At 70.4% G+C, this 53,612-nt stretch carries 63 protein-coding genes and 2 tRNA genes (2 of these 65 running past the window's edge); 30 read left to right on the plus strand and 35 right to left on the minus strand.

Annotated elements, in window-relative coordinates; all coding sequences use genetic code 11:
• On the plus strand, positions 1–125 hold the 3' end of the coding sequence (locus tag ACQP2O_RS00575) for a MarR family winged helix-turn-helix transcriptional regulator (protein ID WP_433179138.1). 352 nt of this gene lie to the left of the window's left edge; only the last 125 of its 477 coding nucleotides appear in the window; its start codon lies off the left edge, out of view; it ends in the stop codon at positions 123–125.
• Between the two features lie 33 nt (positions 126–158).
• On the opposite strand, the gene ACQP2O_RS00580 is transcribed toward ACQP2O_RS00575, so the two are convergent.
• The 8 genes from ACQP2O_RS00580 to ACQP2O_RS00615 form a co-directional block, all read right to left on the minus strand.
• Entirely contained in the window at positions 159–1,352 is a 1,194-nt protein-coding gene (locus tag ACQP2O_RS00580; protein WP_433179140.1) for an arginine deiminase, read from the minus strand.
• 155 nt (positions 1,353–1,507) lie between these two features.
• Positions 1,508–2,485, minus strand: a complete 978-nt coding sequence (locus tag ACQP2O_RS00585; protein WP_433179141.1) for a CU044_5270 family protein — start codon at positions 2,483–2,485, stop codon at positions 1,508–1,510.
• Positions 2,482–3,111, minus strand: a complete 630-nt coding sequence (locus tag ACQP2O_RS00590) for an RNA polymerase sigma factor (protein ID WP_433179142.1) — start codon at positions 3,109–3,111, stop codon at positions 2,482–2,484. Before ACQP2O_RS00590 ends, ACQP2O_RS00585 begins: the two co-directional genes overlap by 4 nt.
• A gap of 70 nt (positions 3,112–3,181) precedes the next feature.
• Positions 3,182–3,934, minus strand: coding sequence for a helix-hairpin-helix domain-containing protein (locus ACQP2O_RS00595; RefSeq protein ID WP_433179143.1), 753 nt, complete (start codon positions 3,932–3,934; stop codon positions 3,182–3,184).
• 76 nt (positions 3,935–4,010) lie between these two features.
• Positions 4,011–5,543 carry a long-chain-fatty-acid--CoA ligase gene (locus ACQP2O_RS00600; RefSeq protein WP_433179145.1) on the minus strand — a complete coding sequence of 511 codons (1,533 nt, stop codon included), beginning with the start codon at positions 5,541–5,543 and terminating at the stop codon, positions 4,011–4,013.
• A gap of 42 nt (positions 5,544–5,585) precedes the next feature.
• A complete protein-coding gene (locus ACQP2O_RS00605; protein ID WP_360881891.1) occupies positions 5,586–5,756 on the minus strand; it encodes a hypothetical protein in 171 nt (56 codons plus the stop codon).
• 371 nt (positions 5,757–6,127) lie between these two features.
• Positions 6,128–6,661 (minus strand): hypothetical protein, encoded by a 534-nt coding sequence (locus ACQP2O_RS00610; protein WP_433179146.1) that lies wholly within the window; start codon positions 6,659–6,661, stop codon positions 6,128–6,130.
• A gap of 79 nt (positions 6,662–6,740) precedes the next feature.
• A complete protein-coding gene (locus ACQP2O_RS00615; RefSeq protein ID WP_433179147.1) occupies positions 6,741–7,124 on the minus strand; it encodes a hypothetical protein in 384 nt (127 codons plus the stop codon).
• A gap of 235 nt (positions 7,125–7,359) precedes the next feature.
• Here ACQP2O_RS00615 and ACQP2O_RS00620 point away from each other — a divergent pair, with 235 nt between their 5' ends.
• From ACQP2O_RS00620 to ACQP2O_RS00630, 3 genes are read left to right on the plus strand one after another with little or no spacing between them, the layout of a single operon-like run.
• Positions 7,360–7,695, plus strand: a complete 336-nt coding sequence (locus ACQP2O_RS00620; protein ID WP_360881883.1) for an STAS domain-containing protein — start codon at positions 7,360–7,362, stop codon at positions 7,693–7,695.
• A 20-nt stretch (positions 7,696–7,715) separates the two neighbouring features.
• On the plus strand, positions 7,716–8,444 hold the full coding sequence (locus ACQP2O_RS00625; protein WP_433179148.1) for a glycosyltransferase family 2 protein: 729 nt from the start codon (positions 7,716–7,718) through the stop codon (positions 8,442–8,444).
• Between the two features lie 16 nt (positions 8,445–8,460).
• Positions 8,461–10,155, plus strand: a complete 1,695-nt coding sequence (locus ACQP2O_RS00630) for a polyprenol phosphomannose-dependent alpha 1,6 mannosyltransferase MptB (RefSeq protein ID WP_433179149.1) — start codon at positions 8,461–8,463, stop codon at positions 10,153–10,155.
• Here ACQP2O_RS00630 and ACQP2O_RS00635 read toward each other — a convergent pair.
• Positions 10,040–12,232, minus strand: coding sequence for a hypothetical protein (locus tag ACQP2O_RS00635; protein WP_433179151.1), 2,193 nt, complete (start codon positions 12,230–12,232; stop codon positions 10,040–10,042). The two genes, ACQP2O_RS00630 and ACQP2O_RS00635, sit on opposite strands and share 116 nt — an antisense overlap.
• 218 nt (positions 12,233–12,450) lie before the next feature.
• On the opposite strand from ACQP2O_RS00635, the gene ACQP2O_RS00640 reads away from it, so the two are divergent.
• From ACQP2O_RS00640 to pheA, 3 genes are all read left to right on the plus strand, one after another.
• Positions 12,451–13,701: a glycosyltransferase 87 family protein gene (locus ACQP2O_RS00640; RefSeq protein WP_433179152.1), complete on the plus strand. Its 1,251-nt coding sequence runs from the start codon at positions 12,451–12,453 to the stop codon at positions 13,699–13,701.
• Positions 13,698–14,153, plus strand: coding sequence for a DUF4446 family protein (locus ACQP2O_RS00645; RefSeq protein ID WP_433179153.1), 456 nt, complete (start codon positions 13,698–13,700; stop codon positions 14,151–14,153). The genes ACQP2O_RS00640 and ACQP2O_RS00645 overlap by 4 nt, the downstream gene beginning before the upstream one ends.
• Positions 14,154–14,239: 86 nt before the next feature.
• Positions 14,240–15,214, plus strand: a complete 975-nt coding sequence (gene pheA / locus ACQP2O_RS00650; protein ID WP_433179154.1) for a prephenate dehydratase — start codon at positions 14,240–14,242, stop codon at positions 15,212–15,214.
• A 454-nt stretch (positions 15,215–15,668) separates the two neighbouring features.
• Here pheA and ACQP2O_RS00655 read toward each other — a convergent pair whose 3' ends face one another.
• Positions 15,669–16,463, minus strand: coding sequence for an inositol monophosphatase family protein (locus ACQP2O_RS00655; RefSeq protein WP_433179155.1), 795 nt, complete (start codon positions 16,461–16,463; stop codon positions 15,669–15,671).
• A gap of 164 nt (positions 16,464–16,627) precedes the next feature.
• Here ACQP2O_RS00655 and serS point away from each other — a divergent pair, with 164 nt between their 5' ends.
• Positions 16,628–17,890 (plus strand): serine--tRNA ligase, encoded by a 1,263-nt coding sequence (gene serS, locus ACQP2O_RS00660; protein WP_433179156.1) that lies wholly within the window; start codon positions 16,628–16,630, stop codon positions 17,888–17,890.
• A complete protein-coding gene (locus tag ACQP2O_RS00665; protein WP_433179157.1) occupies positions 17,887–18,684 on the plus strand; it encodes an HAD family hydrolase in 798 nt (265 codons plus the stop codon). The genes serS and ACQP2O_RS00665 overlap by 4 nt, the downstream gene beginning before the upstream one ends.
• 55 nt (positions 18,685–18,739) lie before the next feature.
• Here ACQP2O_RS00665 and ACQP2O_RS00670 read toward each other — a convergent pair whose 3' ends face one another.
• The 4 genes from ACQP2O_RS00670 to ACQP2O_RS00685 form a co-directional block, all read right to left on the minus strand.
• Entirely contained in the window at positions 18,740–19,447 is a 708-nt protein-coding gene (locus tag ACQP2O_RS00670; RefSeq protein ID WP_433179158.1) for a hypothetical protein, read from the minus strand.
• Positions 19,444–20,070, minus strand: a complete 627-nt coding sequence (locus ACQP2O_RS00675) for an RNA polymerase sigma factor (RefSeq protein ID WP_433179159.1) — start codon at positions 20,068–20,070, stop codon at positions 19,444–19,446. The genes ACQP2O_RS00670 and ACQP2O_RS00675 overlap by 4 nt, the downstream gene beginning before the upstream one ends.
• 123 nt (positions 20,071–20,193) lie before the next feature.
• Positions 20,194–20,724: a bacterial proteasome activator family protein gene (locus ACQP2O_RS00680; RefSeq protein WP_433179160.1), complete on the minus strand. Its 531-nt coding sequence runs from the start codon at positions 20,722–20,724 to the stop codon at positions 20,194–20,196.
• Between the two features lie 13 nt (positions 20,725–20,737).
• A complete protein-coding gene (locus ACQP2O_RS00685) occupies positions 20,738–21,697 on the minus strand; it encodes an NAD(P)H-quinone oxidoreductase (protein WP_433179161.1) in 960 nt (319 codons plus the stop codon).
• Between the two features lie 187 nt (positions 21,698–21,884).
• On the opposite strand from ACQP2O_RS00685, the gene ACQP2O_RS00690 reads away from it, so the two are divergent.
• Positions 21,885–23,777, plus strand: coding sequence for an AAA family ATPase (locus ACQP2O_RS00690; protein ID WP_433179162.1), 1,893 nt, complete (start codon positions 21,885–21,887; stop codon positions 23,775–23,777).
• Between the two features lie 149 nt (positions 23,778–23,926).
• Here the strand turns inward: ACQP2O_RS00690 and ACQP2O_RS00695 are convergent.
• The 5 genes from ACQP2O_RS00695 to ACQP2O_RS00715 form a co-directional block, all read right to left on the minus strand.
• A tRNA-Ser gene (locus tag ACQP2O_RS00695) sits at positions 23,927–24,018 on the minus strand.
• A complete protein-coding gene (locus ACQP2O_RS00700) occupies positions 23,982–24,578 on the minus strand; it encodes an MOSC domain-containing protein (RefSeq protein ID WP_433179164.1) in 597 nt (198 codons plus the stop codon). Before ACQP2O_RS00700 ends, ACQP2O_RS00695 begins: the two co-directional genes overlap by 37 nt.
• A 52-nt stretch (positions 24,579–24,630) precedes the next feature.
• Positions 24,631–25,344 carry a family 16 glycoside hydrolase gene (locus ACQP2O_RS00705; protein ID WP_433179165.1) on the minus strand — a complete coding sequence of 238 codons (714 nt, stop codon included), beginning with the start codon at positions 25,342–25,344 and terminating at the stop codon, positions 24,631–24,633.
• Between the two features lie 141 nt (positions 25,345–25,485).
• Positions 25,486–26,106 (minus strand): hypothetical protein, encoded by a 621-nt coding sequence (locus ACQP2O_RS00710; RefSeq protein ID WP_433179166.1) that lies wholly within the window; start codon positions 26,104–26,106, stop codon positions 25,486–25,488.
• A 24-nt stretch (positions 26,107–26,130) separates the two neighbouring features.
• Positions 26,131–26,469 carry a hypothetical protein gene (locus ACQP2O_RS00715; protein ID WP_433179168.1) on the minus strand — a complete coding sequence of 113 codons (339 nt, stop codon included), beginning with the start codon at positions 26,467–26,469 and terminating at the stop codon, positions 26,131–26,133.
• Positions 26,470–26,593: 124 nt separating this feature from the next.
• Between ACQP2O_RS00715 and ACQP2O_RS00720 the strand changes: the two genes are divergently transcribed.
• A complete protein-coding gene (locus tag ACQP2O_RS00720; protein WP_433179170.1) occupies positions 26,594–27,793 on the plus strand; it encodes a hypothetical protein in 1,200 nt (399 codons plus the stop codon).
• A gap of 105 nt (positions 27,794–27,898) precedes the next feature.
• Entirely contained in the window at positions 27,899–28,060 is a 162-nt protein-coding gene (locus ACQP2O_RS00725) for a hypothetical protein (RefSeq protein ID WP_433179171.1), read from the plus strand.
• Positions 28,061–28,077: 17 nt separating this feature from the next.
• On the opposite strand, the gene ACQP2O_RS00730 is transcribed toward ACQP2O_RS00725, so the two are convergent.
• Complete coding sequence (locus tag ACQP2O_RS00730; RefSeq protein ID WP_433179172.1) at positions 28,078–28,830, minus strand: M15 family metallopeptidase; 753 nt, start codon at positions 28,828–28,830, stop codon at positions 28,078–28,080.
• 99 nt (positions 28,831–28,929) lie between these two features.
• Between ACQP2O_RS00730 and ACQP2O_RS00735 the strand changes: the two genes are divergently transcribed.
• Positions 28,930–29,244 carry a hypothetical protein gene (locus ACQP2O_RS00735; RefSeq protein ID WP_433179173.1) on the plus strand — a complete coding sequence of 105 codons (315 nt, stop codon included), beginning with the start codon at positions 28,930–28,932 and terminating at the stop codon, positions 29,242–29,244.
• A 4-nt stretch (positions 29,245–29,248) separates the two neighbouring features.
• Here the strand turns inward: ACQP2O_RS00735 and ACQP2O_RS00740 are convergent, their stop codons facing one another.
• On the minus strand, positions 29,249–29,710 hold the full coding sequence (locus ACQP2O_RS00740; protein ID WP_433179174.1) for a MarR family winged helix-turn-helix transcriptional regulator: 462 nt from the start codon (positions 29,708–29,710) through the stop codon (positions 29,249–29,251).
• Between the two features lie 145 nt (positions 29,711–29,855).
• Here ACQP2O_RS00740 and ACQP2O_RS00745 point away from each other — a divergent pair, with 145 nt between their 5' ends.
• Positions 29,856–30,848, plus strand: a complete 993-nt coding sequence (locus tag ACQP2O_RS00745) for a pirin family protein (protein ID WP_433179175.1) — start codon at positions 29,856–29,858, stop codon at positions 30,846–30,848.
• Positions 30,849–30,965: 117 nt separating this feature from the next.
• Positions 30,966–31,934: an STM4015 family protein gene (locus ACQP2O_RS00750; RefSeq protein WP_433179176.1), complete on the plus strand. Its 969-nt coding sequence runs from the start codon at positions 30,966–30,968 to the stop codon at positions 31,932–31,934.
• Positions 31,935–32,142: 208 nt separating this feature from the next.
• On the opposite strand, the gene ACQP2O_RS00755 is transcribed toward ACQP2O_RS00750, so the two are convergent.
• Positions 32,143–32,328: a hypothetical protein gene (locus tag ACQP2O_RS00755; RefSeq protein ID WP_433179177.1), complete on the minus strand. Its 186-nt coding sequence runs from the start codon at positions 32,326–32,328 to the stop codon at positions 32,143–32,145.
• On the opposite strand from ACQP2O_RS00755, the gene ACQP2O_RS00760 reads away from it, so the two are divergent.
• Positions 32,328–32,672, plus strand: coding sequence for a Scr1 family TA system antitoxin-like transcriptional regulator (locus ACQP2O_RS00760; RefSeq protein WP_433179178.1), 345 nt, complete (start codon positions 32,328–32,330; stop codon positions 32,670–32,672). The two genes, ACQP2O_RS00755 and ACQP2O_RS00760, sit on opposite strands and share 1 nt — an antisense overlap.
• Positions 32,669–32,767 carry a DUF397 domain-containing protein gene (locus ACQP2O_RS00765; protein ID WP_433179179.1) on the plus strand — a complete coding sequence of 33 codons (99 nt, stop codon included), beginning with the start codon at positions 32,669–32,671 and terminating at the stop codon, positions 32,765–32,767. The genes ACQP2O_RS00760 and ACQP2O_RS00765 overlap by 4 nt, the downstream gene beginning before the upstream one ends.
• Before the next feature lie 80 nt (positions 32,768–32,847).
• Here the strand turns inward: ACQP2O_RS00765 and ACQP2O_RS00770 are convergent, their stop codons facing one another.
• Positions 32,848–33,993, minus strand: coding sequence for a zinc-dependent alcohol dehydrogenase (locus ACQP2O_RS00770; RefSeq protein ID WP_433179180.1), 1,146 nt, complete (start codon positions 33,991–33,993; stop codon positions 32,848–32,850).
• Between the two features lie 98 nt (positions 33,994–34,091).
• On the opposite strand from ACQP2O_RS00770, the gene ACQP2O_RS00775 reads away from it, so the two are divergent.
• Complete coding sequence (locus ACQP2O_RS00775; protein WP_433179181.1) at positions 34,092–34,676, plus strand: TetR/AcrR family transcriptional regulator; 585 nt, start codon at positions 34,092–34,094, stop codon at positions 34,674–34,676.
• Positions 34,677–34,698: 22 nt separating this feature from the next.
• Here ACQP2O_RS00775 and ACQP2O_RS00780 read toward each other — a convergent pair whose 3' ends face one another.
• Entirely contained in the window at positions 34,699–35,466 is a 768-nt protein-coding gene (locus tag ACQP2O_RS00780) for a sporulation protein (RefSeq protein ID WP_433179182.1), read from the minus strand.
• 105 nt (positions 35,467–35,571) lie between these two features.
• Between ACQP2O_RS00780 and ACQP2O_RS00785 the strand changes: the two genes are divergently transcribed.
• The 4 genes from ACQP2O_RS00785 to ACQP2O_RS00800 all read left to right on the plus strand — a co-directional run bounded on the left by ACQP2O_RS00785 (position 35,572) and on the right by ACQP2O_RS00800 (position 38,437).
• Entirely contained in the window at positions 35,572–35,808 is a 237-nt protein-coding gene (locus ACQP2O_RS00785) for a hypothetical protein (RefSeq protein WP_433179183.1), read from the plus strand.
• On the plus strand, positions 35,805–36,449 hold the full coding sequence (locus ACQP2O_RS00790) for a maleylpyruvate isomerase family mycothiol-dependent enzyme (RefSeq protein ID WP_433179184.1): 645 nt from the start codon (positions 35,805–35,807) through the stop codon (positions 36,447–36,449). The genes ACQP2O_RS00785 and ACQP2O_RS00790 overlap by 4 nt, the downstream gene beginning before the upstream one ends.
• Before the next feature lie 5 nt (positions 36,450–36,454).
• Positions 36,455–37,024: a TetR family transcriptional regulator gene (locus tag ACQP2O_RS00795; RefSeq protein WP_433179185.1), complete on the plus strand. Its 570-nt coding sequence runs from the start codon at positions 36,455–36,457 to the stop codon at positions 37,022–37,024.
• 222 nt (positions 37,025–37,246) lie between these two features.
• Positions 37,247–38,437 carry an ATP-binding protein gene (locus tag ACQP2O_RS00800; protein ID WP_433179186.1) on the plus strand — a complete coding sequence of 397 codons (1,191 nt, stop codon included), beginning with the start codon at positions 37,247–37,249 and terminating at the stop codon, positions 38,435–38,437.
• 206 nt (positions 38,438–38,643) lie between these two features.
• Here the strand turns inward: ACQP2O_RS00800 and ACQP2O_RS00805 are convergent, their stop codons facing one another.
• Positions 38,644–39,228 (minus strand): cysteine hydrolase family protein, encoded by a 585-nt coding sequence (locus ACQP2O_RS00805; RefSeq protein ID WP_433179187.1) that lies wholly within the window; start codon positions 39,226–39,228, stop codon positions 38,644–38,646.
• Positions 39,229–39,299: 71 nt separating this feature from the next.
• On the opposite strand from ACQP2O_RS00805, the gene ACQP2O_RS00810 reads away from it, so the two are divergent.
• A complete protein-coding gene (locus tag ACQP2O_RS00810; RefSeq protein ID WP_433179188.1) occupies positions 39,300–40,253 on the plus strand; it encodes a GlxA family transcriptional regulator in 954 nt (317 codons plus the stop codon).
• Here ACQP2O_RS00810 and ACQP2O_RS00815 read toward each other — a convergent pair.
• The 3 genes from ACQP2O_RS00815 to ACQP2O_RS00825 all read right to left on the minus strand — a co-directional run bounded on the left by ACQP2O_RS00815 (position 40,214) and on the right by ACQP2O_RS00825 (position 43,226).
• A complete protein-coding gene (locus ACQP2O_RS00815) occupies positions 40,214–41,407 on the minus strand; it encodes an FAD-dependent monooxygenase (protein ID WP_433179189.1) in 1,194 nt (397 codons plus the stop codon). The genes ACQP2O_RS00810 and ACQP2O_RS00815 overlap by 40 nt on opposite strands.
• A 200-nt stretch (positions 41,408–41,607) precedes the next feature.
• The gene (locus tag ACQP2O_RS00820; protein ID WP_433179190.1) at positions 41,608–42,414 is read right to left on the minus strand and encodes a MauE/DoxX family redox-associated membrane protein; all 807 of its coding nucleotides are present in this window, start codon (positions 42,412–42,414) and stop codon (positions 41,608–41,610) included.
• Positions 42,411–43,226: a hypothetical protein gene (locus ACQP2O_RS00825; RefSeq protein WP_433179191.1), complete on the minus strand. Its 816-nt coding sequence runs from the start codon at positions 43,224–43,226 to the stop codon at positions 42,411–42,413. The genes ACQP2O_RS00820 and ACQP2O_RS00825 overlap by 4 nt, the downstream gene beginning before the upstream one ends.
• Before the next feature lie 381 nt (positions 43,227–43,607).
• On the opposite strand from ACQP2O_RS00825, the gene ACQP2O_RS00830 reads away from it, so the two are divergent.
• From ACQP2O_RS00830 to ACQP2O_RS00845, 4 genes are all read left to right on the plus strand, one after another.
• Positions 43,608–44,111, plus strand: coding sequence for a SigE family RNA polymerase sigma factor (locus tag ACQP2O_RS00830; protein ID WP_433179193.1), 504 nt, complete (start codon positions 43,608–43,610; stop codon positions 44,109–44,111).
• A 71-nt stretch (positions 44,112–44,182) separates the two neighbouring features.
• On the plus strand, positions 44,183–45,799 hold the full coding sequence (locus tag ACQP2O_RS00835; RefSeq protein ID WP_433179194.1) for a fatty acid--CoA ligase: 1,617 nt from the start codon (positions 44,183–44,185) through the stop codon (positions 45,797–45,799).
• Positions 45,800–45,887: 88 nt separating this feature from the next.
• Positions 45,888–45,977, plus strand: a tRNA-Ser gene (locus ACQP2O_RS00840).
• A 226-nt stretch (positions 45,978–46,203) separates the two neighbouring features.
• The gene (locus tag ACQP2O_RS00845; protein ID WP_433179195.1) at positions 46,204–46,485 is read left to right on the plus strand and encodes a hypothetical protein; all 282 of its coding nucleotides are present in this window, start codon (positions 46,204–46,206) and stop codon (positions 46,483–46,485) included.
• Positions 46,486–46,566: 81 nt separating this feature from the next.
• Here the strand turns inward: ACQP2O_RS00845 and ACQP2O_RS00850 are convergent, their stop codons facing one another.
• Positions 46,567–46,842, minus strand: a complete 276-nt coding sequence (locus ACQP2O_RS00850) for a hypothetical protein (protein WP_433179196.1) — start codon at positions 46,840–46,842, stop codon at positions 46,567–46,569.
• 173 nt (positions 46,843–47,015) lie between these two features.
• Here ACQP2O_RS00850 and ACQP2O_RS00855 point away from each other — a divergent pair, with 173 nt between their 5' ends.
• Positions 47,016–47,522 carry a hypothetical protein gene (locus ACQP2O_RS00855; protein ID WP_433179197.1) on the plus strand — a complete coding sequence of 169 codons (507 nt, stop codon included), beginning with the start codon at positions 47,016–47,018 and terminating at the stop codon, positions 47,520–47,522.
• A gap of 486 nt (positions 47,523–48,008) precedes the next feature.
• On the opposite strand, the gene ACQP2O_RS00860 is transcribed toward ACQP2O_RS00855, so the two are convergent.
• Positions 48,009–48,491, minus strand: a complete 483-nt coding sequence (locus tag ACQP2O_RS00860) for a hypothetical protein (RefSeq protein ID WP_433179198.1) — start codon at positions 48,489–48,491, stop codon at positions 48,009–48,011.
• Between the two features lie 280 nt (positions 48,492–48,771).
• A complete protein-coding gene (locus ACQP2O_RS00865; RefSeq protein WP_433179199.1) occupies positions 48,772–49,530 on the minus strand; it encodes a DUF2613 family protein in 759 nt (252 codons plus the stop codon).
• A gap of 277 nt (positions 49,531–49,807) precedes the next feature.
• Between ACQP2O_RS00865 and ACQP2O_RS00870 the strand changes: the two genes are divergently transcribed.
• Positions 49,808–50,011, plus strand: coding sequence for a DUF1737 domain-containing protein (locus tag ACQP2O_RS00870; RefSeq protein WP_433179200.1), 204 nt, complete (start codon positions 49,808–49,810; stop codon positions 50,009–50,011).
• A gap of 104 nt (positions 50,012–50,115) precedes the next feature.
• On the opposite strand, the gene ACQP2O_RS00875 is transcribed toward ACQP2O_RS00870, so the two are convergent.
• Positions 50,116–51,147, minus strand: a complete 1,032-nt coding sequence (locus ACQP2O_RS00875; RefSeq protein WP_433179201.1) for a CHRD domain-containing protein — start codon at positions 51,145–51,147, stop codon at positions 50,116–50,118.
• 158 nt (positions 51,148–51,305) lie between these two features.
• Between ACQP2O_RS00875 and ACQP2O_RS00880 the strand changes: the two genes are divergently transcribed.
• Entirely contained in the window at positions 51,306–51,770 is a 465-nt protein-coding gene (locus tag ACQP2O_RS00880; protein ID WP_433179202.1) for a COG4315 family predicted lipoprotein, read from the plus strand.
• A gap of 92 nt (positions 51,771–51,862) precedes the next feature.
• On the opposite strand, the gene ACQP2O_RS00885 is transcribed toward ACQP2O_RS00880, so the two are convergent.
• From ACQP2O_RS00885 to ACQP2O_RS00895, 3 genes are all read right to left on the minus strand, one after another.
• Positions 51,863–52,555: an anti-sigma factor family protein gene (locus ACQP2O_RS00885; protein WP_433179203.1), complete on the minus strand. Its 693-nt coding sequence runs from the start codon at positions 52,553–52,555 to the stop codon at positions 51,863–51,865.
• A gap of 188 nt (positions 52,556–52,743) precedes the next feature.
• Positions 52,744–53,565, minus strand: coding sequence for a hypothetical protein (locus tag ACQP2O_RS00890; protein WP_433179205.1), 822 nt, complete (start codon positions 53,563–53,565; stop codon positions 52,744–52,746).
• On the minus strand, positions 53,562–53,612 hold the 3' portion of the coding sequence (locus ACQP2O_RS00895; RefSeq protein WP_433179206.1) for a sigma-70 family RNA polymerase sigma factor. 558 nt of this gene lie beyond the right edge of the window; 51 of the gene's 609 nt are visible here — the last part of the coding sequence; its start codon lies beyond the right edge, outside the window — the gene reads right to left on this strand; its stop codon occupies positions 53,562–53,564. The genes ACQP2O_RS00890 and ACQP2O_RS00895 overlap by 4 nt, the downstream gene beginning before the upstream one ends.

Here is a 53,612-nt window from a genome sequence, read left to right on the forward strand (position 1 = left end):
GCGACGCCCTCATGCGGGAGTACGGCGACGCCGACCTCGAAGTCCTGGCCGGCTTCCTGCGCCGCTCCCGCGAGCTCTACGAACGGCAGCTGAAGCGCACCCTCGAGGAACACGCCGGGCAGTAGCGCCGGGCGCGCTCCTCGGACGGCGCGATCGGCCTACACCGGGTCGCGGAGGATCGGGCAGGACATGCAGCGCGGGCCGCCCCGGCCGCTGCCCAGCTCGCTGCCCTGGATCCGGATGACCTCGATGCCCGCCGCCTCCAGGCGCGCGTTGGTCTCGACGTTGCGCTCGTACGCGACCGCCAGGCGCGGGCCGATCGCGAGGGTGTTGTTGCCGTCGTCCCACTGCTCGCGTTCGGCGGTCACGGGGTCGAGACCGGTGTCGATCACCCGGAGCCGGTCGATGCCCATCGCCTCGGCCGCGGCCTCCAGGAACGGCCGGGCCTGCGAGACGCGCAGGTCGTCGTCGCCCTTGGTCACCGTGTAGGCGACCAGGGAGTAGGCCACGGCCGGGTACATCACGACCTTGTCGACGTCGACCATCGTGCAGATGGTGTCGAGGTGCATCGTCGCGCGCTCCTGCGCGATCGGCACCGCCAGGACCGTGTGCGCGAGACCGGCGTCGAACGCGCGGCGGGCGATCCGCTCCACCCCGGCCGGGGTCGTACGCTCGCCGGTGCCGATCGCGAGCACGCCGGGGGCGAGCAGGAGGACGTCGCCGCCCTCGATGTGCTCCAGCCCCGGGGCGTACAGCTGCTTCGTGCCCTCGAACCGCGGGTGGTACCGGTAGATCACCCGGGTGAGGGCGGTCTCACGGCTGCGCGCCCGCATCGCGAGGCTCGTCACCGCGACCTGGTCGCCGACCCACACGCTCGAGTCGCGGGTGAACAGGACGTTCGGCAGTGGGTCGATGACGAAGTCGTGCCGGTCCATGAGCCGGTACACCAGGCCCCGTCCGGTCTTCAGCTCCTCATGGGCGAGCCCGGCCACGAGCACCTGGGTGAGGTCCTCGGTGGTCAGCTCCGCCAGGTGGCTCTCTAGGAGGACGCGGAGCTGGTCGCCGAGTCGCTGGTCGCGGAGGACGTCGGCGATCGCCTCGTCGCGCGCGTTCTGGTACTCCAGCGTCTCCTGGAGCAGCTCGGTGAGGTAGAGGACTTCGACGTCGTGGTCGCGCAGGGCCTGCGCGAAGGCGTCGTGCTCCTGCTGGGCCCGGCCGACCCAGGGGATGCCGTCGAAGAGCAGTTGATCGTTGTTGCGGGGGGTGAGTCGCTTGAGCTCTGGGCCCGGTCGGTGCAGAAGGACCGTGCGGAGGCGACCGACCTCGCTGTCGACGCGATGCGCATGAGTCACATGAGGAGCTTAACCGGATATTCCGCCGCTGACCTTTTCAGATCACCCTGAACCGGCCAAAGTCTCCGCAACGGGACAGGGGTGACGTGAGGGACGCGAGACGCGAGGCCCAGGCGATGCCCGAGCCTCGCGTCTCAACCGACTACCGGGACGATCTACCGGGGCGCCTCATTGGTCCACCCGGCGTTGGTCTGCTCCGTGCCGCTCATCTTCTTGTCGGAGTCGCCGAAGCCGGCGCTCTTCAGCTGCGAGGTCGCCGGATCGAGGACCAGCCTCCCCCAGCCGTCGCTGTAGCGGATCTTCAGACCCACGCCGCCCTTCACCGGACCGAGGTTCTGTACCTCCGGAAGTGCGGCGAGGGCACGGAACGCGGCGGCGCGGACCGCCGGCGGAGCCGGCGTCATCTTGAGCAGGCTGCCCAGCCCCGCGCTGATGACTTCATCCTTGGTCATTCCATGGCCGACGGCCTTCATCTCCCTGCTGTTCCGGGTGATGTAGGTTCTGAGCGCGTTCGGATCGGCCGGCAGCCGCTGGATCTGCTGGAAGCTCAGCATGATGTCGTTCACGCCGAAGCCGTTGTTCCAGAACCCGTGCTTGGCCCCGTTGACCACGATCGGACTGTTCGGTGCGCCCGACCTGGCCCAGGACTTGCCGTCGCGCCGGGTCCACGTCTCGATCACTGAGCCGCCGGTGCCGCTGCTGTCCGTCTTGGTGTAGTACGTCCTGACGTGCCAGTACGTGCCGGATCCGGCGGGGGCGTGCTCGGCGGTGGTCGCCGCCGCGAGCAGGACCTGCTTGCCGGATAGCGCCACGGCCGGGTGGGAGACCGAGCCGCTCGCGTGGGTCGCGGTCGGGGTGGACTTCCCGGAGCCTGCGGTGCCGATGACCACGGCGGCGGCGGTCGCGCCGGCGACGGCGGTCAGTGCCGCTCCGAGGATGACAGGGCGGCGCTTCGGCGAGCGACGGCGCGGGGCCTGCTCGGCCGAGCGGAGGTCCTGGTGGATCTGGCTCATCACGAACTCCTGGATTCGTCGGTGACGGCCGCTCGGCAGGTCCCGTTCCGCCGACGGCGGAAGCAACCGGGCCAGCTCCTCGCGATCGTCGCGGCCGGGCTGAGTCGGGGTGGTGTTCATCGGGCTTTCTCCTGAGCGGACCGGACCGCGATCTCGCGGTCACCTTCTCCCTGTCCGTGGCCGGTGTGCGGTTCCCGATCTCCGTCGGGCGGCCGAAGCCTTCCGGCGGCGACGAGTTTGTGCAGCTTCTTGCGTGCCCTCGACAGCCGGGAACGTACGGTGCCGACCGGGATGCCGAGCGCCTCGGCCGCCTCGCCGTAGTCGAGCCCGGACCACACACAGAGCGCCAGCACCTCCCGCTCGGGCTTCCGTAGCGCGGCCAGAGCCGTACGAACGAGGTCGAGACGTTCTCGGTCGTCGATGCGGCTCGTGACCTCCTCGGCGAAGTCCGGGACCGCGTCCTGCCCGGGAAGCCGTGCCAGCGCGCCGTCGTACCGCCGGGCGGCGCGGCGCACGTTCCGCGCGACGTTGGTGGCGATGCCGAGGAGCCAGGGGCGCAGTGAGCCACCGTCGGCGTCGACCCGGTCGCGGAACCGCCAGGCGTCGAGGAAGGTCAGCGAGACGACCTCCTCCGCCGTCGACCAGTTCCCCGTCAGGCGGAAGGCGTGGTTGTAGACCGAGCGCACGTGTTCGTCGAACAGTTCTCGGAACGCGTCCGGATCCCCGGCCCGTACCCGGGCGCGCATATTCATCTCCACGGCACAGGACTGTCCGGCCGGCCCTGGCCGGTTCCCGTGACCTGGATCACATGCCGGATCAGGGCAGGAAGACGGCGTACTCCGCGATCTCGGGCAGGAGGTCGGGGTGCAGGTCGGCGGTTGCCGCGAGCTCCTCCGCCGAAGAGAATCCGCCGACGTGGTCGCGGACGGTCGCGATGTGCTCGGCCAACTCCGGCGTCACTCCGGAGAACATCGTGAGGACCTGCGCGGGCACGTGGTTGACGTCGACGAGCCCGCCGTCGTCGTACTGGCGGGGCAGGTCAGGACGGCCGATCCGCAGCTCCCGGGCGAGGACGATGTCGGCGGCGGCCTGCTCGCGGGCCTTGTATCGCAGCTCACGCCGGAGGTTGGCGGCCGCGACGGCCTGGGCGTTGAGGTTGGCGGGCGGAGGCCCGACCGGGCCGACCGGGCGGATCGGGGGGCCGGGGGGCCCGATCGGCGGCATCGGACGGCCGTTGAACAGCAGGACGCCGTACGGGTCGACCGCGATGACCAGGCGCTTCTCGGTCCCGGTGATGGCGAGGATCACCCAGACGGGCAGCCACAGGCCGCACAGCAGCAGCGTGATGAGCAGGTGCAGGACGTGGTTCACCTGGCCGCCGCTGACCAGCACCGCCTGGGTGTCGGACTGCGCCTGGACGCGCCATCCGAACGAGGCCTGCCGCATGACCGCGTTGCCCAGGATCGCGCGGAGCTGCTCGGGCGGTAGGGGCGCCCCTACCGGCTGCCCCGGGAAACCCGGCGACTGCCCGGGCGGGATCGGTGGCGGACCGGGCGGGAACGGATTCATGATCTCCCCCTGCGTGCGCGGCTCGGGCGGCGGCTGCTCTGGCGGGTCCGGCTCCCTCCGCTCGGCTCAGGCTGTGTCAACGAACCGCACGGCTCTCATGCTCCCAGTACGGCTTGCGAAGCTCGCGCTTGAGCACCTTGCCGGTCGGGTTGCGGGGGATGGCCTCCGACCATTCCACGGAGGTCGGGCACTTGAAATGGGCCAGCCTGCTCCGGCAGAAGTCGATCAGCTCGCGCTCGCCGATCTCGGCGTCGCGGACGACGAAGGCCTTCGGCGTCTCACCCCACTTGTCGTCCGGCACGCCGATGACCGCGCAGTCGGTCACGGCGGGGTGGCTCATCAGGACGTTCTCCACCTCGGCGGGGTAGATGTTCTCCCCACCTGAGATGATCATGTCCTTCACGCGGTCGTGGATGTAGAGGTAGCCGTCCTCGTCGAGGTAGCCGGCGTCGCCGGTGCGCAGCCAGCCGCCGGGGAGCATGACGTCCCGGGTGGCCTCGTCCAGCGACCAGTAGCCCTTCATGTTCTGCGCGGTCCGGCAGACGATCTCGCCGACCCGTCCGGGTGGCAGCGGCTCGCCGGTCGCCGGGTCGACGATCTTCAGCTCGGTGCCGGGGTTGGCGATGCCCGCGCTGCGCAGCCGCGGACTGTCGGGCACGTGGTCGGCCGGGGGCAGGTGGGTGACGGCCCCCGTCGTCTCCGTCATGCCGTACACCTGCATGAAGTCGCACGAAGGCAGCATCTCCAGCGCACCGCGCAGCACGTCCTCGCTGATCGGCGAGGCCCCGTAGATGACGAGACGGAGGCTGGACAGGTCCGCCTCCCGAACCTGCGGCAGCTGCTGCATGAACAGCAGGAGCACCGGGACGAGGAAGACGTGGGTGACCTTGTGCTCCTCGATGGATCGCGCGATCCCGATCGGATCGGGCTCCCGCACGATCACGGCGGGGATGCCGGCGTAGATCCCGATGACCGCGAGGGCGCACCCGGCGATGTGATAGATCGGCATCGCGACCATCAGCACGCTGTCCGGGCGGATGTCCCAGAGCTCCTCGCTCGTCCGTAGCCCGGCCAGGAAGTTCTCGTGGGTCAGCATGACCCCTTTGGGCCGGCCGGTGGTGCCCGAGGAGTACAGCTGGACGAACACCTCGCCGGACTCGTCGCGGGGCCCGGCGTCCCGGTCGGTCCACGCACCGTAGTCCGTGTAGCCGTGATCGGTGCCACCGATGACGATCAGGTGCTCGGTGTGGCGCAGGCGGCCGGCGATGGCGTCCAGCACCGGAACGAATTCCGGCCCGACGACGAGCACCGGGGCCTGCGCGTTGTCGACGATGTAGGCGATCTCATCGGCGGACAGCCGGTAATTGATGGGAACCTGCACGGCTCCGGCCCGCGCCGCGCCGAACAGCAGCTCGGCGTAGGCCAGTGAGTTCTTGTCGAGCACGGCGACCCGGTCGCCGGGGCGTACGCCGGACGCCCGGAGGGACTCCGCGACCTGGTCCGCACGCCGGTCGAATTCCCGGTACGTGACGCGGACGCCTTCGTAGCTGAAGGCGGTCTCGTCTGGGTGTTCGCTTGCCCGGTCGCGAAGGATGCCCGTGAGGCTCATGGCCGAATCATCCGTGCCATCCATACGACGACACAAGACCCGCTATCTGCTCTTCGCCATTTTGCTGATCACCGTGACGATCACGGCGCCGATGACCGCGAGAACGCCGAGCCAGAGCAAGAACTTCAATGCGGAGATGAGCATTCCGAGGACCGTGAACAACAGCCAGATCGCCAGCAGTATCCCGATGATGGTGAGAATCGCACGCCCCATGAGGCGAGCGTACGCGGTTGGGACGCGGAGACAGTGCATTTCAGGCCGATCCCGGTCATGATCGCCGTCGCGTCGCGTGCCGCCATCTGTCGGTGCCGGCTGTGGACAACCGGTGGACAACCCGTGGACAAAATCGCGACGTGCGCTGGGGAACTCGGAAATCGCGACGCTTCGTCGCTGGTCAAAGCCGGTTTTCAAGCGCTGTGGGCGCCGTGGATGTCGGAACGCACAGCCTGTGGATAACTTGCTCCACCAGGCGTCCGTCCGCTCCTGTCGTCACCGGGCCGCCTCCTGTCCGGAGGTGGCGGCCCGACGCGTTCAGCGAGCCCGTACGCCGGGGATCGCGGGCCCGGCGGGTGCCCGCGGGTCGGTCATCCGCAGGACTTGCCCCACGCCTTCACGAGCGCGGCCGGCACCTTGCCGCAGGGGGAGCCTCCGGTGTCGCCCTCGTAACTCCAGTCGGTTCCGTTCGGGCTCTTCCAGACGAACGGGCCGTCCTGCTTGGTCGCCGGATCGTTCTTGAGTGAGATCTCGCCGATGGCGTAATACACGCCCCCGGCCTTTCCGTAGTGCGTTTCCGACGGGCCGACGACGTCGGACGTTTTCTCCTTCGGGTGTTTCTTCATCGCATTCATCAGGTAGGCGTCGACCAGAGCGGAGCGGACCGACGACGTCACCGGCAGCACGGTCGCGCCCTTGCCGGAGGCCTGGCCCTTTCCGGTTCCGCCGGACTTCCCGGTGGATTTACCGCTCGATTTCGACGGGCTTCCGGCTCCGGCGGAACTGGAAGCTCCCGGCGCGCTCGCGCTCGGCTGCGCGTCGGAGGAATCCTTCTTGGAACCGCATCCGGTGAGGACCAGTGCGGACAGGCCGATGGCGGCGGTAAGCCCCATCGCCTTGGGCATCGTTTTCGTCATGCATCGGTAGATGCTTCAAGATCACGGTTGGTTGGGGACGAAGAATAACGAAATGATCGCGGCCGCGTCAGGCCCCCGGTGGCCGGTCGACCATGTCCCGGACGGCGCGGAACGTCGGGCAGGGCCAGCGCCACATGCAGGCGCGACACCGGCGAAGCGGGTTGGCGACGTCGCTGGTGATGCCTCCGGAGTCCTGCGGCCGGTGCAGGTCGATGATGCGCAGGGTCATCTCGCAGAAGGCGGTGACGTCGTCGCGGGCGGAGGCGAGGAAAACAATGTCCTCCCGGGCCAGCCGGGCCTTGACCGGAACGTAGCCCTCGCGGTTCACCAGGCGCGAGACATATTGCGTAATAGACCGCCATGAACTGGATTTTTCCGAACGATCGCGAATGGTTTCCAGCCGCTCGCGAACCCGGTGGCGCCCCGGGTCGCCGGGTCTCTCGCTCGTCATCGTCCCAGCTTCTCGCACCGGCGACGCGCCGGTGGGTGGATTCACGCACTTCGACGCCGAGAATTGAGAAGATCTCCCCGACGCAGCTTTGGCACCTGAATTGCCGGATATTTCGCTCGTAAGCCGCAGAAGTCGTCGGCTCGTCGGCAAAGCGCATCCCACCGACTGGCAACGGCCGTTCCCTAATCTCGTTCGGCTCTGGTTCACCCGCTCCGAGAGCGCTAGTGTGCGGCTCGTGGAGCTAAAGGTCTCGACCGCGTCTCAGGGGGGTCACGCCGTCGTATCCGTCTACGGCGAGGTCGATCTCTATACGGCGCCAAGATTGCAAGCCGAGCTGGCCTCGCTCGTTCGCGACGGCGCCGGCCGGGTCGTGGTGGACCTGAGCGGGGTCGAGTTCTGTGACTCGACAGGGATGAACGTCCTGCTCTCGGCCATGAAACGACTCCGTGAGCACGGGGGCTCGCTCGAGCTCGCGTCGCCGCGTCCGGCCGTCCGCCGCATCCTTCAGGTCACGGGCCTCGACACGGTGTTCTCCGTGCACGATGCCCTACCGGCCCTCGAAGGCACCTGACCGCCACTACCATCGCCTTCATGCAGGCGGACACGGCCGTCATCATCGCGGCCAAGGACGAGCAGGACCGGATCGCCTCGACGGTGGAGGCGGCGGCGTCGCTGCCCGGCGTCGACCTCGTGGTCGTGGTCGACGACGGGTCCACCGACGCCACCGGACGGCTCGCCGAGGGCGCGGGCGCGAAGGTCGTACGGCACTCGCGCAACCGCGGCAAGGGCGCCGCGATGGAGACGGGCGCCGCCGCGGTGCGCCTGCTCGACGGCGACGTCCCCCGGCACCTGCTGTTCCTCGACGCCGACCTGGGCGACACGGCGCGCCAGGCCGGGCCGCTGATCGAGCCGGTCCGCACCGGGTCCGCCGCCATGTCCATCGCGGCCTTCAGCGACCGGGTGAAACTCGGCGGCCACGGCTTCGTGGTCCGGCTGTCCCGCGACGGCATCAAGCGCCTCACCGGCTGGACCGCCACGCAGCCGCTGAACGGCCAGCGCTGCCTCACCCGCGAGGCGTTCGAGGCGGCCCTGCCCCTCGCCCCCGGATTCGGGGTCGAGACCGGCCTCACGGTCGACCTCCTGCACAAGGGGTTCAAGGTGACCGAGGTCGAGGTCCCCCTGGCGCACCGTGCCACCGGCACCGACTGGCGAGCCCAGCTGCACCGGGCCCGGCAGTTCCGGGACGTCGGGCGCGCGCTCGCGGCACGGGAGCCCGCCGTGACCCGGCAGCTCGCCCGGCTCCGTCGTGCCACGCGCTGACCGATCGGGCCACGTCGTGTCACGCGCTGACCGAGCAGGCTACGCCGGCCTGGCCGCCGCCGCGCTCGGCCTGGCCTGCTTCCTGACCGTGGCCCTGCTCGGACCCTCGGTGATGGAGCCGGCCCTGCCCGGAGGTTCCGGACAGCCGCCCTACTCCCTCGGCGTCCACCCCTCCCCGCACCTCGTCATCGTGCTGACCGCGATCGGCGCCGGGCTCTCCGCGCTGGGCATCGGCCTGTGCCTGTACGCCTCCCGCCGTGGCTGGTGGATCTCGCCGCGGATCCTCCTGATCGCCGGAGGCGTCGCGGCGGTCGCGTTCATGTTCATGCCGCCCATCGGCTCGGCCGACCACCTCAACTACGCCGCGTACGGCCGCATGGCGGTCACCGGAAACGACCCGTACGCCACCGCGGCGCGCGGCCTGCCGGCCGACCCGGTGATCGGCGCGGTGCAGGACTGGCGGGACGCGCCCACCCTGTACGGGCCGATCGCCACCGCGCAGCAGACGTTCGCGTCGTTGATCGGCGGGCGCTCGGTCCGGCTCACCGTCTTCGTGATGTCGGTGACGCAGGTCGTGGCCTTCCTGACCGTCGGCCTGCTGCTCGCCCACGCCACGCGCGGCGACCGGGAGCGGCGGCTGCGCGCCGCGCTGCTGTGGTCGGCCAATCCGCTCATGCTGTACGCGCTGGTCGGCGGGGCGCACAACGACGTTCTCGCGCTGGCGTTCGCGGTCGCCGGGCTGGTCGTGTTCGCGCTGCCCGATCCACCGTGGTCGCGCCAGACGGACACCCGGACCCTCGGCCGGTGCGTCGCGGCCGGCATCCTCATCGGCGCGGGCGCCGCCGTGAAGATCAATGTGGCGATCGTCGCCGGGGGACCGGCCTGGATCCTGCTCCGCGACTGGTGGGAGGCCCGCCGGGCGACCGGAGCCGGGCGGGCGCCGGCCCGGAGCGGCGCCGGAGCGGCGGCCGCACGGCTGGTGGCGCTCCCCCTCACGGCGGCCGTGGTCACCGGCCTGGCGTACCTCATGGCCGGACCGCACTCCTTCGACCAGCTGGGCCGCGCGTCCCGGGCGGTGGCGCTGGCCACGCCCTGGCACCTGTTCGCCGGGGCGGGGGGCGGGCTCCTGCTGACACTGCCCCGCTCGGTGGTCCAGCGCGGTGCGATCGTCCTGACCGTCGTCCTGGCGGTCCTGCTGCTGCGCGCGACGCCCCGGCCGGGCGTCCGCGACGTGGGCGAGGTCACGGACACGACCGGGGAGGACGCGCTCCGGGTCAGCGCCGTGCTGGCGATCGCCTGGCTGTTCGCCGCCCCGTACGCCCTGCCCTGGTACGACGGCCTCGGCTGGGCGATGCTCGCGCTCGTGTCCACCCCCGTGACCGCGCCCGACCGCCCCTCTGCGGCCGCGCCGGACCGCTCGCCTGTGTCCACCCCCGTGGCTGCGCCCCGCCACCCCCTGGCCTGGTCGCGGATCGACGGGCTGATCCTGGCCCGGACGACCGTGCTGGTCCTCGCCTACCTGCCGGCCCGGGACCCGCGGCTCGCCGGGCTCCCGCACGCCCTCGACTGGCTGGTGACCGGCGTGCGCTCGCGCGTCACGCCTGCTGTGCTGACGGCTCTTCTGATGGCTCTGGTCGTGGTGGCTGTTCGGGCCCGCCGAGCTCCAGCGCCCGTACGCTCGCCGCGAGCGCCAGCGGGACCGCGACCGTGAACGCCATGGCCGGGATCGCCGCCCCGGAGTCGTTCACGAGCATGCCGACCACGGCGGTGACCAGTACGGCGAAGAACGTGGCCCGCAGCGCGGGAGCGCGCTCGTAGGCCATCTGCAGCGCGGCGGCGCGCCAGGCCAGCGGCCGCAGCAGCGCGAAGAACAAGAACCCGATGCCGGCCACGATGATCACCGTCAGCTGCCAGTGGCTGAGCGTGCCGATCATGCCGCGGAACTTCCGGAACAGCACCGTGCCCGCGTCGCCGCTCACCAGGTTGTTCCAGAACTCACCGATGTGGGTGGGGTTCGCCCGCAGCGAGTCGAGGAAGGAGACGCCCAGGACGAGTACGGCCCCGGCCGCCAGCACCGCGATCACCCGCGTGGGCCGGACCCGGCGGCCGGTCAGCATGAACGCGAACGCCGCGAACCCGGGGATCGTCGCGATGATGCCGCCGAAGTCCGCACCCCACATCGGCGCGCCGTCGACGACCAGCGCCGCCAGCCCGGCGGCGACGACGAGGACGAGAGGCAGGAGGCGACGGTCGCCGCGACCGGCGATCAGCCGCCCCGCCAGCGCCCCGGTCGCGATGATCACACCGGTTATCCACAGGGCCCACGTCGTGTTGCCGAAGCCGTAGAACCGGCCGGCGACGACCGGGGTGTAGCCGAGAACGCTGCAGTTCTGCAGGTGGTTGCCGGTCACCACGTCGAGGGTCAGGAACAGCGCCGTCGCGCCGGCCACGACCGCGCCCGGGCCGGTCACGGACCGGCGCCACGGACCGGCGAGCGCGGCGGCCGTGACCACGGCGACGCCGAGCAGCACGAGCAGGGTCAGCGTCAGCGCCGGGTGCCCGCTCCTCCACCACGGGTAGACGTTCGCCAGGAACGACGCCACCGGCAGCGCTCCGGCGGCCAGCGCCAGCGCCTTCGTCGTCGCCAGCAGCCCGTGTCCCTTACGGCGCAGCGCGACGGTCGCGAAGGCGTACAGCCCGATCTGCACCGCGATGAGGACGAGGTAGAAGGGGAAGACGAGCCGGTCGTACACCCGCGCGTGGGTGTCCCGGTCCGTCAGCGCGCGGACGACGCGGCCCACGGATGCCGACTTGCGCCCGTCGAGGCGCCACGGCGAGCCGATCGCGTCCGTCGGCTGCTTGGCGCCGAGGGTGTGCAGGACCGTCGAGGTCACGTCGGTGAGCGTGACCAGGCCGCTCGTGCGCGTGGAGTTCGCCGTGAGGTAGCGCGGGCCGTACCCGGGGCCGGTGGCCATGGCGACGTGCAGGCGGCCGGTGCTGGTGTTGTCGGACAGCCCGGCCAGCAGCACGGTCGTGCCGGCGGGCGCCGCCCGGAGGATCTTGCCGATCTGGGCGTCGGCGGCCGAGACCGCCGTCGCGCGTCCCTTGTCGGTGACGTGGACCTGGTGGCCGTTCACGTCCACGCCGGCGTTGATGTAGGCGCGGACGACGTCGTCGACGTCGACGACCGTGAGCGCGCAGCGCGACCAGGCGTCCGCCGGCGTCTTGTCCACCGAGGGGGTGTACCCGTCCACCCGGCCCGTGCCGTCCGCCGCGCCGACCGCCGCGCCCGGACCGATCGCCATCGTGCAGCCCCCGGCCCGGTGCACCGCGTCGCCCAGCAGGCCCAGCTTCGAGCCGTACTTGTTGTGCGCGTTGTCCTGGCGCAACCCGGCGAAGCCCGGCACCGCCGTCCCGCTCGGCGCGGGCGGCAGGCCACAGCCGCCGTGGCGCAGCTGTGACCGCTGGCCCGCCGACACGGTCAGCCAGCCGTCGATCGGGCAGGTGTGCCCGGCCACGGTCTTGACCGACAGCGAGCCGACGGCGGCCTGGCCGGTGAGGTTCCAGAGGTTGGGCGCGGTGGTCCGGCGGATGTCGCCCCAGCGCAGGCCCGGCACACCGATCAGCAGGACCCGGCCCTGGATCTTGGCGGGCGGCGCGGCCGTCTCCGTGGCCGACGCCGCGGCCGCGGTCTCCGGCAGCAGGCCCAGCAACGCGGCCGCGAACCCCACCAGCACGGCGATCGCCGCGCTCCTGCGGTGACGTTCCGCCATCCGTGGCCGTGCCACGATCACCTCCGGGTATCTGGGGGACCTCCCCAGGCTGGGGACCTCCCCAGGCTAGTGCCGCGTCCGAGTTGCTCGCGGATGTACGCGATTTTGCGGATCTTGCTGGCCGGTTGCGGGCAACGGGAATCGGACGTCGCGGGCTCTTCGCGCGGTTCCCCGCGTCACCGGCGTTCGGCGGTGTGGCCGTGCCGGTGCCGGACTTGGGACAGGATGGACCCATGGCTGAGCGAAGGACGAAACGCGAGATCGCGATGGTCGTCGCGGGTATCGCGATCGTCGTGGCCGCGGTGGGGCCGCTCGCCCTGCACTGGCTGACCAACCCGCCCGACCAGCGCATGGTCGACCTGGACGTCTACCGGTCCGGCGGGCAGGCCGTGCTGCGCGGGGCCCCGGTCTACGACTTCCTGACCCAGCCGCCGCAGCTACTCCCGTTCACCTATCCGCCCTTCGCCGTGCTGGTGGCGGTGCCGCTCGCCCTGCTGCCGTGGGCCGTCGCCCAGTGGCTGTGGGTCGGGCTCGTCCTGCTCGCCGTGACCATCACCGTGCGGTACGCCTTCCGCGCCCTGCTCGCCAGGGTCGGCCTGTGGGCGCCGGTGCTCACGGGCGTTCTCGTCGCGCTGTGCGCCTACCCCATGCCGCTGCGGGACCAGATCCGCTTCGGGCAGGTCGACGTCTTCCTCGTGGCGATGTGCGTGGCCGACTGCGCCGCGCCGCGGCCTCGTTGGCCACGGGGCCTGCTCATCGGGCTCGCCACGGCGGTCAAGCTCATCCCCGGCGTCTTCATCGTCTACTTCCTGATCACCGGTCGGCGCCGGGAGGCGGGCACGGCGATCGCCGGCGCGGTCGCCGCCACGCTCGGCACGTTCCTCCTCCTGCCGGTGGACTCGGCCGACTACTGGTTCGGCGCCCTCTTCGACAGCGAACGCCTCGGTTCCAACACCGCGACCACGAACCAGTCGATCCGCGGCATGCTGCTGCGGCTCTACCTGCCCGGCCCGGTCACGGCCCTCATCTGGCTCGCGTGCGTCGGGGTGATCGCTTACTTCGGCTTCCGCGCCGCGCGCCGTACCGTGCTGGCGGGCGACGAGATCGGGGGTGTCGCGATCACCGGGCTGATCGCGGTGGCCGTCTCGCCGGTCTCCTGGATTCATCATCTCGCCTGGCTGGTCGTCATCTTCGGGGCCATCGTGGGCACCGGCCGCGACCCGCGAAGGCTCGCGCTGGCGGCCGGGGTCTGGCTGTTCTACGTGCTCACGATCCCGTGGTGGGGGATCACTATGCTCGCTCACCACCTCGCACCGCGGCCGATTGGGCGAATCGTCCAAGATGCGTACGGTCTCGGGGCCCTGGGACTCCTTCTCCTCTTCTGCCGTCGGCGGCCCGCGCGGAAGGTACCGGAAAGAGAATCTCCGCGTGATCGCGTGGATACGTCGCGTGAGAACTCCCCGGTGGGTACGCTCGGACCGTGATCCTTATCACGATCGCCTTGGCCGCTGTCGGCATCGGCGGGCTCGGCCTCTATGCCGGGCTCAGCGCCCGGCGCCGCGCCACGCGGGCCGTCGAGGAATGCACCGAGATGATGCGCCGCCGCCTGCAGGTCAGCGCCGGTGCCACCGACGACCGCGCCATCCGCGACGTCGCCATCGTCCACTATGACGCGCTTCGCGAGGAGTCCGGCGGTCTGTCGTTCTCGCTCGCCCTGCTCAACTCCGCCGGCGACGGAGTCGTGCTCACCTCCATCAACGGGCGCACCGAGACCCGCACCTATGCCAAGATCGTGCAGAGTGGCCGCAGCCTCCAGTTGCTCTCTCCCGAAGAGGACCAGGTCGTACGCGCGGCCAGGCTCGGTCAGGGGCCGCAGATCCGGCTCGACGACGGGCGCGACATCGGCGTGAACAGCCGATCGTCCACGTCCACCTGACCCGAACCCCCGGTCACTTCCAGGCGCCGACCGGCCGTAACCTGGGATGACGCCGGACCGAAGCAGCAGCGGCATAAGGGGACTCCGTGACCGACGACAGCCCGCGAGACGGGGCGGCACCGGCCGACCGCCCGGAGCGGTTCGCCTATTTCGGCCCTGAGGGCACCTTCACCGAGGCCGCCCTGCTCACCCTTCCCGCGGCGCGGGCGGGCACCCGCGAGCCGTTCTCGACGGTTCCGATGGCGCTCGACGCGGTCCGCCGCGGCGACGCGGACGCCGCGATGGTCCCCCTGGAGAACTCCGTCGAGGGCCCGGTGACCACGACCGTCGACGAACTCGCCGACGGCGACGTGCTCCTCATCACCGATGAGGTGCTCATCCCCGTCGAGTTCTCGCTGCTGGTCCGCCCCGGCACGGCGATGGAGGACGTCAAGAGCATCTGCACCCACCCGCACGCGCACGCGCAGTGCCGCCGGTGGCTCGCCCATACGCTCCCGCACGCCCAGGTGACGACGGGCACGTCCACGGCCGGCGCCGCCATGGCGGTCGCCGACGCCACCTCGGGCTTCGACGCCGCGATCGCCGCCCCGATCGCCGGTGAGCGGTACGGCCTCACGGCCGCCGCGGGCAACATCGCCGACCGCCCCGGCGCCGTGACCCGGTTCGTCCTCGTACGGCCGCCCGGCCCGCCCGTCCAGCCCACGGGCTTCGACCGCACGTCGCTGATGGCCTACCTCACCGACGACCACGCGGGCGCCCTGCTGGAGTTCCTGACGGAGTTCGCGGTCCGCGGCGTCAACCTGACCCTGATCCAGTCCCGGCCGACCGGCGACGGCTTCGGCCGCTACCGCTTCTGGATCGACTGCGAGGGCCACGTCGCGGACGCCCGCGTCGGCGAGGCGCTCATGGGCCTGCGCCGCATCTGCCCCGGCATCCGCTTCCTCGGCAGCTACCCGCGAGCCGACCACGGCCGCACCGAGATCCGCCGCGGCACCCACGACGACGACTTCGCCGAGGCGTCCGCCTGGCTGCACGCCATCCGCTCCGGCCACGACCTGTGACGAACGGGCGGTGACCCCGGGGTCCCCAGTGGAGTCACCGCCCGTTCGATGCGGCTCCTGGCCTCGTTCGGGCGACGTGGTCGCCGACGCCACCGCCGGCAGACAGCGCCATCGCCCGCAACGCGGCGCGCCAAGTGCCGTCCGGGGCGGTCTGGAGGTCCTCCTCGTGACGGACGGCGGCGACCCCCAGTACGCCACCGCCGTCCGATCCGGCCCGTCGCCGTCGAACGGCAGGAAGGTGCCGGACTGTGCGGCGAGCGGCGCCGATCACGCCTTCGTGATCATTCCTGGTCGGTGAGTGAGCGGCAAAGCCTTTCAGCCAGGGATGAAACCCGGTGCCCATCAGGGGCGGAATCGACGCGTGCTCGCCGAGATCTTCGCCCTGGGCATGAATCTGCGCGGCTCGTGCTCTCCGGCGGGGCGAGCACGAGCCGCCCCGCCGGGCGCGGCTCTGTCAACGCGTCAGCCGAGTCAGCACGTCGTCATGCAGCAGCCCGTTGGTGACGACGGCACACTCCCGATCGACGCGCGGCTCGCCCGCCAGGTCGCTGAACCGGCCGCCGGCCTCCTCGACGATCACCTGGATCGGCGCGTTGTCCCAGATCTTGCCGCGAGGGTTCAGGCTGACGTCGCATCGGCCCTCGGCGACGAGCATCTGACCCCAGAAGCACGCCGACGCGAACTCGTACCGCGTCGCCTTGGACAGCCCGACGATGCCGGGCACCAGGCCGCGCCGCTCCCAGTGGTCCAGCGCGGCGTACGAGAGGTGCGCGTCCGCCAGGTCGTCGACCGCCGACACCCGCATCCGCCGCGCCGTACGGCCGTCACCGGAGCCGTCCACCGGCGGACCGCTGGTGTAGGCGCCATGGCCATGGGACGCCCACCAGCGGCGGCCCATCGCCGGGGATGACACCACGCCGACGGTGATCCGGCCCTGTTCCTCCAGCGCGATCAGGGTCGCGAACACCTCGATCCCCCGCGTGTAGTTGTCCGTGTGGTCGACGGGGTCGAGGATCCACCGGCGCCCCTCGCCCGGCGTCTCCTCGAACTCCTCGCCGACGACGCCGTCGTCCGGCCGGTGCTCCGCGATGAGCGACCGCAGGGCGCGTTCGGTCGCGAGGTCCGCCTCCGTCACCGCCGACCGGTCCGGCTTGGTCCGTACATCGAGGTCGGCGCTCCGGAACCGGCTCATCGTGATCGTGTCCGCCCGGTCCGCCAGGAACAGCGCGAAGGAGAGGTCGTCGTCCATGCCCGTGACTCTCCCATCCGCGTCGCACCGGCCGGTGAACGGACGACGCATCGCCGACGACATCGTCGCCTCACCGCCCCCTCGCGCGGCCGCCTTCGGCACCGGCGCCCGGATGATCGGTTATTGGGTCGGTCAGGGGTGGCCCGGACGGTAGCCTCGTGTCTGTGATTGACCTGCGAGCCCTTCGAAACGATCCCGACCGGCTGCGTGCGAGCCAGCGCGCCCGGGGCGAGGACGAGGCCGTCGTCGACCGGCTGCTCGACCTGGACGAGCGGCGCCGCTCCGCGCTGAGCGGCTTCGAGTCCCTGCGGGCGGAGCAGAAGAGTTTCGGCAAGTCGGTGTCGAAGGCGCAGGGCGAGGAGCGTCAGAAGCTGCTCGACCGGGCGAAGGAGCTCGCCCAGCAGGTCAAGGAGGCCGACGCCGAGGCACAGCGGCTCGAGCAGGAGCTGCAGGACGTGCTGCGCGTCGTGCCGAACATCGTGGAGGAGGGCGCGCCCGCCGGCGGCGAGGAGGACTACGTCGTCCTGGAAGAGATCGGCACCCCGCCCACGTTCGACTTCGAGCCGAAGGACCACCTGGAGCTGGGCGAGCGGCTCGGCGCGATCGACATGGAGCGCGGCGCGAAGGTCTCGGGCGCCCGGTTCTACTTCCTGACGGGCGTGGGCGCCCAGCTGCAGATGGCGCTGCTCAACCTCGCGATGGAGCAGGCGATCGAGGCCGGGTTCGTGCCGATGATCCCGCCGGTGCTGGTCAAGCCGGAGTCGATGGAGGGCACCGGGTTCCTCGGCGCGCACGCGTCGGAGGTCTACCACCTGGCCGAGGACGATCTGTACCTCGTGGGCACCTCCGAGGTGCCGCTGGCCGCCTACCACCGCGACGAGATCCTCACCGGTGACCTGCCCCGGCGCTACGTCGGCTGGTCGTCCTGCTTCCGGCGGGAGGCCGGATCGTACGGCAAGGACACCCGCGGCATCATCCGGGTGCACCAGTTCGACAAGGTGGAGATGTTCTCCTACTGCGATCCGGAGGACTCGCACGAGGAGCACCTGCGCCTGCTGGACTGGGAGAAGCAGATGCTCGCCAAGGTCGAGCTGCCCTACCGGGTGATCGACGTGGCAGCGGGCGACCTGGGTACGAGCGCGGCCCGCAAGTACGACTGCGAGGCCTGGGTGCCGACGCAGAGCCGCTACCGCGAGCTGACCTCGACCTCCAACTGCACGGAGTTCCAGGCGCGCCGGCTGTCCGTACGCTTCCGCGACGGCGAGGGCCGGACCCGTCCGGTGGCGACGCTGAACGGCACGCTGGCCACGACCCGGTGGATCGTCGCGATCCTGGAGAACCACCAGCAGGCCGACGGTTCGGTGCGCGTTCCGCAGGCGTTGCGGAAGTACCTCGGCCGTGAGGTGCTCGAGCCCGTGGCGCGATGACGCCGCCGCGGGCGGTCGCCACGGACCTGGACGGCACCGTCGTCCGCAGCGACTACACGGTGTCCGAGCGGACCGTGGCGGCGTTCGCCCGGGTGGAGCGGGCGGGCGCGATGCTCGTGCTCGTGACGGGGCGTCCGCCGCGCTGGATGCACTCGGTCGCCGACGCGGTCGCGCACCGGGGGCTGGCGATCTGCGCGAACGGCGCGATCGTCTACGACATGCACACCGAGCAGGTCGTGGACACGCACCTGATCCCGGTGGACGCGCTCCGGACGGCCGTCGAGGTGCTCGGCGAGGCCTTGCCGGGGGTCGGCTTCGCGGTCGAGCACGGCGACGGGCTGGTCTACGCGGACGGGTTCCAGCTGTCACGCTGGGATTCGCGGACGGCCCCGGCCCCCACGCCGATCGAGGAGCTCGTGTCGCGGCCGGCCGCCAAGCTGCTGGCCCGCCACCCCGAACTGCAGGCCGACGCGCTGCTGGCGGAGGTGCGGGCGCTGGTGGGCGACGTCGTCCTGCCCACCCACTCCAACGGCGACCGGTTGATCGAGATCAGCGCGCTGGGGGTGTCCAAGGCCAGCACGCTCGCCGAGCTGTGCGCCCGGCACGCCATCGACGCCGCCGACGTGGTGGCGTTCGGCGACATGCCGAACGACCTGCCGATGCTGGCCTGGGCGGGCCGGTCGTACGCCGTGGCCAACGCCCACCCCGACGTGCTGGCCGCCGTCCACCACAAGGTCGCGGCCAACGACGAGGACGGCGTGGCCCGCACGATCGAGGAGCTGTTCCCCGAGTGACGGACGCGGCCGGCGCGGCGACGTCGCCGGCCGCGGTCCAGCACGAGACCTGGGCTCAGGGGTGCTCGATCCCCACGAGGCGTACGGTGTCGTGCTCGGGCTCGAGGCCGTACGAGGTGCACCGGTTGTGGGCGTCGTAGCCGGTCACGGTGACCTTCCAGCCGGGCAGCCGTAGTGCGGTGAGCCGCTCGCGAACGTACCGCTCCGCGTCCGGCTGCGACACGCAACGGGCGAAGCGCTCGTGCAGGTCGGTGTCGAGCCGCCGTACGGCCTCGAACCTCGCGCGTTCGGCCGGCGACGCCGTACGCGTCGGGACGAGGCCCATCCTCTCGCACGTGCCCGCGGCGCCGGGGAAGACACCGACCGGGCCGGTCTTGAGGAGGCAGCTCACCAGCGGCGGCGCGGCGTGGACACCCTTCTTCACATGGCCCTTGCGCCACTCTTTCGCGCACGCGTCGAGCGGTGTCCTGTCGCCGACCCGCAGGATGGTGATGTCGCTCGTGTTCAGGTCGGCGCGGTCGTGGCATTCGACGTTCGTCGTGTCGGCCGCGCCGCCGCCGTCCCAGAACTGCGTCGTCGCGGTGGCGATCCCGCCTCCGGCGATCACCGCGCCCACGGTGATCCCGGTGATCCAGCGGGCCTTGCGGGAGAGGCGGCGGCGCCGCTCTTTCGGTGTGATCTCGGCCACGAGGTGCTCCCTGCGCTGAGCGTGCCGGGCCGGTGGCAGGTCACGCTCGGGAGGCACGCGCTCCCAGTCGTTCATGACGTTCCCTTCCTGGTCCGGGACGCAGTGGTTGTGTCACCCTGTCTGTGGCCGCCGGACGCCGAGGGTTCCCGGGCTTCCATGTCCCGGAGCCGGGCCCGGGCACGGGAGAGCCGCGAGCGCACCGTCCCCACCGGGACGTCGAGGGCGGTCGCGGCGTCCTCGTACGACAGGCCGTCCCACAGGCACAGCTCGATCACGTCCCGGTCGGCGGCGGGCAGTCGCCGCAGCAGTTCGGTGACGCGTCGCATGGCGCGTTCGTCGTCGAGGCGGTCGCCGACGTCGTCGGCGGGGTCGGGTTCGGGCAGGGCGGGCGGGACGCGGGCGAGCGCCGCTTGGTGCCGGCGCATCGAGCGGCGGGCGTTGCGTAGCACGTTGTTCGCGACGCCGAGGAACCAGGGCAGCGCCGTTTCCCGGGCGATGCGCACGTCGTCGCGGCGGCGCCAGGACTCGAGGAACACGACCGAGGTCAGGTCCTCGGCCATCGACCAGTCGCTCGTCCGGCGGAAGCAGTGGTTGTAGACGGCGCGCGCGTGCCGGTCGAAGAGCGTCCCGAACGCCTCGGGCTCGCCGTCGACCGCCCGCGCCCACAGCTCCGCGTCCGTGGGCAGATGATCAGTCACATCAGGTCCGTGTCCGCTCCTGCGGCGCGGGTTCCCACGACGGCGCCGAGACAGGAGACGGCGCGGGTCCGGCGTCGTGCCGGACCCGCGCCGCGCGGTCCTGATCGGGTACGGGCCCGGGGCCTACAGGTAGGGGCCGGACGAGTGGCCCGGGCCCGACTCGTCCTGCTGCGGGATCACACCCGGAGGAAGGGCGCGCCGCATCTGCTCCAGCTGGGCGCGGGCGGCCATCTGCTGGGCGAACAGCGTGGTCTGGATGCCGTGGAAGAGCCCTTCGAGCCAGCCGACGAGCTGCGCCTGGGCGACGCGGAGCTCCGCCTCGCTGGGCGTGGTGCCGGTGTTGGTGAACGGCAGGGAGATGCGCTCCAGCTCCGCGATCAGCTCGGGCGCGAGGCCGTCCTCGAGCTCCTTGATCGAACGCTGGTGGATCTCCGCCAGACGCGCCCGGCTGGCCTCGTCGAGGGGCGCCGCGCGCACCTCCTCGAGGAGCTGCCGGATCATGCTGCCGATGCGCATGACCTTGGCGGGCTGCTCGACCATCTCGGTGATCGGGCGCTCCTCCGAGTCGTCGGTGTTCTCCCCGGCCATCATGGGCAAGCCGTTCGGGCCGACGACGACGACCTGAGGGTCTTCGCTGTTCAGTGGATTATTCATAGATTTCCCAGTCTCACACCGTTAGAACGATCTTGCCGACGTGCGTGCTGCCCTCCATCGTGCGGTGCGCCGCGGAGGCCTCCGCCATGGGAAGCGTACGGTCCAGGATGGGGTGGACGGCACCGGACTCGACCTGCGGCCACACGTGCTCGCGGACCGCGGCGACGATTTCGGCCTTCTCTTCCAACGGCCGGGCTCGCAGTGAGGTTGCGTGGACCGATGCCCGTTTCGTCAGGAGCTTGCCCAGGTCGAGCTCTCCTACCCCGCCGCCTTGCAGCCCGATGACGACGAGCCGGCCGCCGGTGCCCAGCGCGTCGATGTTGCGGGGGAGGTACTTGGCGCCCATGTTGTCGAGGATCACATCGACCGGCCGGGCCGCCTCGACGAAGTCCTCCGTCCGGTAGTTGATGGCGACGTCAGCGCCCAGCTCCCGGCACCGCTCCAGCTTCTCCTCGCTGCCGGCCGTGCACAGCACCCGCGCCCCGTGTGCCTTGGCGAGCTGGATCGCCATCGTCCCGATCCCGCCCGCACCGCCGTGCACGAGGAACGACTCGCCCGGACGGAGCCGGGCGAGCATGAACACGTTGGCCCACACCGTGCAGGCGACCTCGGGGAGCGCGGCCGCCTCGACCAGGCTCACCCCGCGCGGGACCGGCAGCAACTGGCCCGCGGGCACCGCGACCCGCGTGGCGTATCCGCCTCCGCTGAGGAGCGCGCAGGCCTCGTCGCCGACCTTCCACCCGGTGACGCCGTCACCGACCGCGGCGACGCGCCCGGAGGCTTCGAGGCCCGGATACTCGGGTGCACCTTCCGGTGGTGGATAAAATCCGAGGCGCTGCATGATATCGGCGCGGTTGACTCCGGCCGCAACGATGTCGAGCAGCACCTCGTCATGGCCGATGACGGGGTCGGCAACCTCACTCCACCGCAATACGTCGGGGTCGCCCGGTTTTTCGATGACGATGGCATGCATGGGCTTCACGGTAGCCGGGGATGCTCAAGCGACACGGTATTGGTCAAGGCCTGGGGTGGCTTAGGCTGCGGATGAACATATCGTGTTGATTCATCCACTGCGCGTCCGCGAGGGGGACCTGGTGGCCAAGAATGATCAGGATAAAACGGGCCGTTCTCTTGACGAACAGCTCGCGTCTCTTGATGCCATGAACAGCGAGCCCGGCGAACCGGGAGAAGACGCGGCCGCCGAGGCCGCGCCGCCACCCAACCCGTGGACGAACACCCCTCCCGCGCCGACGTTCCCCGCGGTGCCGCCCGACGCGTCCGGGCCCGGCGAGGGACAGCCGCCGTACGACTTCGGTGCGCCCGGGTATCCTCCGCCGCCGGAGTTCGGGGTGCCGCCGCAGTTCCCCGGTGCGCCGGCCCGGGAGTACGGCCCGGCCTTCGGGTCCTTCCCTCCGCAGGGCTTCGGCCCCCAAGAGGCACAGAACGCCGAGGCGGCGGAGCAGCGGGACGGCGCGCAGGGACCGCGGGACGGCCGCGAGGAGCCCGCGCAGCCGTACGACGCGGATCCCGCCGATCCCGCCGCGCCGTACGACGTGCAACAGCCGGCCCAGCCGGCCGCGCCGCAGGACGAGCCGCGCGGCGACGCGGCCGATGCCGAGCAGACCCAGCTCGTCCAGCAACAGCAGCAGCGGCCCGCCGCTGAGGCCACCCAGGCGGACGGCTTCGAGATATACGGCGACGGCGGCTACCCCGGTTACCCGCAGTACTCCGCTCCGCAGTTCACCTCGCCGCCCTACGCGCCGCCTCCGACCGGCTACCCGGCGCCCCCGGCCGATCCGGGGCAGCCCTATCCCGGGATGGCCCCGGACTACGGGGCGCAGTACCCCGGACCTCCCGACTACGGCCGGCAGCCCGAGCAGCAGCAGTTCCCGCAGCACTACCCGCAGCAGCAGGATCCGCGTTACGCCGGTCGGCCGCCGATGGAGCAGCAGGGGCCGCCCTACTCGGCACCGCCGTTCTCCCAGCAGCCCGAGGCGCAGCACTACCCGCAGCAGCAGGAGCACTTCCCGCAGCAGGAGCCGCCGGCGTACGCCCCGCAGCCCGAGGACGGCCCGCCGTTCGCGCCGCTGCCCGAGGCGTACGCCCAGCAGCAGGGCGGCGGGCAGACCTCCGACAGCCTCAGCGCCGACATGCTGTTGCGCGGTCGGAGGCAGGCGCCCGCCCACGGCTGGCGCCGCGCCCTCTACAAGGCGTCCGGAGGGACGATCCATCCCGGCGAGTCCCCGGCCGAGCTGCGCCGCCGCGAGCTGCTGGCCCGCGCCCGCACCCCGGTGGCCGGCGGCCACCACCGCGTCGCGGTGATGAGCCTCAAGGGCGGCGTCGGCAAGACCACCACGACGGTCGGGCTGGGCGCGACGCTGGCGTCCATGCGCGGCGACCGGGTGATCGCGGTCGACGCCAACCCCGACCGGGGCACGCTGTCGGACAAGGTACGGCTGGAGACGGCGACGACCGTCCGCGACCTGCTGAACGAGCACCAGCAGATCCAGCGGTACGCCGACGTGCGGGCCTACACCTCGCAGGCGTCCTCCCGGCTCGAGGTGCTCGCCTCCGACCGGGACCCGGCGGTCTCCGAGGCGTTCAGCGAGGACGACTACCGTACGGTCGCCCACGTCCTGGAGCACTTCTACTCGATCTGCATCACCGACTGCGGCACCGGCCTGCTGCACTCGGCGATGGCGGGCGTGCTCGGCCTGGCCAACCAGCTCGTGCTGGTCAGCTCGCCGTCGGTGGACGGCGCCCGGTCGGCCTCGGCCACGCTCGACTGGCTGGAGGCACACCACTACGGCGAGCTGGTCCGCAACGGCGTCGTCGTGCTGTCGATGGTGCGGACCCGCAGCAGGAGCACGGTCGACCTCGACCGGCTGCAGGCCCACTTCGAGAGCCGCTGCCGCGCGGTCGTCCGCATCCCGTACGACCCGCACCTGGAGGAGGGCGCGGAGGTCGAGCTGGAGCAGCTCTCCGCCGCGACCCAGGACGCCTACCTCACGCTGGCGGCGACGGTCGCCGACGGTTTCGCCTGGCCGCGCTGAGGCCGCGGGGCCGCGAACGGCCGTCGCCCGTCATGGGCGGCGGCCGTTTCAGTCGGCGGAGGCTGCGCGGCGGGATTCGAACCCGGACGGCGCGTTGGCGGAGGCTGCGGGCGGGATTCAGACCCGGATGGTGCAGATCAACCGGTTTTTGGCGGAGGGTGTGGGATTCGAACCCACGAGGACTGTCCCCAGCCCTGGGCGCTTTCAAGGCGCCTGCACTCGTCCACTATGCGAACCCTCCAGGCGATGACCACCATAGCGGCCCGGGCGGGGACCTCGCGCGCGGGACGCGTGTGCACAGCCTGTGGACGGCCGGGTCGGCGTGCGACCGATGTGCACAGCCTGTGGACAACCCGAGCGGCTCGTCAGCAAGCGCTTGATCCAGCCCTGTTCCCGCATCCAGCCCTGGAACGTCCCGCACGGGATGCGCGGGCAGGACACCTCCAGCACGAGCCGGTCGCCGACGCGCCAGCGTTCGCCGATCAGCGCGGCGTTGACGTCGGCGCCGGACGTGGTGAGGTTCTCGCCGAAGACGCCGTCCGGCAGCTCCCGCCCGAGCTCGGCGGCCCAGCGGTCCAGGTCCTCGCGCGCGTAGGCGTACACCGCCTGGTCGTCTCCGCCGTGGTTCCGGATGTCGTACACCCGGTCGCCGGCGAGGCCGACGGCGCCGGTGCCCTTGGGCCCCGGCGCCGTGACGGTGACCGGCCCGTCGATAGGCCGTTTGTCGATGCCCGTGACCCCCGAGTCCTTCCAGGGGTTCGATCGCGGTACGCCGATGTTCACCGAGACGATGAGCGCCATGCTCGAACGGTAGGCAGATCCCGGCGGCGATCGCGACCGATTTGTGCCCCGGCTACCCGGTGGTGATGAAGTCGCCCGGCTTCGTCACGACGGGGGACTCGAGGTAGAGGCTCTTGTACTCGTCCTGGATGCCGCTGTTGTGGATCTGGATGGCGAGGGGTCCCACGCGACCGGCGGTCTTGTCGGTGAATTTCAGGACCTCGACGGCCTTACAGGTGGCCGCGTCCGACTTCAGGGGGCAGCAGGCCATCCGCGCCACCCCGGTCGCCTGGGTGGCGACGATCTCGCACTGGCTCCACTTCTTGACGTCCCACTTCGGGTGGTCGTACTTCGTGAAGAGGCTGCCGCCGCCGTTGTTGTGTCCGGGCCGGTAGTCCCAGTGGCCGCCGTTCGGCGGCTGGAACTGGATGGCGCTGAGAGCGTCGCGGATCGGGTCGGTCGTGCCCCAGATGAGCACCGTGGGGGCGTGGTCGCCCTTCACCTGGCGGACGTTGAAGATCCACCGGAAGTCGCCGGCCTGGGCCTTGTTGTAGTAGATCCATCCGCGGCCGGCGGTGCCGGTGCCGTGGATGGCGCCGTTCTTGACGGTCCAGCCGGCGGCCTTGTGGGGTGTCCAGCCGTCGAGGGTCTTGCCGTCGAACATCGAGACGAGGTTCGGATCGCCGTACGGGTTGGGATCGGCGGTGGCGCTCGCCGCCGGTACGGCGACGCCCGCCAGGAGCAGTGCGAGCCCCAGGATGAGGGCTCCGAGTGAGCGATGGAACATGACCGCTGACCTCCTCTGGCCCGACGCCGGATCACGTCTCCGCGGCTGCGGAGGGACCCGGCGCCCGTACGACGGCGGCCGTCGTACGGTGTCGGAGGACTGCCAGGGGTCAGTCGCTAGGAAAACCTTTTCACCCCGACGTTAGGACGGCGGCCGGGGCGAGTCAAGGTCGTCGATTCGGAGTTCGAGAACGGGCTCGTCGAGCAGCGTGAACAACCGCACCCGGCGGAAGGGCGGCGCCGGTCCTTCCATTCCCAGCCGGGTCCACGCGACCTGCACGGTGTGGTGGACGAACGTTCGCGCGGCCAGGAAGAGGAGCATCGCCAGCGGCAACTCGCCCAGCGCCGCGGTGAGGACGGCCGTCCAGAAATCGGGCCCGCCCCAGCTCAGCATGATGTCGAACCAGGCGTCGCAGAGCAGCAGAGTTCCGGTGACGATGGCGCCGACGATCGCCAGCTGTCGTTTCTGCCAGATCGCCCAAGCCGTGGCCGCCAGGGCGAGCAGCAGGGCGATGTCGAAGCCGGTCCACGCGGCCTGCCACTGCCCCGCCGTGTACCGGACGGGAAGCGTGAGGGCGAGGAAGACGATCCACGGGATCAGGAAGACGCAGCAGGTCAGCAGGAAGGTGAGGCCGCGCCGCCGGCGCATGCGGAGACGCGGATCGGCCAGCGGGTCCGGCCGGTGGTGCAGGGCGATCAGCGCGCGCAGCAGGGCGGCGCGCTCGCGCGGCTCCAGCCGCGAGAGCTCCTCCGGTGTGATCATGCACGACCTCTCGACACGAAGGCGTCAACCGTCCGCCGGCCAGTGCCGCCAGTCGAACGCGTCGCGCCACCCCGGGGCGTCGGCCGCCCATGCGGTGAGGACCTCGTGGACCTGCCGCAGGTCGACGGCGACGGCCTCGAAGTGCCGGTCCGCCGTGCCTTCGCGGTACTCCACGGCGAACGTCCCGTCGGTCTCACGGTAGACCTGCATGTAGTGCCCGGCGTCGGGGGTGCCGAGTCGGTCCACGATGAGGTACTGGTTGCCCGGGCCGAGTTCGCCGAGCAGCTGGAGCAGCAGGACGCTGGAGGGGGCGTCGTACGCCGTCCCTCGCGCTGTTTCAGCACGCAATCCCGATCTGCCCACTCGTGCGACGTTATGCGACATTTCGCAGTGCTGTGAAGCGACGAGACAGCGCGCGGGTGCTGCCTTTAGGCTCCCCCGGCATCACCACACATGCGGTGATTCTGTGACAACGGGGAGTTTCATCTTGACGAGCATCAAGCGCGTGGCGACCGTCGCGGGCGTGGCCGCCGCGGCGACGTCGCTTTCGATCGCCGCCTGGGCGATGACCGGCGATTCCCATCCCAACACGAAGAACGTCTCGGCGTCCGGGCCGCAATCCTCGACCGCGAACTCCGCCGACGCCTCCGCGACCGCGCCGGGTGCGCAGGCGCTCACGGCCACCGGGGCCAAGCGCGCCCCCGGCCTCCTCAAGGGCGGGCAGGTCCTCAAGGCGGGCCAGTACGTGCGCTCGCCGAACAAGAAGTACGCGCTGCTCCAGCAGGCCGACGGCAACCTGGTCCTGTACAAGGGCAAGAAGGCGCTGTGGAGCAGTGTGACGGGGAAGCATCCCGGGGCTTTCGCGGCGATGCAGACGGACGGCAACCTCGTCGTCTACAGCAAGGCGAAGAAGGCCCTGTGGGACTCCGGCACCGGCCGCCAGCCGGGCGCGTTCCTCGCCGTCCAGAACGACGGCAACCTGGTCATCTACAGCAAGGCCAAGAAGGCGCTCTGGACGCGGAACATGAGCATCGAGCGCCTCCAGGCGGGGTACTCGCTGAACGCCGGCCAGGCGGTGAAGTCGCGCAACGGCCGGTACACGCTGCTCATGCAGACCGACGGCAACCTCGTGCTCTACCAGGGCAAGAAGGCCCTGTGGAGCACCATCACGGGGCGGCACCCGGGGGCGTACACGATCATGCAGACGGACGGCAACCTCGTCGTCTACGGCCAGGACCGCAAGCCGCTCTGGTACTCCAACACCGCCGGGCACCCGGGCGCGTTCCTCGAAGTCCAGAACGACGGCAACCTGGTCATCTACGGCACGAACAACAAGCCGCTGTGGTCACGGCACCTGTACAACGGGATCCTCGGCCCCGGGCAGAGCCTGCGCACCGGCGACGGGGTGCGCTCACCGAACGGCGTCTACTCGCTGTTCCAGCAGACCGACGGCAACGTGGCGCTGTACAAGGGCAAGGAGGCGCTGTGGAGCACGAAGACCCAGGGCACCGGCGTCTACAGCGTCATGCAGACGGACGGCAACTGGGTCGTCTACAGCGCGGCCGGCAAGCCGCTCTGGTACTCCAACACCGCGAACAACGCCGGCGCTTCGCTGGCGGTGCAGGATGACGGCAACCTGGTGATCTACGCGGCCGACCATCGGGTTCTCTGGGCATTCAAGAAGTGACTCCGGCTCCGCGAGCCCCGCACCCCTGATGTGCGGGGCTCGCGGTCTGTCCGATGTGGGAAAAGATCCGGTGCTGCTCGCCGAACCTCCACTATCGTCACGTGCATGGCGAAAAACGAACAGGACCCCGCGGGGAGCACCCAGCAGTTCCGGGCGTTCCAGAGCCAGGGCGAGTCCGCGCCGTCCGGCTCGAACACGGGACTGATCATCGGCGGCGCGGTCGTGCTGCTGGTGGTCATCGTGGTGGTCGCGCTGCTCGTCGTCTGACGCCGAGCGCCAACGCGTCAGCGGCCGCTCTCGGAGAAGTGCTGGAAGTCCCAGGGCCCGCCCCAGGTGCCACCCCAGCCCCAGCCGATCGACCGGAACGCGCGTACCACCTTGTCACCCGAGTGGATCACACCGGGATCCGTGCGCTTGCGGTTCCCGTACTTGACGCAGGCCGGATGCTCGATGTGGCCGTTCGGGTGGACGTAGGGGTTCTCGCAGGTGTTCAGGTCGACGGCGAGCCCGTAGGCGTGCTGTGACCAGTTGCTGGATCCGGTCGCGTTGCGGCAGTTGAACGCCGAGGTGTTGTCGGCCTCGATCGAGTCGAAGTCGCTGCCCTTGTACTTGTCGACGAGTTCCATGCGCCGGATCGGATAGCGCTGGTCGTACAGCTTGTGGAAGACCGTCACGATCTTCGGGGCGACGCGGGCATTGACGATCATCTCGCCGTCGTGCTGCTTGTGGTCCATGCCCCAGTAGGTCATCTGGATCAGCCGGAGACCGTCGATGCCGACCGGGCAGCCGGAGTGCCAGGAGTATTTCACCGTCGCGCGCGACGGAATCTTCATGATCTTCGCGGTGAAGGCCTGCGGTTTCGCCGATGCCTTGGTGGCGGACGGCGAGTGCGTCGGAGTGGCGGGCGCCTGGGTCGATGAGACCGGCGACGTCGCCGGAGCGGCCGGTGGCTCGGCCGAACCCGACGAACTCCCGCCGCAGGCCGAAAGGGCCAGGGCCGTGCCACCCAGGACGGCGGCCAGGGTGAGGCGTTCCATAACGGAAGCATTACATGCGGCCGCCGATGCTTCGTCCCAAATCACCAGGAGAACTACGCTGCCGCTACGGCCCGGCCAGCCGATCCCCGAGGACCGATCATGACGGAAACAGGCGACAAGCGGCGCCCGCCACTCGGGATGCGTGAGATCACCGCGGTGGGGAGCGGGCTCGGCACGTTCATCCTCGTCGACTCGATCATGATGTACTCCGCGTTCGAGATGAACGTCATGGGCGGCAAGGATTTCAGCCTGCTGTCCCAGGCGCTGGCGCTGCTCCTGCTGGCGTTCGGCCTCGGTGGCTTCCTCGCCTGGAAGATGACGGGGTTCACCCGGTTGTACGGGGTCGGGCTCATGTGCGGCTGGACCTTCATGACGCTGTTCTCGCTCGGCTTCTGCACCGGGCTGAACACGTGACCGGTCAGCGCATCTTGGCGACCTGCTCCGCGACGGCACCGAACGCCCGGCCGACGGCCTTGAGGTCGTCCGGGTCGATGACGTCGATGAAGAACTCCCGTACGGTGGTGACGTGATCGCGCGCCGCCTTCTCCAACAGGGCGAAGCCCTCGTCGGTGAGCTCGGCGTTGACCCCGCGCTTGTCGGCGCCGCAGGTGCCGCGGGCGACGAGGCCCTTGCACTCCAGGCGGGCCACGGTGTGGGAGAGGCGGCTCCGCGACTGGCTGGCGAACTCCGCGAGCTCGGCCATCCGCAGCCGCCGGCCGGGGGCCTCGGACAGCCGCACGAGGATCTCGTACTCGGCGGAGCTGAGCCCGTGCTTGGCCTTCAGGTCCCGGTCGAGGAGGTCGGCCAGCCGGACGCTGCCCTCGATGTAGGCGCGCCAGTCACGTTGTTGTGCGGCATCGAGCCAGCGCGGTTCGGTCATGTCTGCATCATACATAGTGATTGAAGTTTCAACAAACCTTCGTTACCGTGGCACGTGACACTTTCGGCGTACCGGCGGCTTGGTGCGACGGAATAGTTGAAACTTAAATCATGTTCCCTCGGTCGTACCGACCAAGGAGGTTCCGATGCCCGCCGTCACCGCCGATCCGCTGACCCTGACCCGACTGCCCCGTCTCCCCGAGCAGGAGACCGCCTGGCGGCCGGTCAAGAAGATCATCACCGCCTCGAAGCACCTCGAGGGGGAGGGTTTCCAGGTCCGCCGGCCGTTCCCCGGCATCGACCTGTCGCTCGCCGACCCCTTCCTCCTGCTCGACCACATGGGCGCGGTGGAGTACGCCCCGGGCGAGGCCAAGGGCACCCCCTGGCATCCGCACCGCGGGTTCGAGACCGTGACGTACATCATCGACGGCGCCTTCCAGCACCAGGACACCACGGGCGGCGGTGGCCTCATCGCCGACGGCGCCACCCAGTGGATGACCGCGGGCGCGGGGATCCAGCACATCGAGCAGCCCACGCCCGAGTTGGTCGCCACGGGCGGGCTCTTCCACGGCGTGCAGCTGTGGGTGAACCTGCCACGCGCCCAGAAGTGGGTGCCGCCGCGCTACCAGGACATCGAGTCGCGCGACGTGGCGCTGCTGACCAGCGACGACGGCTCGTCCATCGTGCGGGTGATCGCCGGCGAGCTGGCGGGCCACAAGGGGCCGGGCGTCACGTACACGCCGATCACCTACCTGCACGCGACCGTCGCGCCGGGCGCCCGGCTGACGCTGCCGTGGCCGCGCGACTTCAACGCGCTCGTCTACACGCTCTCCGGGCGCGGGCAGGCGGGCCCGGACGGACGCCCGCTGGACGAAGGACAGCTCGCCGTGTTCGGCGCGGGTGACGCGCTGACCGTCACGGCGGCCGACTCGCAGCCCGTCGCGAGCCGGAACGGCTGGGAGATCCTCATCCTCGGCGGCCTGCCGATCCGCGAGCCGATCGCGCGGTACGGACCGTTCGTCATGAACACCCGCCAGGAGATCATCGAGGCCTTCGAGGACTTCCAGGCGGGGCGCATGGGCACCGTGCCCGCGGAGAAGGTCCCGCATCGCAGCAGCGCCGACGAGCACCTGTCCTGACCTGACCGGGGCGGGATGCGTTCCGCCCCGGATCACCTCTTTCGAACAAGTGATGGCACAAGGCGATCGAAGTCAGTGGGGCTTGGCCATCGACACACATCGAAAGAGTGGGCGCACATGGGCATCATGAACCGGCTGCAGGAATTCCACGGCCTTCCGGTCTTCGACTTCCCCGCTTCGGTGGAGGATCCGCAGGACGCTGCCGGTCTGCCGACTCCCGAGTCGGTGGCCTGGCGTATCAGCGTGATGAACCCCTACGAAGGAGACGATTGGGAGGTGGTCTTCGGCCGGTTCCTCGCCGCCGTCGACACCTCGCAGGTGCGCGCCCTGATCGTGGGTTGCTGGGGGGACCCCGCCGACGGCCCGGAGGAGGCGATCAAACTCCTGGTGGCGGCGCATGACCGACTACCCGCCCTGCGTGCGTTGTTCCTCGGCGATATCACCGAGGACTTGTGCCAGATCTCCCACATCATCCAGGGCGAGGTGACCCCGCTACTGGACGCCTTCACGGAGCTGGAGGAATTCGGTGTGCGCGGTCAAGAGGAGCTGAGCTTTCCCGCGGTGCGCCACGAGCGGCTGCGCAAGCTGGTGATGCAGACCAGTGCCATGCCCGTCGAGGTGGTCCGCGGTGTGGCGGCCAGCGACCTGCCCGCACTCGAACACCTGGAGCTGTGGCTGGGCGCCTCGGAGTGGGGCGGGCACTACGAAGTGGCGGACCTCGCGCCGATTCTGGCCGGTACCCGGCTGCCGGCCCTCAAGCATCTGGCCCTGCGCAACAGCGAGCTCCAGGACGACATCTGCAAGGCCCTCGCCACCGCGCCCATCGTGGCGCGGCTCGACGAGCTCGACCTGTCCATGGGCGAGCTGACCGACGACGGCGTGACGGCGCTGGTGGCGGCGGGTCAGTCGTTCACCCACCTCAAGTCGCTGGACCTGTCCCACAACTTCCTCAGCACCGGGATGCGCACCTACCTGAAGGAACTGCCGGAATGGACGCGCATCCACATCAACACCGACCCCGACGACGCCGTGTTGTACGTGTCATTGGACGGCGTACTCCGACGCTTCATCAAGGTGGACGAGTAACGCAGCGACTCGGTCGGCCTTGAGCGGCTGAGTCCGGACGCCGGGGGCGGAGAGATCCGGCATAACGCATGAATGTCGCCGACGGGCGAGGGTACTTGTCCTGCGCTGTTTGGTCACCATAGAGAATTTTTAGTCTGACTGAACAGCGCAGAACGAGGGCAGTCGTCCCGGAGGGAAAGGATTCGTAATCCGCAGCGAATCCCCTGGCTCAGCCGTCGCCCGCGTCGGGGCGATCGAGCTCCGCGAGCATCTGGCGAGCCACGTCCGGGTACTTCCCGATGAGGACGCGCAGTTGTGCCTCCTCGGCGATGCGGCTCGCGCCGATGAACGGCGTTCGGCGCAGCAGGTCCTGAAACTCCGCCAGCGATCGGAGGAGCTCGTCTCCCGAGCTCATTGTGGGCGCTCATTGGTGAAGGTGCTCTTCGCGAGCCGGTCGGCGGAGCGGCCGTACTGCGGGCGCAACTGGCACACCTTCTGGAGCTTGCCGCACTTCGTCACCTGACCCTGCAGGTCGTCCGCGTTGGCGTCGGTGCTCACGTCGGACTTGACGGAGGGTTCACCTTGCTGGAGGTCGGCGATGAAGGCCTGGCTTTCGTCGAAGCGCAGTTGACCGGACGCCTAGTTCGGGACGAGGGCGAGGTAAAGACCCTTTGGGTATGGTATGACCGAATTCGAGCGAAGGCCCTACCCGAGGACGACTCAGTTTCGCTGATCACGAACATCATGGAGAGCCTGTGAATCAGGTCGTCGAATGGCGTACGTCCGAGCGAAGTAACACGCAGGGTGGCGAGTGCGTCGAAGTTGCTGTCTTCGAGGATGAGCGTTCGGTCTGATCCCCCAGGCACGAAGAGCCCCACCTCTCGGCCCGTGTGCGCGGGTTAGAGGTGGGGCTCTTTGGTGTGTCTGGGCCTGGTCATCGGGTGGCCTCGTCGTTGAAGGTGAGCGGGTCGCGGTGCAGGACGACCTTGGTGGTTTTGGCGGCGTAGGCGTGTGGGGCGTCGTTCCAGTCGGCAGCGAGGCTGGTGACCTGCTCGGCGGGGAAGCCGGTGCGGGCGACGAAGTCCAGCAGCGTGGGCAGGGTCGCGCGGGCGTGGGAGACGCCCACGCGTAGTGTCGCGTCGGTCGCGTACATCTGCATGAGGGGCACTCGGGTGCCGGAGGCCAGGTAGTAGCCGACCGCGGTGCACATGCCTCCGGGCGCCAGCGCGTGGACCGCCCGTCGCAGTCCGGCCGGGCGTGAGGTCGCCTCGACGACGACGTCGTACGCCGGCCGGCTTTGGCCGCCGTGGCGCGGGCCCTTCTCGGTGAGGGGTCGGGTGCGGGCGCCGAAGGATTCGGCGAGGTCCCGGCGCCGGGGATTGTCGTCCAGGTAGTCGACGGTGCTCGCGCCGTGCGCGACGGCGAGGCCCGCGGCGTACAGGCCGATGCTCTTGGCGCCGCCGGCCAGGATCAGCACCGATCCGCCCTCCCGGTCGGCCAGGGGCGGGACGACGGCCCGCCAGGCGTCGGCGAGGTTGTCGCCGGCCGCCGCGACCCGCAGGGCGGGGACCCCGTCGGGGACGGGCACGAGCATGTGGTCGGCGTACGGCACCCGGAGCCAGTCGGTGATCACGCCGCCCCAGGGTCCGCTGGCCGGCCCGAACCCGAACGCCGCCAGGGTGCTGCGCGTCGTGGTGGTGCACTTGGACGTCAGGCCGCGTCGGCACCGCTCGCATGAGCCGCATGAGATCGCCCAGGGCACGACGACCGTCTGCCCGACCTGTACGTGGCGTACGCCGGGTCCCACGACGGTTACCTGGGCGACGCACTCGTGGCCGATCGCGAACGGTCCCTTGAACGGGACCGGCCCGCAGATGGACGCCACGACCGGGTCGACGACGCCCAGGGCGACTCCGGCCTGCAGCGCGCGCGAGACCGGCCGGTGGATCGGCAGCGTGTCGCCGTCACAGCGGCCGGCGACGAACGGGCGCACGATCGCGTCACCCGCGTCCTCCAGCCCGACCTCGTCGCACTCATGCCAGGCCAGGCGGCCGCTGCGCGCCAACCGCAGCTCACGCATCGGCGACTCCTCACTCCCTCGACGATCCGTTTATGACAGTCGTCATAAACACGGGCCACGCTAGACTATGACGGTCGTTATAGCCAGGGGGAGTGCGTGTGCCCAGGACCGACCCGCAGGCCCGGGAGCGGATCGTGGCCGGCGTCGCCGACATGATCAGCCGGCGCGGCTTGAGCGCCACGAGCATCCGCGAGATGGCCAAGCACGCCAACGCGCCGCTGGGCTCCACGTACCACTACTTCCCCGAGGGCAAGCAGCAGCTGGCGACCGAGGCCGTTCGCTACGCCGGCGAGACGGTCGCCCGCAGGCTGCGCGAGGACCTCCAGGCGGGGCCGGTCGCGGGGCTGCGGTCGTTCCTCGCCCTGTGGCGCAAGATCGTCATCGGTACCGACTTCCATGCCGGCTGTCCGGTGCTGGCCGTCTCCATCGAAGAGCCCCCTACCGATGAGATCCCGGGCCCTGTCGTGGCCGCGGCAGAGGTCTTCGCCGAGTGGGAGAGCCTGCTGGCCGCCTCGCTGCGGGAGCACGGAGCCGAAGATCGGCAGGCGGCGCAGCTCGCGACGCTCATCGTCGCGGCCGTCGAGGGCACCGTGGCCATGTGCCGCGCCAAACGCAGCATCGAGCCCCTCGACCACACCGCCGAACAGCTCCAGGCCCTGGTCGACGGCGCCATCAAGAGGTGAACCGCCCCTCGAGGAGTGTGGGTCACCCGGTCCAGCGGGCCGCTTCGCCGATCCAGCGCCGGATCTCCGCAGGCCAGTCGACACGGTCGAGGTCGTGGTGTGCCGCGATGAAGCGGCGGGCGGGAGGCTTGTCGTTCCAGTACCGCGACTCTGGTGCGGCCGGCCGGACGAACACCTCGGAGCCGACCGCGTTGGTGAGGAAGGCGACCTCCAGATCGCCTGGTCCGCCGACCGCGGAGCCGCGATCTGTGAGGGTGAACGACTGGTGGAAGTCGAAGATCTGATCCGCCACCGGCACGCGTTCCCCCACGAGCCGGCTGGTGTGGAAGGTCCAGCCCGCCGCCGCGAAGGCGTCCATGATCGCTTCATGGAGCGGGAGCGAGGAGACGTGGATCAGGTCGTGGTCCGCGCCGTCCTGTGAGTCCTCGTCGCCGAGCAGGGTCTGTAGCCGCACCACCGGCCCCAGCGCCTGTCCGGCCAACTCGGTTATCGGCGTCTCCCAGGGCAGCCGCATCGAGAAGCGGACCTGATGCTCCTGTTCCTTCCGTACGACGAACGGACCGTCGAGGTACTGGTAGCCGATTTCGTCGGCCTCGGCTTCGCCGGTGTCCAGCTGGAGGTATTCGGCGACGGCCCGCAGGACGATGGTCTCTACCTGGACGTCTTTCCCGACGGCGCGGAGAACCACCTGCCCCGGGAAGGTATCGCCAGGACGGACGACCCCGGCGAGCACCTGCGTGTCGACCTCGACCGCTTCGCCGCCGGTCCACCTCTGCAGGCGCTTGAACATCGCGGGCTACAGCCTTCCCTGAGATTGATCAGGTGTGCAGGCTATCCGTTGAACAACGTACATGCCGTCTGTACGTACATGCTGCATGTATGTATCGTGAGCGGCATGATCAAGATCGGTTTGCTGTTGCCCACCCGTGAGGCCGCCATCAACGGCGACCGGCAGGTCTCGCGGATCATCGACTTCGCCCGCCGGGCGGAGGCCCTCGGCCTCGACTCGGTCTGGGCCGCCCGGCACTTCGTCATCCGCGTCGGGTCCCTCGACGCGCTGCCCCACCTGGAGCCTGTCGCCCGGATCGCGGACGCCGTACGGAAGACGGCGGGCACGGTGAGCGCCCGATGAGCCGTGAGGAGGTCGTGGCCGGGCTGTCCGGCCAGTACGCGGCCTTCGCCGCGCTGATCGACGGCCTGACCGCGGAGGAATGGGACGCGCCGACCCGGTGTGCCGGATGGCGGGTCCGCGATGTCGCCGGTCACGTCGTCGGCAACGCGGCCGACACCGCGAACGGCGTCGCCGGCACGCGTACGCCGGACGAGCAGGCGCGGGCCTTCCGAGGCGGGGGCCCGGATGATCTCGCCGCCGAGCTGCGAGCGTCCGCCGGACGCCTCATCCCGCTCCTCGAGACCTTGGACGACCGCGTCTGGGCCCGCCCGAGCCCGGTCCCCGGCCGGTCGATCGGGAACGGTGTGCACACGCTCTGGTACGACACGTTCGTGCACGGCGACGACGTTCGCGCGGCGCTCGGCCGGCCCGCGGATCGCGGACCCGGGCTCGCCGGAAGCGTCGACTGGCTCCGCGACGAGCTGGAGCGGCTCGGCCGGGGGCCGTACCGGCTGGTTCTGGACGGGCTCGGCGAGTACGCGATCGGCGCGGGCGGTCCGGTGCTGCGCGGGGATCCGCTGCGGTTCACACTCGTCGCGACCGGCCGGGCGGATCCGGCGGAGTTCGGGACGGACGCCGGTGTCAACGTGCACCTACGATGATCCCCATGAGCCGCAAGGTGGAGCAGGGCGAGGTGACGCGCGCGGCGCTCGTCGACGCGGCCGTCGCCCTCTTCACCGAGAAGGGCTACGCCGACACGTCGACCGCGGAGATCGTGCGGCGGGCCGATGTGACGCGCGGCGCGCTCTACCACCACTTCGCCGACAAGGAAGAGCTGTTCCGTGCGGCCCATGAGGCGGTGGAGAAGGACATCTTCGAGCGGGTTCGCACGGCGGCGGAGAAGGCCGAGGGCGGCGGCGTCGAGCGGCTGAAGGCGGGTGTAGACGCGTTTCTCGACTCCTGCCTCGAGCCCGTGGTCCGGCGCGTCCTGCTGACCGAGGGGCCGCTGGTGCTCGGGTGGGAGCGCTCGCTCACCTTCGACAACCCGTACTGCTCGCGGCGGCTGCTGCGGGCCGCCGTGGGGGAGTTGCGCCCCGGCGAGGAGCCCGAGCCGCTGGCCCATCTGCTGTACGGCGCGCTGCTGCAGGCGGGGCTGGTCGTCGCGGCCGACCGGGAGCGGCGTGCGGTGATGGGGCGCTCGTTGTCAGACCTCATCGATACTTTGTTCGAGGGATAGCCGGGTTCCGGCTGACGCGGCCGTCCGCGTGCGCTACCGTTGGGACGACTTCGAACACAGATTCGATGTCCTGTCCGCGCACGTTTTGAGGAGGCGGGGCCGGTGGCGACTCTCACCGCTCCGGGCGCGACACGGTGTCGGTCGCGTCGTCGCGCGACACGCCGTAGCGCTTTCTACGGAAATCTACGACCGCAGCTATATCCCCTCATAGAGTCCGAGAGCGTGGACCCCGTCCGTAATCCGTACGCCCCCGGCGCGGGGCAGCGCCCCCCGGAGCTCACCGGGCGCGACCGCGAGCTGCGGCAGTTCGAGGTGGTCCTCGAACGCGTCGCGCACGGCCGTCCCGAGCGCAGCATGATCCTGACCGGCCTGCGCGGCGTGGGAAAGACCGTGCTGCTCAACACGTTCCGCTCCATGGCGATCCAGAAGCTGTGGGGCACCGGCAAGATCGAGGCCCGGCCGGATCAGTCGATCCGCCGGCCCGTGGCCTCGGCCCTGCACATGGCGGTGCGCGAGCTGGCCCCACGGCACCGGGCGCCCGACCGCATCGAGGAGTTCCTCGGCGTGCTCAAGGCGTTCGCGCAGGCCGACGCCGAGCCGCCCAAGGGCAAGGCGGCGCCGCGCCGGTGGAACCCTGGCATCGACGTGCCCGCCGCGCGCGGCCGGGCCGACTCCGGTGACCTGGAGATCGACCTGACCGAGCTGTTCGTCGACGCCGCGTCGGTGGCCACCGACCTCGGGGTCGGCATCGCGCTGTACGTCGACGAGATGCAGGACATTCCGGCCGACGACGTCTCGGCGATGTGCGCGGCCTGCCACGAGCTGTCCCAGAACGGCGGCCCGCTCATCGTGGTCGGCGCGGGGCTGCCGCACCTGCCGGCGGTGCTGTCGGCCAGCAAGTCCTACTCCGAGCGCCTGTTCCGGTACGCCCGCATCGACCGGCTGGACCGGGAGGCCGCCGACCTGGCGCTGCTGGCCCCGGCCGAGCGCGAGGGCGTGATCTTCACTCCGGACGCCCTCGACGCCCTGTACGAGGCCGCGGACGGCTATCCGTACTTCGTGCAGGCGTACGGCAAGGTGGCCTGGGACATCGCGCCGGAGAGCCCGATCAACGACGGCGACATCAAGGTCGCGGCTCCGGAGGCGGAGGGGGAGCTGGCCGTCGGCTTCTTCGGCAGCCGGTACGAGCGTGCGACCCCGGCCGAGCGCGACTACATGCGCGCCATGGCGTCGCTGGGCGACGACCCGGTGCCGACCGCGACCGTCGCCGACGAGCTGGGCCGCAAGCCGTCCAGCCTCTCGCCGGCCCGGGACGGTCTGATCAAGAAGGGGCTCATCTACAGCGCGGAGCGCGGGCTGGTGGCGTTCACCGTCCCGCACTTCGGCCATTTCCTCAGGTCACAGCCGGTCTGAGGCTCCGCTACCGCTGTCTATCGCACTCTTGGAATGCTCCTAGAGAGTCGTAGAGAGTGCCATCGGCATGCCGTCTCGACAGGAATATACGGCTGTCTAGCCGCCCTCCTAGAAAGCGGTAGAAAAGGCGATGGCCGCCCGGGTGGTCTCCACCGGACGGCCGTCGAGGTCTCTATACGCATGTCTAGCGGTGGGTGAAGACACCCTTATAGAGAGGCAGAGACGCCGATGAGGTCGGCGGTGCGGACCACCTGGGCGAACCGCCCGTGGTGCAGGCTCGCGGCCGTGGCGCGGGTGAGCTCCTCCGCCGTCACCGTCTCGCCGTCCGGGCCGACGGCGTCGAACGTATGCATCGCGTCGATCGGGTAGAGCACGTCGTACCCGAGGTTGCCGCCCATACGGGCCGTGGTCTCGTTGCACATGTTCGTCTGGATGCCGGCGATCACGAGCTGGCCGATCCCGCGCTCGCGGAGCCAGCCGTCGAGGTCCGGCTTGCCGTAGAACGCCGAGTTGACGTTCTTGGTGACGAACAGGTCGGGCCGGGCGTCCCCGAACGCCTTCAGCACCACGTCCTTGAGCTCGTTGCCGGGGGACCCCGCCGCGAGGGGCGAGCCCGGACGGCTGTCGTGGCGGACCAGCACGATGGGCCGACCGGCCGATCGCCAGGCCCGGATCAGTGCCACGATGTTCTCCTCGGCGGCCGGGTTGTCCCGGCGGCCCCAGTACTCGTCCTCGAAGCCCTTCTGGACGTCGATGACGATGAGCGCGCTGTTCTCAGTGAGTTCGGTCATGTCATCGAGCATCCCGCCGGCGCAGGACGGCCACGAGTGGCAGAAATGTCGGCGTGCGGTACTTTTCTGCCATGCGTACCGTCGGCGTCGTCCTGTGCGACGGCATCCGCCCCTTCGACTACGGCGTGATCACCGAGGTGTGGGGCGTCTCCCGGCCCGCCGACCCGGGCTTCGAGCTGTGGCGCTGCGGCGAGGCCCTCATCGCTCTCCAGCACGGCGTGACCATCACTCCCGACCGGCCCCTGAGCGCGCTCACCGAGTGCGACCTCGTCGTCGTGCCCGGCCGCGTCGACGCCCTCGCCCCGGTGTCCGACGCGGTCCTCGACGCGCTGCGCGCCGCCCACGAGGCGGGGGTGCCGATCGCGTCGCTGTGCGCCGGGGCGTTCGTGCTCGGCGCGGCCGGCCTGCTCGAGGGCCGCCGCGCGGTCACCCACTGGGCGCTGACCGGCGCGCTCGCCGAGCGGTACCCGGCCGCCCGCGTGCAGCCCGACGTGCTGTTCGCCGAGGACGGCGGCATCTGGACCTCGGCGGGCACCGCCGCCGGCATCGACCTGTGCCTCCACCTCGTACGCCAGGCGTGCGGCGCCGCCGTCGCGAACTCCATCGCCCGGCGGATGGTCACCGCCGCGCACCGGGAGGGCGGCCAGGCGCAGTTCGTCGAGCATCCGGTCCCCGTCGCGGCCACCGCCCAGTCCGCCGTCGCCGACACCCTCGATTGGGCCCGCCACCACCTGGCCGAGCCGCTGTCCGTCGCCGACCTGGCGCGGCGGTCCGGCACGGCCCCCCGGACGTTCGCCCGCCACTTCACGCAGCTGACCGGCACGACCCCCGCGCACTGGCTCATCCGGCAGCGGGTCGCCGAGGCGCAGCGACTGCTGGAGACCACCGACCTGGCGGTGGAGCAGGTGGCGGCGCGGACCGGATTCGGCACCGCCACCATGCTCCGCCGCCACTTCGCGCGCGTCGTCGGCGTCCCGCCCACGAGCTACCGCCGGACGTTCGCCGGCTCGTCGCCGAATCCGTAGTCCTTCAGCGTCAGGCTGTTGACGACGTCGTTGAGGCGCTCGAGACCCTCCTCGTACCCCTGGATCTCCGCCTCCGGGTCGTTCGCCTTCTCCATGCGCTCCCGGTGGACCAGCGCGAGGGCCTGGTTCTTCTCGACGAAGTCGCGCAACTCCCCCTCGTACGCCGCGAACGCGGCCCGGTGGTCGCCGCCGGCCGCCGCGAGCTCGCCCGCCAAGACGTACGCGCCGATGAGGGCCATGCTCGTGCCCTGCCCGGTCATCGGCGACCCGCAGTAGCCCGCGTCGCCGAGCAGCACGACGCGCCCGCGCGACCAGTGGTCCATCTGGACCTGGGACATGGAGTCGAAGTGGAAGTCGGGCGCGTCCCACATGTACTTCAGCGCCGTCGGGAACACCCAGACGTCACCGACACGCTCGGCCAGGAGCCGTTTCTGCGCCTCGACGTCCCGGAAGTCGTAGTCGATCGGCTCGTCCGTCTCGAAGCCGATGTAGACCCGGACCTCCTTGTTGCCCCGCGCGCTCATGATGCCGCCGCCGACGCTCCCCGCCATGCAGAACGTCTGCCAGCGGTCGAGGTCGAGGAAGTTCGGCGCGGTGTACACCGCGAGGTACGTCCCGAGGTAGCGGAGGAGGTCCGACTCCGGGCCGAACACCAGCCGGCGGACGTTCGAGTGCAGCCCGTCGGCGCCGACGACCAGGTCGTACGAGCGCGTGCGGCCGCCCTCGAACGTGACGTGCACCGCGTCCTCGTCCTGGGCGACCGCGGCGATCGAGTCGTCGAACAGGTACTCCACCCGGTCCCCCACCGCGTTCCGCAGCAGCATGATGAGGTCGTCACGCATGATCTCGACGTCCGGGCTGTCGAGGTCTCCGCCGCTGAAGGTGCGCTCGGTGCTGGAGTAGATCTCGTTCCCCGCCGCGTCGACCGCCGACGAGCCGCGCATGTCGGTCTTGAGCTCGCGCAGGCCGGGCAGGATGCCCATCCGCTCGGCGACGGTGAGCGCCGGCCCGCGTACGTCGATCGCCTGCCCGCCGGGCCGGGGCTGAGGCGACCGCTCGACCACCGTCACGTCGCAGCCGGCGCGGTCCATCCAATACGCCTGCGCCAGTCCGGCGATGCCGGCGCCGGAGATGAGAACGCTCGTGTTCCGCATGAGATCACTCCTGGAGACCGATTCTGATCGGCGCGGTGTCCCCCGCGCCGATCCGAATGTCGCCCATGCCGCGCACCGTCGGCTGACAGCACGCTGGCGGAAGCCGCCGTGCCGCCGTCAGTGATCGCTCAGCGGCGTGTCAGATTCTTCCCGACCAACCTGCCCCGACCGACCTCCCGGCGTCAGACCGGGCGGTGTCCTCAGACGGGAGTGTGTATCCGCTGTGGACCGGAGTCGTCGTCCTGCCGCTCCCAGCCCGGATCCCACGCGACCCCGGCGCGTACGGCCGCCGACCCGCCGTCGACCGGGACGGCGAACACGACCTCCACGGGCTGTCCGTCCACTTCGGCCGGGTACGCGAGGTAGCGGTGGCACAGCTCGCGCCACACGTCGGTGGGCTCCGCCGAGGTCAGGGACGCCGCGTGCTCCCGCCAGGCGGCGCTCGGCCGCAACGCGGCGTACGTCGCGTCAAGCGGGACGTCGCGGAGCTCGCAGGGGACCGGATGGCGGATCCGCTCGACGGCGGCCACCACCTCGGGGGACAGGGCCAGGAACGCGACGCAGGTCACGGCGAGCAACGCCAGGGACCGGCCCCCGGCCGAGCCGAGGATCTCCGCACCGGTCCGCGGGACGCCGGCCGAGACGACGGCCGCCGCCGTCAGCGCCGACGCCCGGATGACGCCGAGGCGCCCCGCGGGCGTCGTGCCGAGCCGGCCGAAACACCCGCAGGCCTCTTCGGATCCGCGCCGGACCAGGTCGGCCACCACCGCCGCCGCGGTCGCGAAGAACACGGCACCCGCCAACCGGACCACGAGCAGCGTCGTCGTCAGCAGCAGTGTCCCGAGCACCACCTCGACGACCCCCACGGTCAGTGTGAAGGCCTCTCCCCGGTACCGGCCCATGACCGGGACCCGGCCGGCCCCGTGCGGGAACGCCTTCGCGGCGCCGGCGACCAGGAGGACGACGGCCAGGAACGGGATCTGCACCTCGCGGAAGAGCTCGATCATGGGCGGTCCACTCGTACCGTGACATTGAAACAACCGGCGTCCAGGTCGCCGCCCAGGTCGACGAACGCGCTCCTGGACAGTTCGACGACCCGGCCGCGCGGGGAGGTGCCGCACCGCACGCAGCGGTCGCAGAAGCGCGCGGCCAGGCAGCCGCACTCGATGATCGGCACGGGGGCCTCCCGGCCCGTGCACTCGTTGCGCACCCACAGCTCGCTGCCCAGCGAGAGGTACGGCAGCCGGACGCTCGGGCCGGTGCCGCAACCGCCACCGTGGCCGTACGGGTCGAGGGCCGGGTACGCCGCACCGTGTGCGCCGCCGGGGTCCTCGTACCAGGTGGCCGTGCCGCGCAGGACCCGCGGGGTCGTCCGGCGCGGCGGCGGGGCGACGGCGTGCGGGGCCGGCTGGGGCGACGAGCGCAGCGGCCGGAGCCCGAGGATCTCCCGGCCCCGCCGAATGCCGATCACGTCGAACAGCGCCCCCGGCTCGAGCTGCGGATGGCGCACCTGCACCCGGCGCAGAGCGTCGTCCGGAATCGCTACGGTCAGCTGCCCCCGGTGCGGTCCGGCGTCCACGTCGAAGCGATTCCCGACCCGTTCGGTGATGACACCGGTGACCCGTGCGACGTCGACCCAGATGCGCTCCGCGGCCAGGCCGCCCGCCTCCGTCGGACGCACCACCGCGCGCCGCCCAGGACGCAGCGCCGCGAGCTCGGCCTTGCCGTCGTACCAGATCGAGACCGTGGCCGACATCGGCAGCCGTACTTCGGAGCCGTCGGGCCTGGTCAGCACGAGGATGTGCGGGCTGGCGTCCACGATCACACCCTCGATGGCACGCAGGGGTCGGGAATGGTCGTCGAGACGGCCCAACGGATCACTGAGCACCGCCTGCCGGAGCCGGCGTCGGCGGTGCACTAAATCGCGGGATGGCAGCATGGGGGAAGCTCCGAACATCGATGAAACGCTCATGGCCGTCGCGACGGGAAGTCGCACGTCAAGACTTACCCCGTGCGTTCCTTCTGTCGACTCCTTTGTCCAAATCGGCCAAAGATGCCGAGAGGTATACGTGATGTTTTTTCGCGATTACTGTGCGCGTGGTTGGCCGAAACATGAGGTACGAGTTGATCCGTAATTACGATCTTCGTGCGATCGTCGGCATGGTGTCGATAAGAACGCACCGATCTGCCGGGCGGTGAAGTGGGCGCAGCATCGCACGATGAGTTCCGCGACTTCGTCGCGGAACGGCGACCCACGCTCCTGCGCGCCGCCCTCCTCCTCACCGCCGACCGTACCGAGGCGGAGGACCTGCTGCAGGCCGCCCTGGCCAAGACCTACCTCGCCTGGGACCGGATCAAGGACCGCACCGCCCTCGACGGCTACGTACGCCGGGCCATGGTGAACATCAACATCTCCTGGTGGCGGCGGCGTAGGCTCGAGGAGTACCCGACGGACGAGATGCCCGACACGCCCGTCGCCGACCACACCGACCGCAGCGAACTGCGCGACGTCCTCGAACGCCTGCTGGACCGCCTGCCGGCCCGCCAGCGCACGTACATCAGGCTGCGCTACTTCGACGACCTCACCGAGGCCGAGATCGCCCTCGCGCTCGGCGTCAGCGTCGGGACGGTCAAGAGCACCGTCTCACGGGCGATGGCCAAGCTCCGCGAGGACGCCGACGAGGAGTTCGCCTCTCTCGACTGACGTCAGGGTGCTGACAATGGCGCACGTAGGGGGCCAGAATCCGGTTCACACCCTCGAACGCGGGAGGCGCCGTGTGGAGCACGATGCAGGACTATCCGCTGACCATCTCCTCGATCATGCGCTACGGCACCGAGGTGTTCGGCGACGCGGAGGTCGCGACCTTCACCGGTGACGGCATGCGGCGCACCTCGTACGCCGAGCTCGGCCGTCGCGCCGCCCGCCTGGCGAACGCCCTGCGCCGCCTCGGCGTCCACGCCGACCAGCGGGTCGCCACGTTCCAGTGGAACAACACCGAGCACCTCGAGGCGTACCTCGCCATCCCGTCGATGGGCGCGGTCCTGCACACGCTCAACATCCGGCTCGCCGCCGACCAGGTCGTCTACATCGCCGACCACGCCGAGGACGACGTCGTCATCGTGGACGGCACACTAGTCCCCCTCCTGGCCCCGATGCTGCCGCGGATGAAGACCGTCCGGCACGTGATCGTCGTCGGCGAGGCCGACCCGACGCCGCTGGAGGCCGCCGGGAAGGAACTCCACTCGTACGAGGCGCTGCTCGCCGCCGAACCCGACACGTTCGACTGGCCGGAGATCGACGAACGCCAGGCCGCCGCCATGTGCTACACCAGCGGCACCACCGGCAACCCCAAGGGCGTCGTCTACTCCCACCGCACCGCGTTCCTCCACTCGATGGCGGCGTGCACCGGCAACGCCTTCGCGCTGTCCAGCGCGGACCGGGTCCTCCCCGTCGTGCCGATGTTCCACGCCAACGCCTGGGGCCTCCCGTACGCCGCCCTCATGGCCGGCGCGTCGCTCGTCATGCCCGACCGGTTCCTGCAGGCCGAGCCCCTCGTCCGCCTCATCGAGGACGAGCGCCCGACGGCCTCCGGAGCGGTTCCGACGATCTGGAACGAGGTCCTCCGCCACGCTCAGGAGACCGACGCGGACCTCAGCTCCCTCCGCCTCGTACCGTGCGGTGGTTCGGCCGTCCCCGAGTCGCTGATGCGGGCGTTCGAGGACCTCGGCGTCCGGATCGTGCAGGCATGGGGGATGACCGAGACCTCACCCCTCGCCTCGGTGGCACACCCGCCACCCGCCTGCCCCGACCCCTGGCGCTACCGCACCACCCAGGGCCGCATCATCAGCGGCCTCGAGGTCCGCACCGTCGGCGACGGCGACACGATCCTGCCCTCCGACGGCACCTCCGTCGGCGAGATCGAGATCCGCGGCGCCTGGATCACCGGCTCGTACTACAAGGACGAGGACCCCGCGAAGTTCCACGACGGCTGGCTGCGCACCGGCGACGTCGGCACCATCTCCCCCGACGGCTACCTCGTCCTCACCGACCGCGCCAAGGACGTCATCAAGTCGGGCGGCGAGTGGATATCGTCGGTGGAGCTGGAGAACCACCTCATGGGCCACCCCGACGTCATCGAGGCCGCCGTCATCGGCGTCCCCGACCCCAAGTGGCAGGAACGCCCACTCGCCTCGATCGTCCTCCGCGAAGGCGCCGTCGCCTCCGCCGGCGACCTCCGCACCTTCCTCGCCGAACGCGTGCCGAAGTGGCAACTCCCCGAGCGCTGGTCCTTCATCGCCTCCGTCCCGAAGACCTCGGTCGGCAAGTTCTCCAAGCGCACCCTCCGCCAGATGTACGCCGAGGGCGCCCTGGACGTCGTCACGTTGGAGTAGCCTGGCGGCTGCTCGGAGGGGCACGGCCGATCGCTTTGCCGGTAGGGCCTGATGCCCGGTACTCTGTGTGCGGCCTGGTGGCCACCGAGGAGGCTTCGCCTAGTCCGGTCTATGGCGCCGCACTGCTAATGCGGTTTGGGTTTACCGCCCATCCGGGGTTCAAATCCCCGAGCCTCCGCCCCATGATCAGGGCCTTCCCCAGTCGATGGCTGGGGAAGGCCCTTGATCGTCTCTGGGGTCCGAAGGGCCCCAGTCGCTGCTCCTCGCCCCATAGGGCGGCAGCCAGCCGGTTGCCCGCGTCCCTGGGCGGCGGCCACGTGGGTCTAGCGCCTCTCCTGGCGCAGTTACCGGGTCGCTCCGCAATACCCCGTGTCGGGCGACCGGGCCCGCCTAGACTCCAGGGCATGGATCTTAAAGAGGCGTCCTACATGGTCCTTAGCGAGTCCGCTCCGTATCAGGAACTGCGAAGCGTCGCCCAAGCCGCGTATGACGACTTCTCCACCGGTCGCGAAGTCCCCTACATCGCCCTAACCGGCATGCTCACCGAGGCCAGCCGCAAAGGCGTGCTGGGCAAACTCAAGCAGAGATACGGCTACGACACGTTCTGCGACATGGTCTTCGTGCTCGCCCGCGAGACAGATCGCCAGCGGACCATTGCCGGAAAAGCGCCCGTCAGAAGCCGCTAGAGCCTCCGACAGAACAAACACCCCCGGCGGGGGCACTCAGGCTCGGGGGAGCCCCAGGCCACACGTGCTGCAAAGCGGCGTTCAGGGAAGATCACCAGCACGGTTGCGATGTCCATTGGCGGCGTCGAGGATGCGGCGCGCTTCCTCACGCGTTAACAGTTCGATCTCGTGTTCGTCGTCATCGGCCACGGGCGCGTCGATGAGCCGTGCCGCGTTGTGGCCGACCTTGTCGCGTTGGAAGACATCAAACTCCCTGGTCAGGGGTGTTGTGACGGCCTCTTGAATCGGCCACGCACCGGTGGGGTCTTTGCCGTGAGCAGACCCGGTGACCGGGGCGGACTCCTTCCACGTCAGCACGACGACACCGACGAGAGGCTCCTCGTTGGCGAGTACGGCCGCTGCCTGCCCTACGATCTGATGACCTTCGAGGAGCGCGACCAGGTCGACGCCGAGCGCACCGACGCGATCCGAGAGACCGTGTCCAGCCTGCCCGCACGGCCCGGTACCCGACGCTAAGGAGCCCCCCAACCGTGAAGATCATCGACCGCGTCAAGTCGTACATCCGAGAGAAAAAGGGAAGCGACCCTCGCTCGACCGGCAACCCGCTCGACGGAGCGGCCGACCCCGCCCCGGTCACCGAGTCGGTCACCGAGCCGGCCGCGGAGTCGGTCACCGAACCGGCCGCCGAACCGGCCGCCGAACCGGCCGCCGAACCGGCCGCCGAACCGGCCCCCGAGCCGGTCGCGGAGCCGGTCGCGGAGTCGGTCACCGAGTCGGCTGCGGAGCCGGTCGCGGAGTCGGTCACCGAACCGGCCGCCGAACCGGCCGCCGAACCGGCCGCCGAACCGGCCGCCGAACCGGCCCCCGAGCCGGTCGCGGAGCCGGTCGCGGAGTCGGTCACCGAGTCGGCCGCGGAACCGGTCGCCGAGCCGACCACGGCGCCCGCCGCGTGCCCGCGCTGCGGCGCGACCGGCGAGGCGCCCTGCACGACCCCGTCCGGCAAAGCCACGAAGACCCACAAGGGTCGCGAGCAATGAGTTGCGGTGCTGCAGACTTCCGGACGGATCCGCGGGTCGACGCTGTGCGTGTGGCGTACTCGTCGAACACGCAGGTCGACCGCGTCCGGGTCCGCAGCCATCTGGAAGGGAATGCGTAGGCCCAGGCGATCTCTGCCGGACACGTGGGTGGTCCCAGAACTGCTCACCTGTGCAGACGCAGACGTCAACGGACCTTGGCGATGAACGGCGGAAGCTCGTTGGACTAACTGCTGATGCGGTTTGGGTTTACCGCCCATCCAGGGTTTAAATCCCCGAGCCTCCGCCCCATGATCAGGGCCTTCCCCAGCCGATGGCTGGGGAAGGCCCTTGATCGTCTCTGGGGCGCGAACGGCTTCCGCGTGAAGACCCGCGCGTGTCGGCGCGGCCGAACCACACGCGCTGAGGGCCCGGAGCGGAGATGTTCCGGGCCCTCAGCGGGTCAGGTGAAGAGCCGACCTCGTACGGTCGTCAGGTCCGGCCGGTCACTCAGGGGCAGATCTTCCTCGACTTCGAGCCCGCGTGCTCCCAGCGGAGGATGCCGTCGACGTTGTAGGCGAGCGTCTCCGACTCGACCTTCCACTTCTGGCACTTCGTTCCTGACATCTCGCCCGAGACGAGGTTGTAGAGCGATCGCTTGCCGTGCCTGGAACCGGCGTCGACCTTCTTGCCGTTCCGGTAGAGCGTGAGGCGGTTGTCGATGCGGGCGACCGGGTTGGCCTCGTTCGCACACTTGATCGTTACTCTGGCCTGTACGACGGTGGTCCGGACCGGATGCCAGATCTTGGCGCGGAGCTTGCAATGCGCGGGCTTCGCCTTGGCGGCGGCCGGGGCGGCCTTCACGGCGGAAGCGGAAAGGGTGGGGGACTTCGCCGGGACGGCGGACGTCTCCGCCTGTGCGGTGCCGGCGCTGAGGAACGCGATCCCGGACAGGGCTGTGGCCGTCAGAAGCCGAATACCGATCCTGCTCATCTTCGTCCGTCCTCTCGGTATATTCACAAAACCGTGTTCTCCGTGAGTCGACCTGGCGGCGCGGGCAGCGGAAAAGCGCGTCCTTTCGGGTTTTTGTGAGTCGGGCGTCGCAGGCCGGGGGCAGCGGAACGCGATCACTATTGCGTGGCGTCGCCGCGTCGGGCAACCGATCGGGAGCGCATCTCCGTCCAAAGATTGTCCGGCTGGACATTGGACAATGAACGGCCTGGTCAGAAGACTCGTGGCGGCATCGGCCGCCGCGTGTGGAAGTCGGCGGACGTCACGGATTCCGGACGCGGACGTCGAGGAATATAGGGTTCTTCTCGGTGAGTAGCAGGCGCTGATCCGCATCGGTCATCTTCCAGAAGACGCGGCACCGTACGGGTGCGGCCGCCGCGCGAACGCGCACCGAGACATCGACCGAGTTCCCCGGGTAAACGGTCGGAATCGGAACCATTCTCGGTGCCTGGCAGGGACTCTGGCCGATCTGCGTCAGATACCGATTCCGCCAGCGCACGCCTCCGGTGTTCCGGATTCGCCATACTTTCGTGAAATAAGCCCCCGCGTTCACAGCGGTGCCATCCGGGTAGGTGACGTCACCTTCGAATCGGGAATTATCGCCTGCTTCGGAGGTGGTGGGTTTCTGCGTCGCGGACGATCTGGCTACGGCCACGAAAACCGCCACTCCGGAGATCAGAATTCCGGCGACCGTCGCCGCGACGATGACGACGGGACGCGACCGGCGGGGAGCCCGAACGGGCGTGTCGTCGGATTCGGTCCCGGCGTCGGACTCCCGGGCCTGCTCCCAGCGCAGCCGCCACTCGTGCTCGGCCTCTTTCGCATCCCGACCCAGGGTGTCCACGGCGAGGACCCGGACGAACTCCCAGGTCGTCCCCCAAGACGGCAGGTCACGTCCGCGGGCCGCGGCGGCCAGCGACGACTTCGACGCGGCCGCTCCCAATCGGGAGGACATCTGCGCGAACGAAGGATCGTCCGCTCGGAGCTTCAGCCGCCACAGTTGATCCGCGAACGCGGCCACGGGACCGTCCTGTGGATCGGGTCGATCCGGCTTGCGTCCCCGTCGCGCGCCCGCGTCGTCACCCTGCACTCCCGCTGGTTCTCCCACGCTTCCGACCGCCTGTTCGAACTGCGACCCCACGGCACCGTCCCCGTACATGACGGGGCATCAAAGTTCGGTCTACCGACTTCCGGTGCATGATGCCATACGGTGACGTATGGTGGTGCCTTGGTGACAGGAGGGCCTGGAAGGGTCCAGGGCAACGGAGTGCCGGCGAGGAATGGTTAGCCTGCTTCGCATGATCGATGCTGACCAGCCGCTCCCTTATCGACTCCTCACCGGCCCGGATGACGCAGAGTTCTGCAAGAGGGTCAGCGAAGCCCTTGAACAGGGCTACGAACTCCACGGTTCGCCTGCGGTGACATTCGACGGGCAGCGAGTGATCGCCGCTCAAGCCGTGGTCCTCCGATCCGATCGGAACACTCGCGATGCCGTCGACTGAGCCGGAGCCTGCCGCGCTCACCGTCAGGGGAAAGCGGCGACTCGCAAGATCACGTGCGAGAGCGCCCGGAGGGGCTTCCGGGCGCTCGGCGACTCAGGGGTTCGTCAGGAGAAGAGCTGGCCGCGTACGGCACCGCCGGGGAACTCGGCGCTGTGCAGGTTGGCGTAGAACGCGGACGGGTTGGCGCGGATCTCGCCGACCACGGCCGGGTCGATCCCGGTGGCGGTGCCGGAGATCGCGAACACGTTGCTGGGAACGGGCGTGGTGAACAGCGGGACGACGACCGGGCCGTTGACGCCGAACGCGCCCTTGTGGATGTGGCCGAGGGTCGGGGTGACCCCGACCCAGGCGAAGGAGTAGCCGACCCGGTTCCCCTGCGGCCGGATGAACGCGACGGCGCGACCGTCGGGGTCGCCGACCTTCGGGCCGCCCGCGACCGGCACCTCCTGGTCGCCTGCGAGGAAGGCGCGTGCTCCGCCGCCCTTGAGCAGGGACAGCAGGTCGGCCGAGCGGTTCAGGGGAGTGAGCTGCCCGCGTACGGCGCCGCCGGGGAACTCCTTGCTGTGCAGGTTCAGGTAGAAGCCCGACGGGTTGGTGCGGAGACCGTCCGCGACGGCCGGGTCGGTGACGGTCACGGCACCGGCCGCGGCGTCGGCGGTGTCCGGCATCGGGCTCGTGAACAGGGGCACCTTGACGTCGCCGTTCGTTCCGGCGACGCCCTGATGGATGTGGCCGAGCGTTGGGGCGCCGATGTTCTTCCAGCTGAAGGCGAAGGTGATCCGGTCGCCCTGCACCCGTACGACGCCGGTCGCGCTGCCGTCCGGGTCGCCGACGGCCGGCTTTCCGGCCACCGGGACCTCGTTGCGCCCGGACAGCCGGGCGGCCAGGAACACCGGCGTCTGACGGGCCCGCGCGATCGCGGCGTTCAGGTCCGGTTGGGCCTCCGGGGCGCTACTCGCCGCTGTACTCGGCATGTTCATGCCCGGCATCCCGGGCATCGACGGCCCGGGTGTCTGGGCGGACGGCGAACCGTACGCGGCAGGGTTTCCGGAGTCGGCCCGGGCGGCGGTGGTGCCGAGCGCGCCGAGGGCGAGTGCCATGGCCGGGACGGTGACGGTGACGGTACGAATGCGCATTTTTCCACTCTCCGATTCGCTGATTCGTCCGGGAGTACGTCGGCCGTCGGCCGCCCGGTTCAACGAGGAACAATTTTTTTCGCATTGAACCCTCCCCGGCTCCGCGTGCGTACCGCATGCCGACACGCAGATCTCGGCTATGTCAGGGAGCAGTTCTCATGCGCGCACGATTCGCCGTCCTCGGTACCGCACTCGCCCTCGGTCTCACCGCGTGCGGTGGCGGTGGAACCGAAGCCCAGCACCACTCCGCCGCCTCGGGTGATTCGGCGGTGAGCGTCAAGGTGAGCCAGTCCAGTCTCGGTCCGATTCTGACGGACCGGAAAGGGCGGACCCTGTACGCGTTCGCCAGGGACAAGAACGGCGGCAGCAGCTGCACCGCGGACTGCGTCGCCACCTGGCCGGCGCTGACGAGCCGGAGCGCGGTGACCGCCGTGAGCGGCGCGAACAGCGCGCTTCTCGGCCAGACCCGCCGCGCGGAGGGCGCGACGCAGGCCACGTACGGCGACTGGCCGCTCTATTACTACGCCGGGGACATGAACGCCGGAGACGTCGACGGCCAGGGCGTGGACGGCGTCTGGTTCGCCGTGGGCGCCAACGGAAAACTGGTCAAGGCCGCGCAATAGCGATCGGAGGCAGGGTACAGCTCAATCGATCGCCGCGAAAGCCGGGTAATCAACCCGGCTTTTTCGCGTTCTCTGCGATACGAGCGGTTCGGTCAGACCGGTATCCGCAGGAGCGTTCCGCCATTTTCGATCGATACGTCGAAACGGACGATCTGCGAACGCTGAGCGGCGGTTCCGCCGTGCACCTGAAGATGCGCCGGGGCACCCGGAACGCCATATCCCTTCGGTGGGACCGCCCATTCCGTCACCACACTCCGCTGCCCGGAGCGCGTCACGGCCACCAGCCGGCAGGTCAGCGGTCCCCGGACACCGGCCAGGTCCAGCGCCACCATCGTCCCCCACGGCCGGCCGTCGGTCGCCACCGTCCCGCTCGCGTGGGTGACCGGGTCGGTCGCGGAGTGGCGTTCGCCACTGGCCAGCAGGTCCGCCGCCGGACTGCCGTGGTTGTGCGCCGGGGCCGATGGGTTCGTAAGAACCGCGCCGATCGTGACACCGCCCGCGACGATGGCCGCTCCCGCGGCCACCCCGATGAGGAGAGTGCCGCGCCGGCGGCGGCGCGCGGCCTGGCGCCGACGGCTCAGCAGGTCGGTGACGCCCTCCGGTGACGCACCGGACGCGCCGTCGATCGGGGCGACCCCCGTGAGCAGGGTGCGCATGCCGCCGAGGCTCTCGACCTCCGAGCCACAGGACGCGCACCCGGTGAGATGCTCCTCGAACGCGCGGCGATCGTCCTCCTCGAGGAGGCCGAGCACGTACGCGCCGACGTCGGTGTGCTCGACGCTCAACCGGCCACCTCCCCGTCTGTGCGGCACGGCGCCGCCTCGACGCCCGAAGCACCTCATCGGCCCTGTCCCTCACCGTATCCGTGGATGGGCCGGACACCCAGTGCCGGTCACAGACGGAAGGCTCCCCACACCCGTGACAGGCGAAGGGCTCCCCGCATCCATCACAGGCGGAGGGCGCCCAGCACCCGTCACAGGCGGAGGGCGAGCAGCGTCCGCCCGTCGTTCGCGACGACGTCGAAGCGGGCGAGGTCGGCGCGGGCGACGGCGGTGCCCCCATGGACCCGAAGGTGTTCCGGAGCGCCGGGGACGCCGTAGCCTCGCGGCGGAACGGCCCATTCCGTCACCACATGGCGGTTCCCGGTACGCGTCACCGCCACCAGCTTGCAGGTCAGCGGGCCGCGGACACCGGCCAGGTCCAACGCGACGTTGGTGCCCCAGCCCTTGGTCTCCGTGGCGACCGTCCCCCTCACCCCGGTCCCGGCGTCGACGCCCGAATGGGTCTCGCCCCTCGCGAGCAGGTCGGCCGCCATGTTCTGGTGATCCTCAGCGTGAACGGCGGTCCGCCCCTGGCCGGCGGTGGCGGCGCCGACCGTGGCACCACCCGCGACCAGCGCGACCGCGGCTGCGGCGCCGAGTGCCGCGATTCGCCGGTGGCGGCGCCGCGCGGCCGTCCGGCGATGACGCAACATCTCGACCAGACGGCCGTCCGATTCACCACCGCCTTCCGTACGGCCGTCGTCGTCCGTACGGCCGTCGTCGTCCGTACGGCCGTCGTCGTCCGTACGGCCGTCGTCGTCCGTACGGCCGTCGTCGGCCGGCCCGGCCTCGCGCAGCAACTCGTCGGCCGGCTCGGCCTCGCGCAGCAGCGTGGCCAGGCCGCCGAAGTCACGCAGCTCCTCCGTGCACAGGGCGCAGGACGCCAGATGGGTGTCGAAGGCGCGCCGGTCGGGCTCCTCGAGCAGGCCGAGAGCGTAGGCGGCGACGTCGGTGTGCCGAATGTCGGCGGTCATGCCCGCAGCCCCCTCTCCTCCAACGCAAGCTTGAGCGCCCGCAAGGC

Origin of the sequence: Actinoallomurus sp. CA-150999, assembly GCF_050942425.1 — a bacterium.
In the GTDB taxonomy this organism is placed as follows: domain Bacteria; phylum Actinomycetota; class Actinomycetes; order Streptosporangiales; family Streptosporangiaceae; genus Actinoallomurus.

Bases quoted from the DNA above. Each gene is read 5' to 3' on its own strand.
- ACQP2O_RS00625 (WP_433179148.1), top strand. From the start codon at position 7,716: ATGCAGGCGGACACGGCCGTCATCATCGCGGCCAAGGACGAGCAGGAC.
- ACQP2O_RS00785 (WP_433179183.1), top strand. From the start codon at position 35,572: ATGATCAAGATCGGTTTGCTGTTGCCCACCCGTGAGGCCGCCATCAAC.
- ACQP2O_RS00845 (WP_433179195.1), top strand. From the start codon at position 46,204: ATGGATCTTAAAGAGGCGTCCTACATGGTCCTTAGCGAGTCCGCTCCG.
- ACQP2O_RS00615 (WP_433179147.1), bottom strand. From the start codon at position 7,124: ATGACGAGCGAGAGACCCGGCGACCCGGGGCGCCACCGGGTTCGCGAG.
- ACQP2O_RS00820 (WP_433179190.1), bottom strand. From the start codon at position 42,414: ATGATCGAGCTCTTCCGCGAGGTGCAGATCCCGTTCCTGGCCGTCGTC.
- ACQP2O_RS00770 (WP_433179180.1), bottom strand. From the start codon at position 33,993: ATGCGTGAGCTGCGGTTGGCGCGCAGCGGCCGCCTGGCCTGGCATGAG.
- ACQP2O_RS00600 (WP_433179145.1), bottom strand. From the start codon at position 5,543: ATGAGCCTCACGGGCATCCTTCGCGACCGGGCAAGCGAACACCCAGAC.
- ACQP2O_RS00860 (WP_433179198.1), bottom strand. From the start codon at position 48,491: ATGAGCAGGATCGGTATTCGGCTTCTGACGGCCACAGCCCTGTCCGGG.
- ACQP2O_RS00725 (WP_433179171.1), top strand. From the start codon at position 27,899: ATGGCGAAAAACGAACAGGACCCCGCGGGGAGCACCCAGCAGTTCCGG.
- ACQP2O_RS00880 (WP_433179202.1), top strand. From the start codon at position 51,306: ATGCGCGCACGATTCGCCGTCCTCGGTACCGCACTCGCCCTCGGTCTC.
- ACQP2O_RS00735 (WP_433179173.1), top strand. From the start codon at position 28,930: ATGACGGAAACAGGCGACAAGCGGCGCCCGCCACTCGGGATGCGTGAG.
- ACQP2O_RS00740 (WP_433179174.1), bottom strand. From the start codon at position 29,710: ATGACCGAACCGCGCTGGCTCGATGCCGCACAACAACGTGACTGGCGC.
- ACQP2O_RS00595 (WP_433179143.1), bottom strand. From the start codon at position 3,934: ATGAATCCGTTCCCGCCCGGTCCGCCACCGATCCCGCCCGGGCAGTCG.
- ACQP2O_RS00710 (WP_433179166.1), bottom strand. From the start codon at position 26,106: ATGATCACACCGGAGGAGCTCTCGCGGCTGGAGCCGCGCGAGCGCGCC.
- ACQP2O_RS00665 (WP_433179157.1), top strand. From the start codon at position 17,887: ATGACGCCGCCGCGGGCGGTCGCCACGGACCTGGACGGCACCGTCGTC.
- ACQP2O_RS00730 (WP_433179172.1), bottom strand. From the start codon at position 28,830: ATGGAACGCCTCACCCTGGCCGCCGTCCTGGGTGGCACGGCCCTGGCC.
- ACQP2O_RS00750 (WP_433179176.1), top strand. From the start codon at position 30,966: ATGGGCATCATGAACCGGCTGCAGGAATTCCACGGCCTTCCGGTCTTC.
- ACQP2O_RS00870 (WP_433179200.1), top strand. From the start codon at position 49,808: ATGATCGATGCTGACCAGCCGCTCCCTTATCGACTCCTCACCGGCCCG.
- ACQP2O_RS00590 (WP_433179142.1), bottom strand. From the start codon at position 3,111: ATGCGCGCCCGGGTACGGGCCGGGGATCCGGACGCGTTCCGAGAACTG.
- ACQP2O_RS00690 (WP_433179162.1), top strand. From the start codon at position 21,885: ATGAACAGCGAGCCCGGCGAACCGGGAGAAGACGCGGCCGCCGAGGCC.
- ACQP2O_RS00640 (WP_433179152.1), top strand. From the start codon at position 12,451: ATGGCTGAGCGAAGGACGAAACGCGAGATCGCGATGGTCGTCGCGGGT.
- ACQP2O_RS00655 (WP_433179155.1), bottom strand. From the start codon at position 16,463: ATGGACGACGACCTCTCCTTCGCGCTGTTCCTGGCGGACCGGGCGGAC.
- ACQP2O_RS00805 (WP_433179187.1), bottom strand. From the start codon at position 39,228: ATGACCGAACTCACTGAGAACAGCGCGCTCATCGTCATCGACGTCCAG.
- ACQP2O_RS00795 (WP_433179185.1), top strand. From the start codon at position 36,455: ATGAGCCGCAAGGTGGAGCAGGGCGAGGTGACGCGCGCGGCGCTCGTC.
- ACQP2O_RS00755 (WP_433179177.1), bottom strand. From the start codon at position 32,328: ATGAGCTCGGGAGACGAGCTCCTCCGATCGCTGGCGGAGTTTCAGGAC.
- ACQP2O_RS00680 (WP_433179160.1), bottom strand. From the start codon at position 20,724: ATGAATAATCCACTGAACAGCGAAGACCCTCAGGTCGTCGTCGTCGGC.
- ACQP2O_RS00700 (WP_433179164.1), bottom strand. From the start codon at position 24,578: ATGGCGCTCATCGTCTCGGTGAACATCGGCGTACCGCGATCGAACCCC.
- ACQP2O_RS00815 (WP_433179189.1), bottom strand. From the start codon at position 41,407: ATGCGGAACACGAGCGTTCTCATCTCCGGCGCCGGCATCGCCGGACTG.
- ACQP2O_RS00810 (WP_433179188.1), top strand. From the start codon at position 39,300: ATGCGTACCGTCGGCGTCGTCCTGTGCGACGGCATCCGCCCCTTCGAC.
- ACQP2O_RS00610 (WP_433179146.1), bottom strand. From the start codon at position 6,661: ATGCCCAAGGCGATGGGGCTTACCGCCGCCATCGGCCTGTCCGCACTG.
- ACQP2O_RS00670 (WP_433179158.1), bottom strand. From the start codon at position 19,447: ATGAACGACTGGGAGCGCGTGCCTCCCGAGCGTGACCTGCCACCGGCC.
- ACQP2O_RS00790 (WP_433179184.1), top strand. From the start codon at position 35,805: ATGAGCCGTGAGGAGGTCGTGGCCGGGCTGTCCGGCCAGTACGCGGCC.
- ACQP2O_RS00745 (WP_433179175.1), top strand. From the start codon at position 29,856: ATGCCCGCCGTCACCGCCGATCCGCTGACCCTGACCCGACTGCCCCGT.
- ACQP2O_RS00605 (WP_360881891.1), bottom strand. From the start codon at position 5,756: ATGGGGCGTGCGATTCTCACCATCATCGGGATACTGCTGGCGATCTGG.
- ACQP2O_RS00890 (WP_433179205.1), bottom strand. From the start codon at position 53,565: ATGACCGCCGACATTCGGCACACCGACGTCGCCGCCTACGCTCTCGGC.
- ACQP2O_RS00875 (WP_433179201.1), bottom strand. From the start codon at position 51,147: ATGCGCATTCGTACCGTCACCGTCACCGTCCCGGCCATGGCACTCGCC.
- ACQP2O_RS00685 (WP_433179161.1), bottom strand. From the start codon at position 21,697: ATGCATGCCATCGTCATCGAAAAACCGGGCGACCCCGACGTATTGCGG.
- ACQP2O_RS00585 (WP_433179141.1), bottom strand. From the start codon at position 2,485: ATGAACACCACCCCGACTCAGCCCGGCCGCGACGATCGCGAGGAGCTG.
- ACQP2O_RS00705 (WP_433179165.1), bottom strand. From the start codon at position 25,344: ATGTTCCATCGCTCACTCGGAGCCCTCATCCTGGGGCTCGCACTGCTC.
- ACQP2O_RS00780 (WP_433179182.1), bottom strand. From the start codon at position 35,466: ATGTTCAAGCGCCTGCAGAGGTGGACCGGCGGCGAAGCGGTCGAGGTC.